57 protein-coding genes and 1 other annotated feature (2 of these 58 cut by a window edge) are annotated in these 57,671 nt (G+C 26.7%); of the genes, 5 read left to right on the top strand and 52 right to left on the bottom strand.

Translation table 11 applies throughout. The annotated features are described in order from the left end of the window. The 11 genes from gap to I2E83_RS12685 all read right to left on the bottom strand — a co-directional run. A protein-coding gene (gap, locus tag I2E83_RS12735; RefSeq protein WP_195262830.1) for a type I glyceraldehyde-3-phosphate dehydrogenase crosses the window boundary here: on the bottom strand, positions 1–27 show its beginning. 972 nt of this gene lie to the left of the window's left edge; 27 of the gene's 999 nt are visible here — the first part of the coding sequence; its start codon is at positions 25–27; its stop codon lies beyond the left edge, outside the window. A 46-nt stretch (positions 28–73) separates the two neighbouring features. Then, complete coding sequence (locus tag I2E83_RS12730) at positions 74–1,117, bottom strand: sugar-binding domain-containing protein (RefSeq protein WP_195262829.1); 1,044 nt, start codon at positions 1,115–1,117, stop codon at positions 74–76. A gap of 376 nt (positions 1,118–1,493) precedes the next feature. Next, the gene (gene rpoN, locus I2E83_RS12725; RefSeq protein WP_195430127.1) at positions 1,494–2,876 is read right to left on the bottom strand and encodes an RNA polymerase factor sigma-54; all 1,383 of its coding nucleotides are present in this window, start codon (positions 2,874–2,876) and stop codon (positions 1,494–1,496) included. Between the two features lie 122 nt (positions 2,877–2,998). Continuing rightward, complete coding sequence (locus I2E83_RS12720; protein ID WP_195262827.1) at positions 2,999–4,051, bottom strand: BMP family ABC transporter substrate-binding protein; 1,053 nt, start codon at positions 4,049–4,051, stop codon at positions 2,999–3,001. A 230-nt stretch (positions 4,052–4,281) separates the two neighbouring features. Further along, positions 4,282–5,118 carry a DegV family protein gene (locus tag I2E83_RS12715; RefSeq protein ID WP_195262826.1) on the bottom strand — a complete coding sequence of 279 codons (837 nt, stop codon included), beginning with the start codon at positions 5,116–5,118 and terminating at the stop codon, positions 4,282–4,284. A gap of 17 nt (positions 5,119–5,135) precedes the next feature. Next, a complete protein-coding gene (locus tag I2E83_RS12710; RefSeq protein ID WP_195262825.1) occupies positions 5,136–5,597 on the bottom strand; it encodes a tRNA (cytidine(34)-2'-O)-methyltransferase in 462 nt (153 codons plus the stop codon). A 280-nt stretch (positions 5,598–5,877) separates the two neighbouring features. Further along, the gene (locus I2E83_RS12705) at positions 5,878–6,714 is read right to left on the bottom strand and encodes a Cof-type HAD-IIB family hydrolase (protein ID WP_195262824.1); all 837 of its coding nucleotides are present in this window, start codon (positions 6,712–6,714) and stop codon (positions 5,878–5,880) included. Positions 6,715–6,871: 157 nt separating this feature from the next. Continuing rightward, positions 6,872–8,353 (bottom strand): VanW family protein, encoded by a 1,482-nt coding sequence (locus tag I2E83_RS12700; protein WP_347708064.1) that lies wholly within the window; start codon positions 8,351–8,353, stop codon positions 6,872–6,874. A 272-nt stretch (positions 8,354–8,625) separates the two neighbouring features. Continuing rightward, positions 8,626–9,567, bottom strand: a complete 942-nt coding sequence (locus tag I2E83_RS12695) for a glycoside hydrolase family 25 protein (RefSeq protein ID WP_195262822.1) — start codon at positions 9,565–9,567, stop codon at positions 8,626–8,628. A gap of 68 nt (positions 9,568–9,635) precedes the next feature. Further along, entirely contained in the window at positions 9,636–11,201 is a 1,566-nt protein-coding gene (locus tag I2E83_RS12690; protein ID WP_195430121.1) for an ATP-binding protein, read from the bottom strand. Beyond that, a complete protein-coding gene (locus tag I2E83_RS12685) occupies positions 11,191–11,904 on the bottom strand; it encodes a response regulator transcription factor (RefSeq protein ID WP_195262820.1) in 714 nt (237 codons plus the stop codon). Before I2E83_RS12685 ends, I2E83_RS12690 begins: the two co-directional genes overlap by 11 nt. A gap of 633 nt (positions 11,905–12,537) precedes the next feature. Between I2E83_RS12685 and I2E83_RS12680 the strand changes: the two genes are divergently transcribed. After that, positions 12,538–13,119 (top strand): IS1 family transposase, encoded by a 582-nt coding sequence (locus I2E83_RS12680; protein ID WP_195430118.1) that lies wholly within the window; start codon positions 12,538–12,540, stop codon positions 13,117–13,119. 905 nt (positions 13,120–14,024) lie between these two features. Here the strand turns inward: I2E83_RS12680 and I2E83_RS12675 are convergent. The 11 genes from I2E83_RS12675 to I2E83_RS12625 form a co-directional block, all read right to left on the bottom strand. Continuing rightward, a complete protein-coding gene (locus tag I2E83_RS12675; protein ID WP_195262818.1) occupies positions 14,025–14,411 on the bottom strand; it encodes a BlaI/MecI/CopY family transcriptional regulator in 387 nt (128 codons plus the stop codon). A 411-nt stretch (positions 14,412–14,822) separates the two neighbouring features. After that, entirely contained in the window at positions 14,823–16,922 is a 2,100-nt protein-coding gene (locus I2E83_RS12670; RefSeq protein ID WP_195262817.1) for a sodium-translocating pyrophosphatase, read from the bottom strand. Positions 16,923–17,274: 352 nt separating this feature from the next. Next, a complete protein-coding gene (locus tag I2E83_RS12665) occupies positions 17,275–18,174 on the bottom strand; it encodes a D-alanine--D-alanine ligase (protein WP_195262816.1) in 900 nt (299 codons plus the stop codon). Between the two features lie 382 nt (positions 18,175–18,556). Then, positions 18,557–19,225, bottom strand: coding sequence for an endonuclease III (nth, locus tag I2E83_RS12660; RefSeq protein WP_195262815.1), 669 nt, complete (start codon positions 19,223–19,225; stop codon positions 18,557–18,559). Positions 19,226–19,233: 8 nt separating this feature from the next. Beyond that, positions 19,234–19,938, bottom strand: a complete 705-nt coding sequence (locus I2E83_RS12655) for a lysophospholipid acyltransferase family protein (protein ID WP_195430115.1) — start codon at positions 19,936–19,938, stop codon at positions 19,234–19,236. Between the two features lie 34 nt (positions 19,939–19,972). Continuing rightward, positions 19,973–20,962, bottom strand: a complete 990-nt coding sequence (queG, locus tag I2E83_RS12650) for a tRNA epoxyqueuosine(34) reductase QueG (RefSeq protein WP_195430112.1) — start codon at positions 20,960–20,962, stop codon at positions 19,973–19,975. Between the two features lie 207 nt (positions 20,963–21,169). Then, entirely contained in the window at positions 21,170–21,754 is a 585-nt protein-coding gene (gene epsC / locus I2E83_RS12645) for a serine O-acetyltransferase EpsC (protein WP_195430109.1), read from the bottom strand. A 41-nt stretch (positions 21,755–21,795) separates the two neighbouring features. Beyond that, entirely contained in the window at positions 21,796–22,704 is a 909-nt protein-coding gene (gene cysK, locus I2E83_RS12640; RefSeq protein ID WP_195430104.1) for a cysteine synthase A, read from the bottom strand. Positions 22,705–22,820: 116 nt separating this feature from the next. Next, positions 22,821–23,052, bottom strand: a binding site (T-box leader). Between the two features lie 74 nt (positions 23,053–23,126). Then, on the bottom strand, positions 23,127–24,383 hold the full coding sequence (locus tag I2E83_RS12635) for a CBS domain-containing protein (RefSeq protein WP_195262810.1): 1,257 nt from the start codon (positions 24,381–24,383) through the stop codon (positions 23,127–23,129). Between the two features lie 398 nt (positions 24,384–24,781). After that, entirely contained in the window at positions 24,782–25,423 is a 642-nt protein-coding gene (locus I2E83_RS12630) for a hypothetical protein (RefSeq protein ID WP_195262809.1), read from the bottom strand. Positions 25,424–25,497: 74 nt separating this feature from the next. Continuing rightward, positions 25,498–26,379, bottom strand: a complete 882-nt coding sequence (locus tag I2E83_RS12625) for a YegS/Rv2252/BmrU family lipid kinase (protein WP_195430102.1) — start codon at positions 26,377–26,379, stop codon at positions 25,498–25,500. 261 nt (positions 26,380–26,640) lie between these two features. On the opposite strand from I2E83_RS12625, the gene pssA reads away from it, so the two are divergent. Further along, complete coding sequence (gene pssA / locus I2E83_RS12620) at positions 26,641–27,162, top strand: CDP-diacylglycerol--serine O-phosphatidyltransferase (RefSeq protein ID WP_195262807.1); 522 nt, start codon at positions 26,641–26,643, stop codon at positions 27,160–27,162. Positions 27,163–27,222: 60 nt separating this feature from the next. Here the strand turns inward: pssA and I2E83_RS12615 are convergent, their stop codons facing one another. From I2E83_RS12615 to I2E83_RS12590, 6 genes are all read right to left on the bottom strand, one after another. Continuing rightward, positions 27,223–27,573, bottom strand: a complete 351-nt coding sequence (locus I2E83_RS12615; RefSeq protein ID WP_195262806.1) for a hypothetical protein — start codon at positions 27,571–27,573, stop codon at positions 27,223–27,225. Between the two features lie 45 nt (positions 27,574–27,618). Then, positions 27,619–28,650 (bottom strand): hypothetical protein, encoded by a 1,032-nt coding sequence (locus I2E83_RS12610; RefSeq protein ID WP_195262805.1) that lies wholly within the window; start codon positions 28,648–28,650, stop codon positions 27,619–27,621. A gap of 11 nt (positions 28,651–28,661) precedes the next feature. After that, positions 28,662–29,204, bottom strand: coding sequence for a rubrerythrin family protein (locus I2E83_RS12605; RefSeq protein ID WP_195262804.1), 543 nt, complete (start codon positions 29,202–29,204; stop codon positions 28,662–28,664). Positions 29,205–29,368: 164 nt separating this feature from the next. Beyond that, the gene (locus I2E83_RS12600) at positions 29,369–30,739 is read right to left on the bottom strand and encodes a SpoVR family protein (protein ID WP_195262803.1); all 1,371 of its coding nucleotides are present in this window, start codon (positions 30,737–30,739) and stop codon (positions 29,369–29,371) included. Positions 30,740–30,741: 2 nt separating this feature from the next. Next, the gene (yhbH, locus tag I2E83_RS12595) at positions 30,742–31,917 is read right to left on the bottom strand and encodes a sporulation protein YhbH (RefSeq protein ID WP_195262802.1); all 1,176 of its coding nucleotides are present in this window, start codon (positions 31,915–31,917) and stop codon (positions 30,742–30,744) included. Positions 31,918–31,922: 5 nt separating this feature from the next. Then, the gene (locus I2E83_RS12590; RefSeq protein ID WP_195262801.1) at positions 31,923–33,845 is read right to left on the bottom strand and encodes a PrkA family serine protein kinase; all 1,923 of its coding nucleotides are present in this window, start codon (positions 33,843–33,845) and stop codon (positions 31,923–31,925) included. 414 nt (positions 33,846–34,259) lie between these two features. Here I2E83_RS12590 and I2E83_RS18195 point away from each other — a divergent pair, with 414 nt between their 5' ends. Beyond that, a complete protein-coding gene (locus I2E83_RS18195) occupies positions 34,260–34,385 on the top strand; it encodes a hypothetical protein (protein WP_257446478.1) in 126 nt (41 codons plus the stop codon). 176 nt (positions 34,386–34,561) lie between these two features. On the opposite strand, the gene I2E83_RS12585 is transcribed toward I2E83_RS18195, so the two are convergent. The 7 genes from I2E83_RS12585 to I2E83_RS12555 all read right to left on the bottom strand — a co-directional run bounded on the left by I2E83_RS12585 (position 34,562) and on the right by I2E83_RS12555 (position 39,950). Further along, a complete protein-coding gene (locus I2E83_RS12585) occupies positions 34,562–35,122 on the bottom strand; it encodes a hypothetical protein (RefSeq protein ID WP_195262800.1) in 561 nt (186 codons plus the stop codon). 12 nt (positions 35,123–35,134) lie between these two features. Continuing rightward, complete coding sequence (locus I2E83_RS12580; RefSeq protein ID WP_195430100.1) at positions 35,135–35,845, bottom strand: ABC-2 transporter permease; 711 nt, start codon at positions 35,843–35,845, stop codon at positions 35,135–35,137. Beyond that, positions 35,845–36,678 (bottom strand): ABC transporter ATP-binding protein, encoded by an 834-nt coding sequence (locus I2E83_RS12575; RefSeq protein WP_195430098.1) that lies wholly within the window; start codon positions 36,676–36,678, stop codon positions 35,845–35,847. The genes I2E83_RS12580 and I2E83_RS12575 overlap by 1 nt, the downstream gene beginning before the upstream one ends. A gap of 1 nt (position 36,679) precedes the next feature. Next, positions 36,680–37,054 (bottom strand): GntR family transcriptional regulator, encoded by a 375-nt coding sequence (locus I2E83_RS12570; protein ID WP_195262797.1) that lies wholly within the window; start codon positions 37,052–37,054, stop codon positions 36,680–36,682. A 508-nt stretch (positions 37,055–37,562) separates the two neighbouring features. After that, a complete protein-coding gene (locus tag I2E83_RS12565) occupies positions 37,563–38,006 on the bottom strand; it encodes a hypothetical protein (RefSeq protein WP_195430096.1) in 444 nt (147 codons plus the stop codon). 92 nt (positions 38,007–38,098) lie between these two features. Next, the gene (locus I2E83_RS12560; RefSeq protein WP_195430094.1) at positions 38,099–38,881 is read right to left on the bottom strand and encodes a hypothetical protein; all 783 of its coding nucleotides are present in this window, start codon (positions 38,879–38,881) and stop codon (positions 38,099–38,101) included. Between the two features lie 610 nt (positions 38,882–39,491). Next, a complete protein-coding gene (locus I2E83_RS12555) occupies positions 39,492–39,950 on the bottom strand; it encodes a GNAT family N-acetyltransferase (protein ID WP_195430197.1) in 459 nt (152 codons plus the stop codon). 142 nt (positions 39,951–40,092) lie between these two features. Here I2E83_RS12555 and I2E83_RS12550 point away from each other — a divergent pair, with 142 nt between their 5' ends. Then, positions 40,093–41,112 (top strand): hypothetical protein, encoded by a 1,020-nt coding sequence (locus tag I2E83_RS12550; protein ID WP_195430092.1) that lies wholly within the window; start codon positions 40,093–40,095, stop codon positions 41,110–41,112. A gap of 171 nt (positions 41,113–41,283) precedes the next feature. Here I2E83_RS12550 and I2E83_RS12545 read toward each other — a convergent pair whose 3' ends face one another. From I2E83_RS12545 to I2E83_RS12475, 15 genes are all read right to left on the bottom strand, one after another. Beyond that, positions 41,284–41,394, bottom strand: a complete 111-nt coding sequence (locus tag I2E83_RS12545; protein ID WP_195430091.1) for a MetS family NSS transporter small subunit — start codon at positions 41,392–41,394, stop codon at positions 41,284–41,286. Between the two features lie 20 nt (positions 41,395–41,414). Beyond that, a complete protein-coding gene (locus I2E83_RS12540; RefSeq protein ID WP_195430089.1) occupies positions 41,415–42,902 on the bottom strand; it encodes a sodium-dependent transporter in 1,488 nt (495 codons plus the stop codon). Positions 42,903–43,184: 282 nt separating this feature from the next. Further along, positions 43,185–43,715: a 2'-5' RNA ligase family protein gene (locus I2E83_RS12535; protein WP_195265284.1), complete on the bottom strand. Its 531-nt coding sequence runs from the start codon at positions 43,713–43,715 to the stop codon at positions 43,185–43,187. A gap of 168 nt (positions 43,716–43,883) precedes the next feature. Then, entirely contained in the window at positions 43,884–44,513 is a 630-nt protein-coding gene (locus I2E83_RS12530; RefSeq protein ID WP_195430087.1) for a DUF488 domain-containing protein, read from the bottom strand. Positions 44,514–44,945: 432 nt separating this feature from the next. Next, complete coding sequence (locus tag I2E83_RS12525) at positions 44,946–47,978, bottom strand: SNF2-related protein (RefSeq protein ID WP_195430085.1); 3,033 nt, start codon at positions 47,976–47,978, stop codon at positions 44,946–44,948. A gap of 178 nt (positions 47,979–48,156) precedes the next feature. Then, positions 48,157–48,981, bottom strand: a complete 825-nt coding sequence (locus tag I2E83_RS12520; RefSeq protein WP_195265298.1) for an Rpn family recombination-promoting nuclease/putative transposase — start codon at positions 48,979–48,981, stop codon at positions 48,157–48,159. Between the two features lie 694 nt (positions 48,982–49,675). After that, entirely contained in the window at positions 49,676–49,912 is a 237-nt protein-coding gene (locus tag I2E83_RS12515; RefSeq protein ID WP_195430082.1) for a hypothetical protein, read from the bottom strand. 241 nt (positions 49,913–50,153) lie between these two features. After that, positions 50,154–50,732 (bottom strand): hypothetical protein, encoded by a 579-nt coding sequence (locus tag I2E83_RS12510; RefSeq protein WP_195265276.1) that lies wholly within the window; start codon positions 50,730–50,732, stop codon positions 50,154–50,156. A gap of 652 nt (positions 50,733–51,384) precedes the next feature. Beyond that, positions 51,385–51,615: a hypothetical protein gene (locus tag I2E83_RS12505; protein ID WP_195265274.1), complete on the bottom strand. Its 231-nt coding sequence runs from the start codon at positions 51,613–51,615 to the stop codon at positions 51,385–51,387. A gap of 80 nt (positions 51,616–51,695) precedes the next feature. After that, positions 51,696–52,049: a DUF3784 domain-containing protein gene (locus I2E83_RS12500; RefSeq protein ID WP_195430080.1), complete on the bottom strand. Its 354-nt coding sequence runs from the start codon at positions 52,047–52,049 to the stop codon at positions 51,696–51,698. A gap of 272 nt (positions 52,050–52,321) precedes the next feature. Beyond that, the gene (locus tag I2E83_RS12495; protein ID WP_195430078.1) at positions 52,322–52,852 is read right to left on the bottom strand and encodes a flavodoxin domain-containing protein; all 531 of its coding nucleotides are present in this window, start codon (positions 52,850–52,852) and stop codon (positions 52,322–52,324) included. A gap of 291 nt (positions 52,853–53,143) precedes the next feature. Continuing rightward, on the bottom strand, positions 53,144–53,350 hold the full coding sequence (locus I2E83_RS12490; protein WP_243249640.1) for a hypothetical protein: 207 nt from the start codon (positions 53,348–53,350) through the stop codon (positions 53,144–53,146). Between the two features lie 200 nt (positions 53,351–53,550). Next, positions 53,551–53,853 carry a hypothetical protein gene (locus tag I2E83_RS12485; RefSeq protein ID WP_195265265.1) on the bottom strand — a complete coding sequence of 101 codons (303 nt, stop codon included), beginning with the start codon at positions 53,851–53,853 and terminating at the stop codon, positions 53,551–53,553. Positions 53,854–54,119: 266 nt separating this feature from the next. Further along, entirely contained in the window at positions 54,120–54,593 is a 474-nt protein-coding gene (locus tag I2E83_RS12480) for a hypothetical protein (RefSeq protein ID WP_195265263.1), read from the bottom strand. 95 nt (positions 54,594–54,688) lie between these two features. After that, on the bottom strand, positions 54,689–54,907 hold the full coding sequence (locus I2E83_RS12475; protein ID WP_195265261.1) for a glycosyl transferase: 219 nt from the start codon (positions 54,905–54,907) through the stop codon (positions 54,689–54,691). Positions 54,908–55,077: 170 nt separating this feature from the next. Between I2E83_RS12475 and I2E83_RS12470 the strand changes: the two genes are divergently transcribed. Further along, complete coding sequence (locus I2E83_RS12470) at positions 55,078–56,274, top strand: MFS transporter (protein ID WP_195430076.1); 1,197 nt, start codon at positions 55,078–55,080, stop codon at positions 56,272–56,274. Positions 56,275–56,360: 86 nt separating this feature from the next. Here I2E83_RS12470 and I2E83_RS12465 read toward each other — a convergent pair whose 3' ends face one another. Next, complete coding sequence (locus I2E83_RS12465) at positions 56,361–57,611, bottom strand: ATP-binding protein (protein WP_195265257.1); 1,251 nt, start codon at positions 57,609–57,611, stop codon at positions 56,361–56,363. Between the two features lie 10 nt (positions 57,612–57,621). After that, positions 57,622–57,671, bottom strand: the 3' end of a protein-coding gene (locus I2E83_RS18190; RefSeq protein WP_008680297.1) for a hypothetical protein. Its footprint extends 79 nt past the window's final position; only the last 50 of its 129 coding nucleotides appear in the window; its start codon lies off the right edge, out of view — the gene reads right to left on this strand; its stop codon occupies positions 57,622–57,624.

The raw sequence follows: 57,671 nt of genomic DNA, 5'->3' as shown, positions 1-57,671 counted from the left end.
AAAACCATTAATTGCTACATTTACCATTTGCAATTACCTCCTAAAAATAGTTATATTTAAAATTTTAAAAATTTTAAGCTTGTTTAGTGTGTTCCTTAATAAATTCTACAATTTTTCTACCAGCTGCTTCGTCTGTTATTAATACTGCATTTTGATTTTTCATCATTGTTGCAATAATAGCATCAACTTTATTTTCCCCAGCAGCAACTGCAATATGTGTGTTAATTTTTCTTGCTTCATTAATATTTATTCCAATTGAAGTATTTTCTGAAACTACTTTGGAATCTTTGTTAAAGTAACAACCAAACGCTTCACCCACAGCTCCTAGAGATTTTAGTTTATTAAACTCTTCTTCTGAAACATCTCTTTTTTCTGCCATAACTAAAGCATCACCAATACCATAAATTAATATATCAGCTTTATGGATATTATCTATAACTTCTTTTATTTCCTTTTCCTTTAGTAAAGTATCCAAAAGTTCTAAACTAAGGTTTTCAGGAAGATGAAGCAATTTATAAGCACCATTTAACTTTTTTGCTAAGGATGCAGCTAATGTACTAGCCTGTATTTCAACTTTTCTTCCCATACCGCCTCTTGCTGGAACTACGAGAATATTTGAAACATTATTTATCTTAGGTAATGCCTCCACAAACTCTTTTATAGTATTTCCCCCAGTTATAGCTATTATATTATCATCTTTAATAATTGATTTTAGATAATTAGCTGTAGCTTTACCAAGTTCTTTTAAAATTATTTCGTTTGTTTCTACATCACCTGGAACAATTATTACATCTCTTAACCCAAGGAAGGACTTTATGTTTTCCTCGATATCTGATAAACCTTTTATTTCATGTATAAAATCTTTAAGCTTATCCACTATTTCTTGTCCCTCTTCAGTAACTGTCATTCCTGGAGTATTAATCTCTATCAAATTTTGTGATTTTAAAAAACTTATTTCAGTTCTTACGATTCTTTCTCCAAGATCTAACTGATTGGCTAAAACACGTCTTCCGATAGGCTGATTGTAATATATAGTCCTAAGAATACTATATCTTTTCTCTAGGACTTCTACAAGTTCAGGAACTATTTTTTTCTGTAAAGACAATATTTCCTGCACTTCCAACCCTCCTTTGGTCTAAAAAGGTCCCGCATATAATTTATATGTCCCACATTTATTATTATAAAACACTTCTATGAATTTTAAAAGTACTTTCTTCAAACTTTTCTAAAAGTTTTACAAGTTTTTAGCATTACAGCTTCATATATCCTATAAAAGCCAGCATATGTAAGTTTGCCTTTTCCATCACTACTTTATCTAAAAAGTCAGTTCGAACTACACATATGACATTAAAAACTTAATTGATAAGTTAAGAAAAGAACTTATAATAGAAATGCCAACTTTCATTTCTACTATATTTAATATAAATAGCTATCATCTCTATTATAAATTCCCCTTTTTAATTCTTTTTTATTCTATTTTTATAATACTCTTTTCATTCTATTCTTTTTCTTTTGCTTGATGATTTTATCCCCATTTCTTCCCTATATTTTGCTACTGTTCTTCTAGATATATTTAAATTTTTCTTATTTAATTCTTCACATATTATTTGATCTGACAAAGGTTTTTTCTTATCCTCATCACCTATCATTTCTTTTATTTGTTTTTTTATATTAACAACAGCAACATCTTCACCATTACCTTTAGATTGACTTAAACCTGTTGTAAATAAATCTTTTATTTTTACAGTTCCAAGGCTTGTTAATATATATTTGTCTTTTATAGCTCTACTTACTGTTGATTCATGAATTCCAAGGTCTTCAGCCATTTCTTTCATCGTCATTGGCTTTAAATATTTTTGTCCCTTATCAAAATACTCTTTTTGCTTCTCCACAGTTTTTTCTAATATTCTAAGTAAAGTACTCTTTCTTTGTTCTATACTTTTTATTAAAAACATAGCGCTATTTAATTTTTCTTTTACATAGTTTTCCGTATTTTTATCTTCCTTATTATTTAAGATATCTTTATATATATTACCTATTGATAATCTTGGTATAACGCCATCATTCATAATAACAAAATATTGTCCGTCTATATTTCTAATAGCCGCATCTGGTATTATAAACTTAACCTCATCTCCTGTATAAAATCCCCTAGAAGGCTTTGGCTCTAACCCCTTAATTATATCCCCTAAATCTTGAGCTTCTTTGGGAGTTATTTTCAAATTTTTAGCTATTGTATTAAATTTATTATCCGCTATTAAATCTAGATATTCATCTATTATTATCTCTAAGTTGTCATCTAATATTCCCATTTTTATTAGCTGTATCTTCAGACATTCCCTAAGATCCCTAGCCCCTATGCCATCTGGCTCTAAATCTTGAAGTATATCTAATGACTCCTGTCCTAAATCAATTGATATATTTAATTCTTTACATATATCTTCTAGAGGCATGTCCAAATATCCTCTTGCATCAATATTCTCAATCATATATGATACTATTGCCTTTTTCAATTCATCCTCATCTATCTCAAGTAATTGCTCCTGCAAATACTCTGTTAATGACTCTTTTTGTGATATAAAATTAAAAGGCGATACATCTTCATCCTTATTATAGTCTCCATAACTTTGAGAGCCATAATTATCGAATTCTAGGTATTTTATCATTTCCTTATAATCTATTTTATCTTCGTAATCCTTTTCTTCTTGAACAAAATCAAAATCACCTTCTAGTATTGGATTTTCCACAAACTCATTTTCTATATATTCTCTTAAATCATAAGTTGACATTTGTAAAAGCTTTATAGATAACTGCATTTGTTGGGTCATTATTAATTTTTGCTCTTGTGTGAGATTTAAATTAAAGTCTAATTTCATAAAGTACACCTTCATTTCTAAAACTATAAACTATAAACTATAACTTTTACTTAATATACTAGTATTAATGATAACACTCTTTAATACTAGTATATACTGTAAGTAAACGTTATATCAAGTGGTTATTGTACTCTAAATTCTAAGACTTCTTCTTTTATCTTTGGAATTTCAATCTTTTCTTTGATTACTTCACTTTTATAGTTATTGACTAAATTAATTGTTTCTTTATCTAATATTGACTCATTCATAATTATTTCAATTGTATTCTCTTTTAAGCCCTCATTTATTTTGTTTATTTCTCCGCTCTTAAACATGCCATCATTTGCTTCTGATATACTTTTATAAAGAATATCATCAAATCTAATTACTAAAGATGCAAGTATATTATCCTTATAATCACTATAAACCTCTTGTGCATTCATACCGCTGTTAATTACATACTTCCCTTTTTCTTTAGCGGCTTTAAAAACTCCTTCAGAAGCTCTACCTGCGGCTGTTAAAATAACTTCACAACCCTTATCATAAAGTTCTATTGCCTGTTCATATGCTAAATCAACATTTGCACAATCTTCAACGTATTTTACATTTTCTTCTGATAATAATTTTGATAATGCTTTTGGATTAGTAACTTTAATCCCTGCCATATAACCTGATAATAATAACTTATTTGGTTCATTATCCTTAATAGCTATATATCCAACATCTTTATTACTGCTTCTCTTTCCTGCTATTGCCCCTACTAAAAATCCGCCCTCTTCATATTTAAAATCTACATTTTGGACATTACTTTCTCTTATCTTATTAGTAGTAACTATGAACCTTTTATTTCTATAGTTTGTTGCAGCTTCATTAACTACATTTTTAAACTCTTCACCAACTACAATTATTAAATCATTACTTTTAACTGCTTTTATAAATTGCTTTTGAAAACTTTCTTCATCATCTCTGTCTATTTCTATGATAGTTAATTTAATGCTATCTTCTATAATAGATTTATTTATTCCTTCTAACCCTAACTGATTAAGCCCCTTATCTTCTAAACATCCTTTATTAATAACATAAGCTACTTTCAGTCTATCTAAATCTATTACGTGACTATTAAGCACTCCACAACTTACAAGCATACTAATTAGACATATACTTAGAGTTAGTAAAAATAGTCTTTGTTTATTCACTGTAACCACCTTCCTTTTTACTTTAGGTTACCCAAATAAATATATAAAAATTCAGTTTGTCTTTTTTACAAAATAAAAAAGATAAAGAATTTACTCTTTATCTTTTTAGTCTTATTATAAAAGTTATTTATTATAAAAGTTATTTATTCTAAAAAATTTATTTATTATTCCATATATTTAGTTTGTACTCTTATTTTATATCTTTTAAGTTATTCAAAACTATTTAAAACTTATTTGCTTATAAAAAATAGACCACTTACTCTTGTACCAGAATGTATTCCAACTGCACAACCTGGTTTTGTTTCAATATATTTTATATTGTTATCCTCTAAATATTTTTTAAGTTCACCCTTCATTTCTGGGCTTTCTATTTCGATTAATATAACTGGCTCATTTTTATCTGGATTGCTTGATTCATAATCTGATATTATCTTCTTTAATGCTTTTTTATTACCTCTTACCTTATCTTTTGCAGTCATCATTCCATCTTCGAACCCAATTATTACTCTAAGTCCTAATGCTGTTCCAATAACACCAGCAGTCTTTGATATTCTTCCACCTCTAACTAGGTTTTCTAAGGATTCAAAGCATAATGATGCATTCATTTTAGGTATCATTTTTATTATTTCTTCCTTTATAGCTTCTGCGCTATATCCTTTATCTCTAAGCTCACAAGCCTTCAAAACAAAGAAACCTTGAGCAGATGTTATAACTTGTGTATCCACTATAACTATATCATCAGATTCAATCATATCTTTTGCAATACATGCTGAATTATATGTTCCACTCATATTAGATGACATAAGGATTGTTAAAACTTTATAACCTTCATCTAAATACTTTCTAAAGATTTCTTCAAATCTAACCGGAGTAATTTGTGCTGTAGTTGGAAGTATTTGTTCACTTTGTATTTTTTCTTGCATTTGTTCTAAATTAATTTCTTCTCTATCAATATAACTTTTATCACCAAAATTAATTAAAACTGGTATAACTTCTATATTATTTTGTTTAATTAACTCTTCTGGAAGATCTAAGCAACTATCTGTTAATATTTTTATCTTTTCCACTTCTATTCCCCCTAAATTTATTTCATTTCAGGAAAACCAATTTGCCTTAAAGCTTCGTATGCAACAATTGCAACTGTATTTGAAAGATTTAAACTTCTTGTACTCGTTTTGATCATTGGCACTCTTATTCCTTCATGATTGTTATGTACTTCTTCTGGAACACCTGAAGATTCTCTTCCAAACATTATAAAATCCCCTTCTTTAAATGAAGCTTCATCATAATGTACCCCACCATGAGTTGTAGCTAAAAATATTCTTTCATTTCCATATTTGTTCATAAAATCTTCATAGCTTTCATGCATTTCAAGCTTTAATTCACTCCAATAATCTAATCCAGCACGCTTTACTTGTTTATCATCTATTTTAAAGCCCATAGGTTTAATTAAATGTAGTGTTGAATTTGTTAAAACACAGGTTCTTGCAATATTACCTGTATTTTGTGGTATTTCTGGTTGGTATAAAACTATATTTAAATTCAATTTTCTTACCTCCGATTAAAAAAGCAAGATGAAATCATCTTACTTTAGTAAAACTATATAAAAAATGATACTATATGAATCTTGATTAGTCAAAACATTTAGCATTTATTAACATAATATTATTTTATATTATAAAAATAATATTCCTATTAAGTATTTTTTGATTTCGAATCAAGTAAATATTCTATTGTCTTTTCTTTCAAAGTTGTTTTTTTATTTTATAAAAGTAATGTTATCTAATGATTAATATCTAATTGAAAATTTTTTAATACTTAAAAATCTAAAGTTTAAAGAATTTTTTTATAGCTTTTTCAACACCATTTTCAATATTAGTATCAGTAATATAATCTGCTAATTTTTTTACTGGTTCTATTGCATTACCCATTGCTATTCCAATTCCAGCATACTCAAGCATAGATAAATCATTTTCATTATCTCCAATACATATAATTTCTTCTCTTTTAAAACCGTAATAATTTGCTAAAGCTTTTACAGCATTACCTTTAGATGCACCTTTACTATTAATTTCAACGCTTCTTTTCCCTGAGCCGTAATATACTATACTATTTAAACTATTTAGATGGTTTTTAACTTTTTCAATCTTCTCTGGTTTTGTTGAAAAAGCTATACATTTAGTTATTTTCCCATGATTTTTTCTAAAAAACTTTTTCCACTTTTCTATATTATTGATAACATAATAATTTATTTTTAAATTATCATACCCTATTTGTTTTGTCATATATAATTTAGTTCCAAGCTCTGTAATCCTATTACTACAATATATACTATCTAAAGTATAAAAATGAAAATGCATCTTCATTTTATATAGCATTTCAACTAGCCTAATACACTCTTCTGTTTCAATTGGTTTTTCATATATAACTTTATTTGTATTTTTCTCCCTAACAATAGCTCCGTTAGCTGCAATAACAGGTGATTCAACTCCTAAAAGATGTGAATAATATGCTGCATTGTTATAAATTCTCCCTGTAGTTACTACTATTTCTACACCCTTTTCATGAATTTCTTTTATTACTTTTTTGCTTTCTTCGGATATTTTTTTCCCTTTACCTAGTAAAGTTCCATCCATATCAATACAAACCATTTTGTATTCCATAAAATACTCCTTTATTCACATTTTCATATTATTATAATATCATTATGCTAGATTTTCGACAATAAACTTATAGTCTTTCTAACATTTATTATTCTATTTAACTAAAAAAATTATAAAAAAATAGAATGGTTAATATATCCATTCTATTTTATATCTATTATTGATTTGGTTTTTTCTCTTCAGTAGAAGTTTGTGGTTTCTCTTCTGTTTTATTAGTTGAATTTTGAGGAGTTTCTTTCTTTTTAGTTCCTCTTTTTATAACTGTATTTGTTGTTAAATAAACATCTGTAGCTATAAACTCTCTATCCACTTCAACACCATTTTCATATGTTATTTGATAAGAGCTTGCCTTATAACCTGGCATTCCATGTGATACAACTTTTTCAGTACCTTCTTCCATAGTTGGATCATCTTCATACTTAACTTCTGGATTGTATTTTTCATGAACTTCATTTACAAGCTCATAAGTTTTTCCACCCATAGCTTCTACATTACCATATATGTTAAATGATACTGTTCCTCCAGCTACATATCCTTGAATGTAAACTGGAAAATCATATGAATTCTTGAATTTATAGTCTATAACACCATTTGCAACTGTTGCATCTAATCCAGGTTCTGAATAAGAAACAGTTAAGGAATGATTCATTCTTTCTGTTGATCTTAAATTTGCTCTCATTGCTGCTCTATAAAGAGTTGTTGATACTTGACATATTCCTCCACCGTAGTCTGGAACAATTTCATTTCCAATATATGTATTAGCTTTTTCATATCCTTTATCTGGGGTTGTATCTCCAATTAATGCATTGTAGCTAAACTCTTCTCCTGGCATTACTACCGTTCCATTTACAATTTGAGCTGCAATTTGCATATTTTTAACCCTACCATCTCCAGTATCTTTATAACTACTACTATAACCGCTTATTTTTCCAGTTACTTTATTTAAATCTTCTGCTTTTACTTTTGCTTGTTCTTCTTTTAGCTCAAATGTTAATTCAACAGTATTAGTTGGATCTCCATTAATATTTTCAACTAGTTTATTATGAAGCTCTTCTTCGTCTATCTTCTTTCCAACAACTTCTGATGTAACCACTATGTTTCCTGAATTTATTTCTATAGTAGCATCTTTCGGAGCTAAATTTACTTCAGTTTTAACCTTTTCTTCAAAAGCCTTTAAACTTTCTTCATCATATGTAATCTTAGCTTCTATGTTAATATCATCATCATTTTTAATTAGTGAATTTTTACTAAACATTCCACCATCTTTCCCATAATTAAAAGCTTCCTCTGCTATTGATTCTATGTCATATTTAGGCTTTATTTCACTATAAGCTAACTCTAACTTCTTATCACCAACCAAAATATCTAACTTCTTGTCCATAATAAGATTTGATAATTTTTCGTTTAAAGAGTTTGTAGCTTCTTCTTTACTTAATCCACCTAACTCAACACCATATACAGCAATCCCCGGATAAACCTTATTCTCCCATGCTGCTACTCTATTATTTACTGAAAAAATATAACTTATAATTCCTACTATAACTATTATTGCTATAGCTATTGCAGCTATTACTGTATTTTTATATTTGGGAGATATAGTCTTTTTTAAATTATTTTTTTGTTCCTCCAACTGCCCCACTCCTTTCTAAATAAGCATAACAAAAATTACGAAAATATTATTATTCCCTATAATTATAATACTACTATATCATTAATATTATGTTATATTCTACAGTTTATTTTAATATATTTATATGAATAAAATAATTAACTTTAATTAAGTACTTAATAAAAAAATTCATGATTTTTTGTCAATCAAATATAAAATAATTAAAGCTTATAATATTATAATTACCTTTAATATTATAAGCTCTATAATTAGTATTATTTTAATGTTTTAATGTAAATATTTTAGACAGTAACTCTACTTCTAATTCTAGATGTTTCTCCATCATAATCAAAAGCTTCTATAGTTATATTTACAGGAGAAGTTGTTTTAACAGGTAATTCAGATAATCTTATTTCAAAACTTGTATCATTTTTTCCTACTGTTCCAATCCAATAGCCATTCTCAAAAATATTATATCCCAATAAATCAGCATCATCATTTCTTCTCCATGAAACCTTTAATAATCCACCTTCCTTGACAGCTCTTAAATCTCTTACCTGTCTCGGTTGCATAAGTAAATCTAAATTATCAGGACCCCAATTGGCATCAACAGGATTTCCAACACCATTAACTACTTGACCTTCACTAAATTGCCATATTCTCCATCTCGTCCATCCACCTAAATTTGGAGGATATGGTGGATTAACTGGAACATTTGTATACATCGCTATCCATAAAGGCATATTTTTTAGTGGTTGTGTTCCATTAGGTAATTTAAAGTCATTATATAGCTCTATAAAAAAAGCTCCTGTATATAACATTAATCTTCTTCTAGTTTTTCTCTCGAACCTTTTTCTAAATCTATCTACCCAATCAATTAATGCTTTTGTACTTATTTTATTATCTATTGGTGCTTCAACATCTACTACTGGAAATAAATCTCCGTAATCTTTTTCTCCAAACCCTTCCTGTAATATGTCTATGAACTCGTCACATTGAGAATCTGCAGTAGTTAAATCATATGAAGGTAAAGCATAGTGATATGCTCCTACTGGTATTCCATAATCTCTAGCAGCTTTAGCGAATTCTAAGAATCTCCTATCAACTCTAAATCTTCCCGATCCTGAACCTGATGCTCTTAGATATAAAAAATCTATTGTTCTTGCTAGAGTTTGAAAATTAACCTCTTGTGTATATTCATTTATGTCTATTCCAAATCTACTATTAGGATTTTTATTTTGCATTTTTCCTCCAAGAAAAATATTCTCTATATTAGTTTATTACGATTTTTCTTAAAGGTTACTTTTATTTATTATCTAATTACTTTTAACTTTATAAAGAAACTTATCTCATTACCAACGCATTCGGCCCATATACTACCATTATGAAGTTCTATTATATTTTTAGAAATAGCAAGGCCAAGACCACTTCCTTTGGTATTAGAATTTCTAGCTTCATCTACTCTATAAAATCTATCAAATAGTCTCTCCACTTTTTCTTTTGGTATATGTTCTCCTCTATTTTTTATAGTAATGTTTACAAATCCATTATTTTCATATGCAGATACTATTACACTTCCTGGCTTAAAAGAATATTTAATGGCATTTGAAAATAGATTTTCAAAGACTCTAACCATTTTCCCGGCATCTATTTCTACCATACATTTTTCATCTACAAACTTTTTAACTACTTCTATTTCATTTTCTTCAAATACAGGAATATACTCTTCTATTATTTGAGATAAGAATTCAACTATATTTACTTTGTTTTTTCCCAAAACTATTCCTTTATTGTTGAGTTTTGTATATTCAAATAAATCTTCTATTAATTCCTTAAGTTGATTAGATTTATTAAATGCTATATTCAAATACTCCTTCATCATATTTTCATCTTCATATTTTCCATCTTTGACAAGTCCTATATATCCCATTACAGATGTTAAAGGAGTTCTTAAATCATGTGAAACATTTGTTATAAGCTCACTTTTAGTCTTTTCAGCTCTTCTTTCCGCATCAATTCTATTTTCTATTTCCGATGCCATATTATTTATATTTTCAGCTAATTTCTTTATTTCATCTTTTCCCTTTTCTTCTATCCTATATGATAAATCCCCATTCGATATAATTCTTACACCTGACGCTATTTCTTCTATATACTTCATTTTCTTATTTGTTATTATAATAAATATTGATATAAACATAATAACTGATAACACAAGCGCCAAAAATGAATTTTCATCCACATAATAGTCATATGATATATAAGGAGTAGGTATCTTTGAGTATATTAGATAAGCCCTGTCCGCTCCTATATTTACTGGATAAAGAAATACTCGTTCGCTTCCATCTTCTGCTACAGAATTGCTTTTATCTATGATTGCATATATATCTAATTTTTCTTGAAATTCACCATTGACCTTAAATAATATTTTCCCATCTAAATCAGTCAAGTAAATTTTAGCTTTACCATCATTGTATCTGTTTAATAATTCTTTTATTTGTTCTTCTTCTTTAAGACCCTCTATTTTATATCCATATTCTCCACTTAATTCCTTTGCAATAGAATTAGCATGTGACTGAACTTCTCCAATATCATATTCAAGATTAGTTATTGTTTTATTTTTCGATAAGACATTATTAGCAAATCCATAAAACATAAAAGCAGCTAAAAAACATATTGCAAAAACAAGCATTAATTCAAATCGTATACTCTTTTCTATTCTTATATAAATCCACTCTAAAACCTCTCTAATTTTAACTCCTAGTATTGAATTATAAAGTTTACAAAAAATCTTTAAGATTAAGTTTCTTATTCCCTTTATAAGCCCAACTCTTTCTTTCTTAACTTTCTCTTTTTTAGACTTCTTCTTACCTATCAATTTTATAGCCTACCCCCCATACAGTCTTTATGAATTTCGGCTTTCTTGGATCCTCTTCTATCTTTTCTCTTACCTTCCTTATATGAACCATAACTGTATTATCAGACTGCATAAACTCTTGTTTCCAAACGCTGTTATATATATTTTCAATACTAAATACTTTTCCTCTATTTTCACCAAGTAGAACTAATATATCAAATTCTGTTGGGGTAAGTTTTATTTCTTCACCATCTTTAAAAACTTCATGAGTTTCTAGATTTATACTTATCTCATCAATCTCTAATACATTGTCTTGTTTAACTATTAATTCTTCCTTAGTGGATGTATTATTAAACCTCTTATATCTCCTTAGTTGTGATTTTACCCTAGCTACTAATTCTAATGGATTAAATGGTTTCGTTAAATAATCATCCGCTCCAGTATTTAACCCTAATATCTTATCCATATCCTCAGACTTTGCAGATAACATTATTATAGGCATTTCTCTTTCTTCTCTTATTTTCAAACAAGCTTCAATACCATTTACCTTCGGCATCATTATATCTAAAATTATTAAATCCACTTCATTATTTGAAAGGATATCTAACGCTTCTTTACCATTTTCAGCCTTTATTGTATCGTATCCCTCACCCTTTAAATATATATCTATTAAATCCCTAATTTCCTTTTCATCGTCAACTATTAATATTTTCTCTTTGCTCAAAAAAATCCACTCCTCTCTACTTCTAAAATTAGTTTACCATAAAAGAAGAATTCTTTTAATTTCTGCTCTCACTATTTATCTATATTGTAGCGAAAATATCTTAATTTTAAACTTTATAATTTCTTAAAAAAACCTTAATATATCGGTATCCATTAGGAGTAGTTTGGAAACTTATCGATACGCTTTCATTTAAATAAATCAATCACTAAGCCAATTAATAAAAGAATACATATACTTATTAACGAAAAAATATATCAACTGATAAATAAATCATTAATTAAATACTAAATTAATTTATTAAGTGAATTTATTTCTAAAAAATATATAATGATAATTTTCAATAAGATTCCTTCAAACAATTTTGAAAATTAATACCTAATTACATGTGTAAATTCTATTTTCTATTAATTACTTGATACTTCATATTCAAACATTCAATAACACGTATATCATTCTTGTTACTATAGTAATCTGTTTTAAAAAATTGTTGTTTTTTAAAATTAAATTCAAAAAGTATAATATTCTTTGATTAAAGTCTGAATTTTATGTAGAAAATTTAAATAAATAAATTATATGTATATTTATTAATAAATCAGTTCAACTAATCTCATTATAATTAAAGGAGAGAAAAATATGAAAGTATCATCATCACTATGTAGTTATGCTAATTGTGAAATTAATAGTAAATTTAAACAAGTAGATCTGTATCTTAACGAATTATCTATTATTGATATTTTAAAAGATAAAGAAATAAGAACTTGTCCTAATTGTAATTCTAATAACTTTATAAAATATGGCAAATACAGGGGACTACAAAGATTTAAATGCCTCAATAAGAATTGTGGTAAAACTTTTTCTAAAAAAACAAATTCCATATTCAGTAATTCGAAGAAGCCATTGGATCTTTGGTTAAAATATTTAATTCTCATGAACAATGAATTTTCTCTTAGAAAGTGCTCCGCTATTTTAGGAATCAATTTAGCTACTTCTTTTTATTGGAGACATAAATTCTTAATTACTCAAACATCAAATAACTATAATATATTAAAAAATTATGTAGAAATTAGTAAAATAATTATTAAAGAAAACTTTAAGGGAGATAGAAAAGCTAGATACTATAATAAAGAAAATATCTTTATAGCTTGTGCAATGGATAGTAATAAATCACTCATTTCTAAAGCAATTAGTAGAAGATCGATCTCTTTAGAAGCATAAATAAAAACTTCTCTCAAAACCTAGATAAATCTTCAGTTATATCTGCTTATAATGACAGGTATTTTGATATTTATGCAAAAAAACATAATGATACAATCCTTCCACTATCATCAAAAGTTATTTTAAAAGTTATTAACCAATTAGCCTCAAATAATCTAACACCTTCAAATATTGTGTCAATAAAAAATATAAATAAAAAATTACCTTCTAACAGCATTTTTATACATACATTTTCTTTAAATATAAAAAAGTGGTTAGTAAGGTTTAGAGGTGTTGCTACTAAGTATTTGGAAAATTATTTGAATTGGCATATACTCGATTTTAAGAATGATTATAAAACTTATTCACTAAATCAAATTTTACTATTTAAAAACTTATCCTTTAAATCAACTTATATAAAAACCAAAAACTTTTCTGACTTCAAATTAATATATCAATATAATTCAACAGGCAATTATTAAATTTTTCCCAATCTCACTATAACTATCTGCTTTAAATATTTTATAAAATCATGTATTTTAAATACTAATTCTTGTGCAAATAAACTCTATATTAAGACATTAATTAAAGAGAGTTCTTGATTTAATAAAAAAAGAACCCTAATAATATATAGTAGAAATTTTCAAATTAATATTGTTAAATAGCACTTTTTAGATTTTAAAAATACTCAAACAAAAACTTTACTTGTTTTAACAACAATTTTTTAAAACACATTCATATAGTTTATTTAACTGTGAACAACTCTTTATATATGCAATAGCCTTTCTTATTAAATTAAAACAAAAAAATAATTGATTTTTTATATGATACTTGAATATTAGTCTTAATCCTAAGATTAAAACTACTAATAAGCTTACAACTAAAGATATCACTAAAATATAATCAAATATTTTAAGATAATCTATTTAGTTTTCCTCCGATATAATTTTTTCGTTTAATATATTTCTTAACTCATTTATATCTTCTTTAGTTAGATTATCTGCTTTCACAAAGCTTAGTATCATTTCATTCAATGATCCATTAAATACCTTTTTTATAAATGAATTGCTTTCCTCTTTAATACACTCTTCTTCTGATACAAGTGGAAAATAGAAATATTCCTTTCCAAGTTTTTTAAAGCTTATAGCATCTTTGTTTAACAATCTACTTATAAGACTTTTTACAGTTGTGTTTTTCCAAGATTGTTTGCCTTTAAGATTTTCAATAATCTCACTTGATGTTGCTTCTCCTAAAACCCATATTATTTTCATAACTTCCCATTCTGCATCAGATATTTTAGGTAATTTCCCCATAAACCTCTCCCCCATCTTTAATTACATTCGTAATTTATAATTTAAGTTTACGAATGTAATCCTTAACTGTCAATATATAACTGTAAATATCTTATTAATATTATTTTCATATTTGGAACCATATAAATTTTAACATTATATGGCCTTAAATATTATGTAACTTATAAATATTATGTAACTTATAAATATTATATTACTTTTAATATTCCCTAGTTTTTAATATTCCCCAGCTTTTCAAAATTCTCTAGATTTAAAAAATTATAGAATTATTTAGATATTATTAATCCTTAAATAAATTAATTAATACTACCTAAATCTCTATAAATATTAATCAAAATAAAAAAGCGCTAACTAAGATTAATTTTTCTTAGTTAGCGTTTCTTTAAACTTGAAATAGAAATAATAATAAATCTAAAGCATTCCAAATGCTAGTACTAAGGCACCAAATACTATTGATACCATAGACATAAGCTTAATTAATATATTTATTGATGGTCCTGTAGTGTCTTTAAATGGATCACCTACTGTATCTCCTACCACAGCAGCTTTATGACAATCTGATCCTTTACCACCTAAAACTCCTGATTCTATATATTTTTTTGCATTATCCCATGCTCCACCTGAATTTGACATCATTATTGCAACTGCAAAACCAGTAACTGTGGAACCTGCTAATAATCCTGCAACACCATTTGGTCCTAATAATAATCCAACTACAAGAGGTGTAACGATAGCTATTATAGCTATTGTTACAAGTTCTTTTTGAGCTGATTTTGTACAAATATCAACGCAAGAAGCATAATCCGGTTCTGATTTTCCATCCATAAGCCCAGGTATTTCTTTAAATTGTCTTCTTACTTCTACTACTATTTTAGAAGCGGCTCGACCAACCGCATCCATTGTCTTTGAAGAAAATAAAAATGTAACCATTCCTCCAATAAATAATCCTATAAGAACTTGGGGATTTAATATAGATAAATTAAATTCAAAGTTATAAGCTCCACTTTTCACCATGTTTTCAATAGAGTCCTTATATGCTGCTATAAATGCAAGGGCAGTAAGAGCTGCTGAGCCTATAGCAAAACCTTTTCCTGTTGCTGCTGTTGTATTTCCTAGTGAATCTAATGCATCTGTCCTTCTTCTAACCTCAGGGGCTTGATTTGACATTTCAGCAATTCCTCCTGCATTATCTGCAATTGGACCATAGGCATCAGTTGCTAGAGTTATTCCTAAGGTCGATAACATACCTACTGCTGAAATGGCTATACCATATAACCCCAAGTTAAAATCATTTGATCCACCTGACAATTTGAAGCTTATTAAAACTGATATAGAAACTATAATTACTGGAATTGCAGTTGATATCATTCCTAATGATAATCCACCTATTATAGTAGTTGCTGGTCCAGTTTTAGTCATATCAGCTAATTTTTTTGTTGGGCTATAGTTATCCGAAGTATAGTATTCTGTAAAAAATCCTATTAATATTCCAGCTATAAGACCTGATAGTATACTAAAATAAATTCCTATATTTTCAGATCCTAATACAGTTTTAACTATAAAAAATGATCCTACAGCTACAATAATTGATGATATATACACACCTCTTCTTAAAGCACTTAAAAGATTCTTCTGAGTTGCATCTTCTTTTGCCTTAACAAAAAATGTAGAAAAAATAGATGCTAATACGCCTAAAGTTGCAACTAATAAAGGAACCGCTACCCCCTTGGTGGATAAACCTGCCGCTACTGCTAAAGCACATGATGAAACTAGTGAACCTACATAAGATTCATATAAATCTGCTCCCATACCAGCAACATCACCTACATTATCACCTACATTATCTGCTATTACTGCTGGATTTCTTGGATCGTCCTCAGGAATTCCTATTTCAACTTTTCCAACTAAATCAGCTCCAACATCAGCTGCCTTAGTAAATATTCCTCCACCAACTCTTGCAAATAGAGCCATAGAAGAAGCTCCAATACCAAATGTTAGTATATTTGTTGTAATTTGAACTACACGTTCTGCTTCAACTAAATCTCTATAATACCAATCCAAGAAAAAATAACCAACGCCTATATAAAGTAATCCTAGAGAAACAACTACTATTCCAATTACAGACCCACTTTTGAAAGCAATCTTCAATGCTCCATTTAAACTTTTTTTAGCTGCAGTAGTTGTCCTTGCATTTGCATTTGTTGCAACCTTCATTCCAATAAATCCACTAAGTCCTGATAAAAATCCTCCAATAACAAAAGAAAAAGGTACAAATATTGATACATAATCAAAAAGGCTCAAAACTAAAAAGATAATAAACATTAATATAAAGAATATAGCTACCCCTTTATATTGCCTTGTCAGATATGCATTAGCTCCCTTTCTAATTTTAATTGATATGCTTTTTACCTTTCCTTCTCCTTCATCTTCTTTTAGTATTGTGTATGCTTGATAAGCTGCAAAGATTAAACCTAAGACAGATCCAAGTAAAACTAAGAAAATGAAATTCATTATAATTCCTCCTATTTTATTAATATAGATATATTAACTTCACTTTATTATACGTTTCAAACTTCTGGAAAATACTCAAATTAAATATAAATTTGATATAAATATTATCCTTATTATCATTTATATTAATAAAAAAGCTAATATATAAATTTTCCTCCTCAACCACTTTTCTCAAGATTGATACAACATTGTATAATTCTATACTTCCATACATAAAAAAATAGGTATGATTATTTTTACAAATCATACCTATCTATATATTTTATATTTTGTCTCTATCTTTTATAGTTTACCTATATATTTTATACTTAAGAAATTTATATTTTGATATTTTACACATATATTGAATTTTTTATTTCTTCAATGAATGTTCTATTATCATATCTATAAATTCAGAATAGCTTATTCCTTTTTCTCCTGCACTTTGAGGGAAAAGACTAGTTGCTGTCATTCCTGGTAAAGTATTAACTTCTAGTACATATGGAACTCCTTCTTCTGTAATTATCATATCAATTCTAGAATATACAGAACATTTTAACGCTTTATATGTGCTAAGTGCCATCTTTTCTACTTCAGTGTGAATATCTTTTTCTAAGTTTATTGCGTAATGCTCAGCTCCATTAGCAGAATACTTTTGCTCATAATCATAGAAATCAGTTTTAGCCTTTATAGCAAGTACTGGGAACATTTCATTTTCAAATACAGGACAAGTTATTTCATCACCTTTTATAAATTCTTCGATCATAACTTCATTGTCCCACTTTAAACCTTCTATAACTGCATTTTCAACATCTTCTTTTTTTGTTATTTTAAATGTTGCAACACTTGATCCTCCATTAGTTGGCTTTATAAATACTGGATATCCCATTTCTTCTATTGCAGCATAATCAATTTCTTCTACTGATCTAACATTTAACCATCTTGCAGTTCTTATTCCATTTGCTTTTAAGATAGTTTTTGTTAAATCCTTATCCATGCATAATGAACTGCTTAATGTATTACAACCTGAATATGGTATTCCTAAAGTTTCTAATACTGCTTGAACTGTACCATCTTCTCCAAACTTTCCATGTAAGGCTAATAATGCAAAATCTATATCTTTTACCTTTTCTATTACATCTTCCTTTTTATCTATAACAACTGGAATAACTTCATACTTTTCCTTGTTTATATGTTGCATAATAGAGTTACCACTATTTAATGATACTTCTCTTTCTGAAGATATTCCACCCATTAAAACTCCAACTCTCATAACAAGTCCTCCATTTTACTATAAAATTTACTGATTTAAATCTTTAATTATTATATCACTATACAGTCTATGATTAAAGTAATAATAGTAAACTAAAAATAAAAATTCCATTCCATTGCTTACGAATAGTAATTCTATCATAGTAGACTATAAGTATCCTCCTCCTAATAGAATTATATTAAAATTCAAAGTTACTATAACCACCTAAAGCATAAAAGAGATGTAAAACAACTAAATTTTACATCTCTTTTATTATTACTTTTATTATTAATTGAATGATTATTGTTCTAAATATATTTATGTAGAAACTTTATAATTATTTTCATAAATTTATTTTTTGATTCTTTTTAATTTAAAACTCAATTTAGCTTCATAACTATTCTTACTTACTTTTTTTTGAGTCTTTCTTTTTAATTTCTTTTTTCTTAACTTCTTTATAATACTTACATTGTTTTGTTAAGTTACAAATCTCACATTTTGGATTTCTAGCAATACAACATCTTCTTCCATGGAAAATTAATAAATGATGGGCTAAACTCCATTCTTTTTTAGGAAGTTCTTTTTGTAGTTGCTTTTCTACTTCTAATACATTATCAGAATCAGCAAGTCCTAATCTATTTGAAACTCTAAATACATGAGTATCAACAGCTATGGATGGAACTCCAAAAGCATTTGATAATACTACATTTGCAGTTTTTCTACCTGCTCCTGCCAATGAAGTTATTCCTTCCATAGTATTTGGCACTTCTCCATTAAACTTTTCTTTAAGCTGATTACACATCATTATTAGATTTTTTGCTTTACTTCTATATAATCCAATTTGTTTTATTCTTTCTTCTAGTTCCTCCACTGTAAGAGTTAAAAAAGCATCTAAATCTGGATAATCCCTAAACAAAGTTTCAGTTACTTCATTTACTTTTTTATCAGTTGTTTGAGCTGAAAGTATAGTAGCAACTAAAAGTTGAAATGCAGATTCATGATTTAATTCACACTTTGCATCTGGATAATCATCCTTTAATGTTTCTAATATTACTTTTGTTCTTTGCTTCATAAAATCACCTATTTATATATCCCTCTATATTTTTCAGGTAGCAAGTTTGCAATAGACTTCATTATATATATCATGGATCTTTCATCAAATTCGTGCTTATCTTCATCTTTTTCTTTTACAGGTAATGTTATAGGGTCTCCAATTTTAATACTTACATCCGCATAATTAAATTTTTCTCCACCCATATCACCATCTTTATTTATAGGCAAAAGAATTTCAGTTCCATGCATACCAATTGGTATAATTTGAGCCTTTGTCATTCTTGCTATTAATAGTATTCCTTTTTTTCCTTCAATCATAGATCCAGTTCTACTTCTTGTTCCTTCTGGGAAAATAACTAAATTTTCTCCGCCTCTAACAAGCTTAACTATCTTTGTAATAGCCTCTTTATCTGCTGAGTTAGGTTTAATACCCACATTCTTAATCATAGCCGTTCCTAGTCTAGTTACAGGATCATTTGAAAGTTTTACTCCTGCAACAAATGTTGGATCATACTTTTCTCTAAGTACTTTATCCAATATTAAACCATCAGCATTACTCAAATGATTACATATAAATATTTTAGGACCATTTGCCTTTTCAATATTTTCAAATCCCTCTATTTTAATATTTGCATATTTTTTAAAATATTTGTTTACAATAACTTTTGTTATCTTCACTACTACTGATTCTGGTAATATGTTTATTACCTTTACTAATGTTGGTGATAACATTAATCTCCCTCACTTCCTATTGTTATATGTAATATTATATTTTATTACTATTTAAAAGTCTATCAACATAATCTTTTAAATAGGGAGAATCAGTTTTTATATCACTTATATCCCCATTATTATGCCTAATTTTAATTAAAGCATTCCTTTTCAAAACATTTTTTCCTCTCCATCCACAAGATGTATTTAGAAATGTTTCTTTAAATTCTCTAGTATTTATACTAGCTAACTCAACTGCATTTTCCTTATTCATAAACTCAAAAGGATAAAAATCACTTATATTTGAAAAACCTTTATCTTCATTATAAGGACAACAGTTTTGACAACTATCACAACCAAAAACTCTTCCCTTTAATAATTTTATATGCTTATCTTCTAAATCCTTTTTTTGAGTAAAATATGAAACGCATATATTGCTATTTTTCTTATAAGCATTTATAGACTTACTAGGACAGCTTTTGTAGCAGTTAGCACATTCTCCACATTCTTTAAAAAGAGAAATTTCATTAAAATTTCTTTCATCATCACAATTTATTTCTAAATCAGTTATTATTTCTCCTAAAAATACATAAGAACCATACTTTTCAGTAATAATCATATTGTTCTTACCTATAAATCCAACCCCTGCTAAATATGCTATATATCTTTCTGGTAAAAAGTTGCTATCAACAAATGAACTTGCTTTTCCACCAAGCACCCCTATGTATTCACATATTTTACTTAAATATGACTTTACTACTTTATGATAATCTTTTCCTCTTGTATAAACTGAAAAGCCATTATCAACATAATTTATATCATGAAGATAAGGGAAAGCTATTGATATAATAGTTTTCCCTTCATTCATATAATTAAAAGGATTTATCCTCTTTTCAATATCTTTTTCTTCAAACTCATTTTCAAGACCTTGTTTTCTTCTTTCATAAAAGAAATCCTTAAGTTCTGTAAACTCCCTACATCTTATAAATCCTAAAGTATCTAGTCCTAATGAGTTACAATAATTAATTATATCTTCTTTTATCATAACTAACCTCTATATAAGTAACATTATATATTACTTCTATATAAGTAATATATAATGTTACTTATATATTACTTATATGAAATATTAATTATACTCTCTTTTTTATAATCTACTTTATTTATATAATATCTAACTCCTTCGATAATTAAATTATCTCCTGTAGTCAGTATCACCTATAATAATTAATCTCTATATAACAATAACATTCTATATAATCATGTTATTATATATTGTCTTTTTATTTCCATCTTCATCTACTACTTCAATTATATCATTAATATTTTTAATTATATTTCTTCCTGCGCAACCAACAACAGTGGCTTTTTCAGGAACTTCCTTTAAAACTACAGTATTTGCTCCAACTCTAGATCCCTTTTTCAAAGTTATTGGACCTAGTACCTTTGCTCCAGCCCCAATTATTACATCATCTTCTACAGTTGGATGTCTCTTACCTTTTTCTTTTCCAGTACCACCTAAAGTTACTCCATGATATATTGTAACATTGTTTCCTATTTCACTTGTTTCCCCAATTACTACTCCCATCCCATGATCTATAAATAAGCCTTTTCCAATTATAGCTCCTGGATGGATTTCTATTCCAGTAAAAAATCTAGCTAATTGCGATAATAGTCTAGCAAAAAAAAATCTTTTATGCTTATATAAAAAATGTGCAATTCTATATGCAATTAAAGCATGAATACATGGATATAATAAAAGTACTTCTACCTTACTTCTTGCAGCTGGGTCTTTTTCTAATATATTATTTATGTCATATCTTAAATTTTTAAACACAGCTATTTTCCTCCCTTTGTTAAAATTACTTATTACTAATTTTAATCGTAAATCCCCATAGATATATATTTTTCTCCACCATCAGGTGCTATCACTAAGACTTTTTTACCCTTTCCAAGTCTTTTAGCTTCTTGAAGTGCTACAAATATAGCCGCTCCTGATGATATGCCTAGTAATATTCCTTCTTTTTCTGCAAACTCTTTTGTCATCTTAAATGCATCTTCATCTGAAACCTTTATTACTTCATCTATACATTTAGGATTATATATTTCTGGTATAAATCCTGAGCCTAGTCCTTGTATGTTATGGGCCCCTGCTCTTCCTCCACTTAATACTGGTGATTTAAGTGGCTCTACTGCAATAACTTTAATTTTTTTCATCTTCTCTTTTAGTTTATTTCCTACTCCTGTAACAGTTCCACCAGTTCCTACCCCTGCAACAAATGCATCTAACTCATTTATCTCTAAACAAATTTCTTCTGCTGTAGTTTCATAGTGTTTTGTTGAATTTGCTAAATTTTCAAATTGTTGAGGCATAAAATAATTATCTTTCTTTGCAAGCTCTTTTGCCTTTTCTATTGCCCCATTCATTCCTTCTGCTCCATCAGTTAATATAAGTTCTGCTCCATAAGCTTTTATTAAATCTCTTCTTTCTTTGCTCATGCTATCTGGCATTACAATTATAACTTTATATCCTTTTATCCTTCCAATCATAGCTAAAGCTATGCCTGTATTTCCACTTGTTGGCTCTACAATTACTGAATCTTCTTTTAATAATCCCTCTTTTTCAGCCTTTTCAATCATTCCTAAAGCTGCTCTATCTTTGACACTTCCACCTGGATTATATTTTTCTAATTTAACATAAACTTCTGCACTATCCTCATCAACTAGTTTATTCAATTTTAGTATAGGTGTTCTTCCCACTAAATCTAATACGCTATTATATATCATATTTTCCTCCTGTTATTTAAACCAATAATCAAACTATATATTTAATTCACTATATAGTTTATTCTAATATATTAATCTATAATTTATTATAAATTAAAAACTTCGTCTCTAAATAATATAGAGACGAAGTTAGCTCCGTGGTTCCACTCTAATTAGACTAATAAATTAATCTCACTCATAAATGCAAATTAGTGCATTATCATTATAACGGATGATACCGGAAAGTTCTACTTATTTCAAACCTCAACTCCAAAGTGCACTTCATATAAATTGTAGGTAAAAAGATCTCATCCTTCTTTTCTCTCTGTAACCTTCCTCTATACTACTCTTCTTTTTCATAGTCTTTAATTCTGAGTATTTTAGTAAGTTTTATATTTTCATTATATTCTTAAAGCTTTAATTGTCAACCCACTATAATCTTTCTATTTTATCTTTTTCTTCCAAACTGGATATAAAATTTCATCTATTAAATCATGAGTGTTGACAGCTCCTATTAATTTATCTTCTTCATCAATTACTGGTATAGCTAATAAATCATATTTAGCTGCAATTTCTATTGCTTCATCTATATTAACATCATGCCTAATTACATTAATATTTTCATTCATTATATCTTTAACTTTAACATTTGGTTTATTTAATATTAAATCTATTTGACTTATATCTCCTAGTATTCTATCTTCTTCATCTGTAATATAAATCCTATAAAGCTCATCTTCTTCAAGTTCTTCCATTTCCCTTAATATATCAATTATTTCACCAACAGTTATATCTAAGTTAAACGAAATAAAATCTGTACTCATTATACTACCAACAGCTTCATCTTCATAGCTTAATAATTCCTTAACTTCATCTGCATCTTCTTTTTCTAAATTTACTAGGATCTTTTCTCTTTCCTCATCATCTAGTTCATCTAGAATATCTGCAATTTCATCATTTGGCATATTTTCTAGAAGTTCAGCTGCTTTTGTTTCACTTAAGTCTTTTATAATACTTCCCTTATATTCAGGTTCAATTTCTTCTAATGTATCTGCTGCTAAATCTTCATCTAGTGATTCAAAAATTTGCTTTCTTGAGCTTGCATCTAAGTTTTCTAATATATCTGCTAAATCTGCTGGATGAAGAGTTGAAAGCTTTTTATATGGTACTGCTATTTTCAAATTATTATCTACCATTTCTAGTGACTCAACATCATCCCACATTAAAACCCTATCTTCATAGTCTTTTCTAAGCATCTTATAAATAAAGCTACCAAACTTTGCACAATTCGCTCTTCTAAATCTTGCCATAGGACCAGTTTCAACAGCTATTACCCTATATTCTCCTGCAATTTCAGCTATTCTTAAATCATCAACCCTAACTACTTGCTTGCCATTAATATCTACTATTTTTTTATCTAGTAAATGTTCTGATAAAAGGTAAGAATATGTTCTTGGGAGTATTTCTTTACTGCCTCTTGTAACTATTTTTATCCTATTGTCTTGTTGATAAAAATTAATACTCCTAAACTCATAGTGAAAAGTATATCCATCTCTTTTGACTTTATAGCCAATTACCCTTGGATATCCATCCTCAGTAGTTACATAAATATCTTTAAGTTCTCCAAGGCTTTCATCAAACTCGTCATACATCTTTCTTCCTAAGATATTTGTATATAGAAATACTGATAGTTTCTTCATATCTTTTCCTCCTCACTTTTAGAGGAGTAGACAATGAATTAACTATAACAAGATTAATTTATAATGAAGTCCATCTCCTCTAAAACTTTAATATTCAATTTTGATAAGTTACTACTCTGAGGGACACCCTCCATTTTAAATTCACCCCTTATTTATTTAGAATAAATATTATTTTATTTTATTATACATATAATCTCCAATACTATATTATATTAAAATACCCCAAAAAGGCAACCTTTTTAAGAATGTAAAATATAAAATGAATAGTTAAAAATTATCTGTATTTTCATTCTTTAAATTTAAAATTCAAATAAAAAAAACTGATGACACTTTGCCATCAGCATAAAAAAGGAGTTGTTACATAACTTCTGCAACAACTCCTTTACTTTATTAACTATTTATTTAAATGTAAATATAGATTTAAGTAAACAAAATAATATTAATACTTCACCAATTATTGGATAAGGATATATACTTACCCCTCCTAATAACAAAATATATTCTACTATATATAAAAATAAACTTACTAGCAGCAGTCTCATACCAACTTTATTACAAAATGGCTTATCCAAATTAATTAATATAAACACTGCTAAAGAAGCTAATATAATTAAATATATTAAAATTGGTATCATTCCATTTTCTAAAGAAATAATAAATCCAAAATTATTAGTTATACTTATACTAAATTTATATGTATATACTAATACAACATATAGTAAACCTAAGATTATCATAAAAATATAATTTCTATTAAACTTTAACTTTTCATTTCTTAAAAAAATATACAAAGCTGAAAGTATAATTAAAGGAATACTAAAGTAATTAAGCAGGACATAGTATTTCAAAAAATATATTATTCCTTGCTTTTCTATGATTACTCCACATAATAAAACTAAGCATCTTAATATTAATGGCATTAATGAGATACTTACAAATAATTTAATCTTTTTTGGTGATAAATCTATATTCTTTTTTTCTAGATATAAAATAAATGTAATTATAAATAACAAAAGACATAAATAGCTAAACTCTAACAATTGTTACTCCTACCTTTTTATATTACTGCTACTTATAATTATTAAAAAAAATTTCATTTTATTCTAGTTTTATGCTATTTTACACCTAAAATTTTTAATCCACCTTTTATACATTTTATATGAAGTGGAAACTCTGGCCCTTTTTCTCCATCAATATCTGTTCCGATATCTTCGTGAGATTCAATATATAAATTATTTGTTTTAAAATAAATAACATTATCTGAATCTAAATGCTCACCTTTTAGTACTTTCACAAATAGAGGTATTAATTCTATTATTGGTATGGCCTTAAATATTATAACATCAAGCTGTCCATCTGTTGCATCTGCTCTTGTAGCTAATTTAAAATTACCTGCTGTTTGACCATTAAATACTAACATGAAGTACATTTTCCCCTCATATTCCATTTCATCTGATTTGATTTTTATATCAAGCTTTCTAAAGTTCGGTAATTCTTCTAGTCCCTTCAAATAATATGCAAGTTTACCTATTGTATTTTTTAAATTTACATCTGTTTTTTGTGAAACATCTGTAAATAAGCCTGTACTTGCTACATTTACAAAATACTTATCGTTTATACTTCCTAAATCTACTGCTGTAACTTCAGAAGATAATATTTGTCTGCATGCTTTTGAAACATCTGAAGGCATTCCTAAAAATTTACCAAAATCGTTAGCTGTTCCAACTGGCAATATTCCTATTGGAACTGAAACACCGCACTTAGTCATTGCATTGACTACATTGTCTATTGTTCCATCTCCACCAGCGATTAAAACGTAATAGTAGTTATTTTCCTTAAAATCATTAAAAGCATTTATAACATCCACTTCTTTATCTATTCTATATGGGACAATCGTGTATCCTGCTTCTTGGTGTATTTTTATAACCTTATCTAGCTGATCTAATATTAGGTTTTCTCCTGAGTATGGGTTATAAATAAATTTTACCTTTTTCACATTACCCCTCCTAGGTTAATTTTATATTATATTCCAATTATAAAAACTCTATAATTCCATACAATAAGTATATATAGTATATTACTATATTTTACATATAAATCAAATTAAATATTAGCCGGATTTCTTAATTTTATCTTAATAATTAAATTAATCTTTAAATATCTTATATTTAATAGAAATCTATGATATAATATTGCATTGATAATAAAGCATAAAAGAAATAAAAATCGTTATGTTTTAAAAACCAGGAGTGATTTTATGAAAAAAAGTTGTATTCCAAATGTTTTTACATTTATTAATTTATCATGTGGCATAATATCTATTTTATACACTTTTGAAAAAAATTATTTATTTGCCTGCTTCTTTATAATAATAGCAGCACTTGTAGATAGATATGACGGAAGAGTAGCAAGATGGTTAAATGTTTCTAGTGAACTAGGAAAAGAGTTAGATTCACTAGCTGATTTAGTTTCCTTCGGAGTTGCACCATCTATACTTACATTCTTAATGTATGATTTAGCAAAAGTAGGACCAGCTGGAATAATAGGTACTGCTGTATTATTAGCTTTCCCTATATGTGGAGCTTACAGATTGGCTAGGTATAATACTTCCACATTTGATGGAGTTTTTACTGGAATTCCTATAACTATTGCAGGAAGTTTTATGGCTGTTTTTGTATTTTTTACACTAAACCATAGATTAACTCCATGGATTCCAATTATACTTTTAATGGTAGGTTCTTATCTTATGGTAAGTACATTTAAATTAAAGAAACTTTAGTCACAAAGATAGTAAAAACAAAAAAGCTATTTCAATTAATATTGGAATAGCTTTACTTTTTTACTCTTCATCTTCTCTTTCTGAATTATCAAAATCTAATTCATAATCTATTTCTGTTAATATATTATCTTTATTTGTTTTTTCATCTATATATTGTTTCTTTATCTTACAATACTTTGTATATGAACCACTACATTCCTCTAGTGTTTTTATTATTTCATCTATTATATCACCTAGCTCATCTGCTCTTTCTACAGCATCTTTTACATGACTTTTCTTGGCTTCTGATATATTATTTAATTCATTTGCCCCACCAATTAATAGCCTATAAGAGTTGACCATAGAGCTAAGTAAATTAGTCAAATTATTAATTTCGTTATATTGATTTTTAATTAAATCTCTGTATGGCAATTAACCACCCCGCATTATAATACATCTGATTATAACTTCACGTACCTATTGTAAATCTTCATTACCTTCTATAATTTTATTTTCTTCTTCAACATTATTTTCTGCCTCAATATTATTATCTTCTTCAGCTTTGTTTTCAGTGATTGTTGTATCTCTTTCTTCTATATTGATATTTTTTTCTTCAATTTCACTTTCTTTTATAAAATTGTTATTTCCAATTTCATTTTCACTTTCTTTTATAAGGTTATTATCTACTATGAAATTATTATTTTCTATGAACTTAGTATCAATAGATTCATTATCTATTAACCTATTCTTCTTTATTACTCTTACAAATTGATTTTCTTCTATAAATCGACTATTTTGTATTTCTTGAACAAATTCATTATCTATAGTATTATACATATCTGAATCATGAGCAAAGCTCTCTTTTAATTCTTTATCATTTTTGCAAAATTCTTCTTTATTTATTAATTTACAATTCAAATTTTTTATCTGCTCTTTTAATATGTCCTTTGCATCATTAACTACTTCATTAATTGTTTTTTCAATAGAATCATAGTTCAAATTTTTACAATTTAATGATGCTAAATGTTGATTGTAGATATCTTCAATTTTTCCTATATAATAGTCTATCATTCCATCTATATCTGACTTTGATAAAGGTCTTCTTATATTTGAAATAACATTTTTATAGTTATTATATAATTCTCTAAACTTTCTAACGTATGAATTAAGTAATTTCAAACGCTCTCTTTCACTCATATCAAGACAGCCTGCTTCTCTGAGTTCTTCCATATATCTCATGAATCCTTTTATATAATTTGCAATTTGTTCTTCTATGATTTCTTCCTCTATATTTTTTAATTCACTTTTTAGAACTTCTTCGATTTCTCCTCTAGAATTTCTAGATATACTATATTCTATATCAGCTAACTTTGCTCTACTATTTGGGACACTAAAATCACTTGTCTTTCTTTCTGTATCATATTCCATTGAATCTGTTTCGAAATTATATCTAAACTCTTCACTAAATAATACTGGTACAAAAAACTCCTTAGGTATTGATATAAACATAACTTACCTCCTTAAACATTTGTAATTTTACAATATGGTTTAAAGTAAGCTCTTGGATATTTGCATAAAGGACAAACTAAAGGTGCTTCCTCACCTTCATGAATATATCCACAATTCATACATACCCATAATGAGCCTTTTGGACCTCTAAACATAGTTCCGTCTTCAAGCTTATCATAAAGTGCTTTAAATCTTTTAGCATGATTTTCTTCTGTTTCAGCTAATTCTTTATAAAAATCTGCTATTTCATTAAACCCCTCACTTCTTGCATCTTCCTCAAACTTTTTATATGAATTTTCATATTCATCTGATTCACCTAAAATACAATCTAATAGATTATCTTTAGTGCAACCTATCCTTTTCAAAAATGTTCCAAATACTTCTCTTGCATGAGCTAATTCATTTCCTGAAGTTTCATCAAATATTTCCCCAACCCATTGATATCCATCTAATCTTGCTTTTTCAGCATATAAGGTATATTTAGTTCTTGCTCTAGATTCTCCAGCAAAGGTCTTGTAAAGATTTTGTTCTGTTTTACTTCCCTTAAACTCCATTATAATCTCCTAAAAATTTATACACTTATACATTATGCATTTAATTATTTAAATGTGAACTTAAGTTATAAATTGCAAATATAAAGGCGAAGATAAATAAAATATGTGGTAAATTCATATCTTCTATCTTCGCTCTTTCTTTATTTTAAATATAACTATTTTAGCTAATTAATAAAAATCTTTCTATCTTCATTGCAAATTATTTCTATTTGCTTACCTTCTTTAGTTTTTGTTATTAAAGTTACCTTGCGCCCCCAAAGATCTTGAACATATTTTAGAGTTTCTTTAGCATATGACATTTCAAGTTCTCTTCCATCGAAGAAATGCTCTAATGTTAAAGTTAAGTCTCTTCTATTTAAATTAGTTACTCTAATGTATGGAATTGATGCAACTCCACAAGTATCTGCAAGATAATCTCTTATTTCTTTCCAGCCTATTTCATCTGGAACCTCTTCAACTACATATTCAAAGCTCTTTTTAGCATACTGAAATAAGTTTAGTTCTTCACATAATTCTCTTGTTAGATATCTTCTTAAGAAAGAGCTATCTCTTTCTGTTTTTCTAACTTCGAATATTTTTTCTCTACCAAATCTTTTTTCAATATCTTGAAAAACCTTAAACCCTAAATAATATGGATTAAGTCCGCCAACTATAGGTGCTACAACATCATTGTGTCTTTTTAAGAATTCAAAATGTAGTCCATCATCTAGATCTAATTCTTTCAATATATTATAATGCCAAAAACTTGCCCAACCTTCATTCATTATTTTGGTTTCAATTTGAGGCATAAAATATTGAGTTTCTCTCTTTACTATTCTTAATATATTCTTTTCCCATTCTTCTAAAGCACTATATTTTATTATAAAACCTAAAACATCATCACAAGGCTCTACTGGTATCTTTGATACATCTGGAAATGGTATTTCATCATTTTCATCTAAAATACCTCTATTTTCTTTTTTAGAATAGTAATCAGCAATTAAACTTTCTTTTATTTCATCGCCACTTAATTCTTTTACCCCAACTACTCTAGGTATTTGATATCTAATTGCATGTGCTGCATTCAGTATTTTTTCAACCCTTTCGTAGCCTATACTTGGATCATTTATATATCCTCTAACTATCTCCGCATCTAGCTTAAACATTTCTAATGCACCTTTAGCATTAGTTCCTTCTACAAACATTCTATTATTTGCAAAGAAATCATTATGACCATATACATGAGCCATAGTTAATATTTGTAAAAGTAGTGTATTTTCTCTCATTAAATATGCAAGACAAGGATTTGTATTTATTACCATTTCATATGGTAATCCAGTCATATTTAATGAATACAATGTTTTATTTTTATCATATGCTTTACCATAACTCCAGTGAGGGTATTTAGAAGGCATACCAACATATGCCTCATACCCCAACATTTCATTAAAGCCTATTATTTCAAATTCTTGCGGATAAAAGTTAAGTCCTACTTCTCTTGCTTTTTTTTCTATAATTTCATTCCACTTCTCTAAAGTGCTAACATCGTATTCCATAATTATTCCTCCCTGAGCTCTTTAGATAACATGACTTTCAATGCATCCCATAAATCCTTCTTTTCCTTAACAATTACAGAAACGAAATTTTTACAACTTATCTCTTTATTGAATCTATAATACATTGTTGTTGAATAAGTGGATGGTAATAATTCTGCATATCCAAACATATTGCTTATTTTGCATAATTCCTTTACAGATTTCATTGCCCTTTCATTATCTTCGCTCCAGTTGTCTCCGTCACTAGCATATATAGGATAGATATTCCACATTTCTGGTGGATACTTTTCCTTAATTAAATCTAAAGCTGTATTAAGTCCACTTGAAATGTAAGTTCCACCTGATTCTGCTTTATGGAAGAATTCAAACTCATTTACCCTCTTTGCAGTAGTAGTATGAGATATAAATTCAAAAGCTATATTATTATATTTTCTTTTTATGAATCTAGATAAAACAAAGAACAATGATCTAGCCAAATATTTTTTGCTACTATCCATAGACCCTGATACGTCCATGATAAATAGCATTACTGCATTACTTTCTTTTTTAGGTTTCTTCTTAACTCTATAATATCTAAGGTCTTCTTCTCTAAAAGGAAATCTTTCTATATCATTATCTAAACCTACTTCTTGTAATGCTCTCTTTTTGCCTTGTTTTCTTTGTAGTTTTGCTACAACTGTCTTTTTCTTTGCAAGTCTTGGATTTATTCCATATCTTTGATAACCACGCTTTCTGCCTGCACTTTCTGTTATTATTTCAGAGTATTTCTTTCTATCCAAATGAGGTAATTCTAGATCCTCAATGATATAATCCATAAGCTCTTCCATGGTTATTTCTGTTTCGTAAATATCATCTCCTGGAGAGTTACCAGCACCTTGATTTCCACTTTTTCCTGATTTAGGGCTTCCATCAGATATTTTATCTCCTCTTCTTTCTTCCCCAACTCCAGTGGCAACCCCTTTATTATTTCTTCCAAATACAAATTGATATTCTTTTATTCCTCTAATTGGAATCTTAAACTTTTTATTTTTACTTTCTCCAATTATACTTTCTTCTGAAAGAATATCCCCCAAATTTTCTTTTATAGATTTTTCAACTAATTGTCTATGTCTTCTTCTATCTTCTATTGATCTATCATGCTCTAATGGATTATCTGCATTGTCTCTAAAGATTGCCATTGTTATCAATCCTTCCACAAGTTGTTTGCAGCATATTTTAATATTACATCACAGCAATGTAAGCAATATCCATTATTTTGCATTTCTTCAACCATAGAATTGTATTTTTCAGCTTGTTCTGTATCTCTAACTCTAGATTTAGTTATAATTCTTGAAAGATCCTTAACAGATGCCATAAGTTTCTTTTCAATAGCTTCTTTTAAAGGCTCATATGAAGTATAATCTATCTTGCTTCCATTTCTAACTAAGTAGAACATGTATGAAGTAACATCTGCTCTAAAGCCTTTGCATGAGTTTTCTGAAACTCCAATTTGTTCTTCTATACTTCTCATAAAGTCTTCATCTGGATTTAACTCTTCTCCAGTTGATGTATCCTTAATCTTAGTCTTATTAACAAATGCTTCAGCATTATCTATATAATTATCAAATAAGCTTTCAGCTTGTTCTCTAAAGGAATGAATAAATGCCTTTGTAATTTCTTTTTCAAGAATCTTATTATATTCTTTTCTAATTGTATCTTGTACAAATCCAAGATATTTCTTCTTATCTTCAGCTGCTATATCCATTTCCTTAACTGATTTTATAATACTTTCCATTATACTTAATGGATTGATGCAGTTATATTCTGAACTTGAAAGGGCATTATCAATTGCCTTAATTATAAATCTAGTACTTATACCCTTCATACCTTCATATGAACCTGCTTCTTCTCTTAATTCATTTATATCAATTCTCTTAGTACTTCCCTTTTCAACTATTTCTTCACCATTGTAGATCTTAAGTTTTGTTATAGGATCTACCTTTGCTGATGGAGTTAATCTTGAAAGGATGGCAAACATAGCTGCAACTTCTATTGTATGAGGAGCTATGTGAGCATTAAAGTTACTCTTTTTTAAAATCTTTTCATATATTTTTACTTCTTCATCAAGCTCTAAGCAATATGGAACTTCTATTTTTACAATTCTATCTAGGATAGCTTCGTTTGTATGATCTGATTTAAACTTGTTCCATTCAGCTTCATTTGAGTGAGCTATTATAAGTCCATCAAAGTAAATCATAGATCCCTTACCTGGTGATGGAATTGATTTTTCTTGTGTTGCTGTGATTATTGTATGAAGATATTCAACGTCATTTTTGAATACTTCTATAAATTCAACTAATCCTCTATTACCAACGTTAAATGCTCCGTTTAAAGAGAATATTCTTGGGTCATCTTCTGGATACATATCCATTTTTGAAATATCTATTGATCCAGTTAAAATTGAAGTATCTTGGTTATTTGGATCTACTGGTGGAACAACACCAATTCCCTTTCTTGATCTAATAGAGAATCCTTTTGTTTCAACTGGGAACTTTTCATATTCTCCATTAAATTCATTCATAAGTCTATACTTACAAACTGGACATAAGTCTCCTTCTATTTTTACACCTAATAATTCTTCAAATTTTGGTCTTAAATGTTTAGGTATTAAATGTAGAGGTTCTTCATGCATCGGACAACCTTTTATAGTATAAATAGGATCACATTCAACAAGCGCTTTTTTCAAAGCTTCTACTAATGATGATTTACCTGCCCCAACTGGACCAACTAAGTATAATACTTGTCTAGCTTCTTCTCCATTCATTGATGCTGAATGGAAGTAATTAATTAACTTCATAATTACCTTGTCAATTCCAAAGAAATCATCCTTAAAGAAACCATACTTTCTTATTGAGTCATTTCCATATATTTTTTTTACCTTAGGGTTTTCTTCGCCCTTTAGTACTTCTACTCCCTTACTAACAACCATATCATAAATTCGCTTATGTGAAAGCTTAGCTATATCTGGGTTTTGTTTTATTATTTCTAAATAATCTAAGAATGTTCCTTCAAATTTTTCTTTGTTTCTACTTTCTCTATCACTTTTTATAAATTCTTCGAAGTTCATTTACTTCCCCCCCTTTTTACTAAAATATATTCACCACTATACTTTATATATGACAAAATATTTTAGATGACCTTTTTATTTGTTTTACCAATTTACTTATTATTTAATCTTACGCATATTAATTCTATGCATGATAATCTTATACATATACATATAAATTTTGAAAAAATAAATATATTTTGATATAAAGAATAATTAATAAAAAACTGATAATAATAAAACTTATATGAATCTTACTCATAAAAGTGAACTAATTTGTATAAATATTTTTATTAAAAAGTAAAATTTGTTAATTTAATATTTATCATCATTGATATATTAATAACAATTATTAATTAGTAACTTTTATTGATAAATTGATTATAATATAGTATAATAGTAACAAATAAAAGAACATTTAAAGGGGTGTTATACATGGAAGGAATAGCATGCATGCTAAGCAAAAAGTGTAGAAGAGAAAAATCAGAAGAAATAGTTAAAAATATGAATGATGAACAAAAAACTTATGAAGAAATTTATGAAAAAGTAAGTAGTAAATAATTAAATTTTATTATACCTAGCTCATCATTGAGCGACTAATTGAGAATTTAAAAGGACAATTTTTGTATATTAAATGATCTCATATAGAAAAAGTAGAGAATGTGATTTCTCTACTTTTTACATTTTTCTTGACCCTAAGGGGCTATGCATCTAGGGACAGATTTCTTTCAAATTATTTATTCTATTGTAAATGGCATTGACGAGTTATCTATAAATTCAGTTGAACTATCAAATTTAACCTTTCCAATCAAGGAATTTGATTTAGGCTTATATTTATAATATTCTAAATTATATGATACCCTCATTCTATTAGTATCAAAAATCTTATTATCAAAATTTAATCCTTTTGGAATATCGAATACATATTCTTTCTTTCCTTCCTTATCTAGAAAAGGACTATAATCTATATTGCTCTCTTCATTACCATCAAAGTACTCTCTTTCACTAAAATCATAACCTATAAATATAGGGTTAGAATTTATCAAATTATTATTACTAAACTGTAATTTAACATCTCTTAAGCTTCCATAATATTTACTATTATTTTTAAAGCTAACTTTTATTTTATAAACTTCATCTTCCTCCTCAAATCCTGAGTACGCTATACTTAATTTAGGAACATCAATAAATCCATCATAATATTCTTTTCTATCTCCTAACATAAACTTGAATCCGAAAAATGAAATAAATAAAAATATACAAATTCCTAAGCTTATTTTTATAAATCTTACGTTCATATATGCCCCTCCTTAATCTATATCACAATTTATATATATTTTTAATGATATATATATTGAAAATAAAAATATAAAGACTAATATGAATAATAATAAAAACATATATATCTCTCTTGATCTAGATGCTAAATCATGAGTTACTAGATTCAAATGTTTAAATGAAAACACTGCTATTTTATTAGAAACGTTCATAAGGAAATTATCTCGCATCCCATAGTTTGGACTGATCAAATGATATTTAAAAGTAAATATATATGAAGTAATCAATATTAAAAACGGTCCAATATTTCTTGCTAATTTATATCCAAACTTGAATATAATCGGTATAATTATAGAAAAGCTGACCATAATACTAGAAAAACTAGCAACCACATCTTGTAATACCATTAATCTTGAAGAAATTAATATGTTATTTGTTCCAAAACAAATGTACATTAATAAATTAGATAAAAATAATATTAAAAGTACTAACATATATTTTGAATAAACTATATCTTCTCTTCTAGTTGGAAAGCTTAGTATATAGCTCTCACAGCTATTTAAACTATCATAATAAAAACTATTCATCACTACTATATAAGTAATAGCTATAGGAAGATAAGTAGGAAAATAATCAGATAATATACCTAATAATAACCAAACTAGTACTATAGTAATTATTGCAGCTTTTAATGATCTAACCTTTAGACCCACTAATAAATCTTTTTGTATAAGCTTAAACATTACTTCTCCCCCTTTATATAGTGAAACATTATATCCTCTAAGGTTGGAATACTTATATTTTCATTATCCAAACCTTTTTCATTTATAAATAAACCTTCCATGTAGTACTTTGTTTCCTTTGTAGAAATAAAATTTAATTTACTTTCTTCAAGTTCTTCCTTTGATCCCCTAAAAATTCTGTATCTTTCCTTTATAGACTCCATGTCTTGTGAGAAAATTAACTTTCCATTATTAATGAAGGTTATATAATCTGCTATTCCATCTAAATCTGAAGTTATATGAGTAGAAATAATAACACTTCTATTTCCTTCCTCTATTGCTTCTTGAAGTAGTTTTAAAATATCTTTTCTTATAATAGGATCTAACCCAGCTGTAGGCTCGTCTAATATTAAAAGTTTTGCATCATGAGATAACGCATTAGCTATCATAAGCTTAATAGCTTCACCTTTTGAAAGTTCTCTAATATATAATTTTTTATGAATTCCAAATCTTCTTAAGTAAGAATCAAAGAGATTTGAATCAAATTTAGAATAAGACTTACTAACTATTTTCTTAAAATCTTTGACATTTAAATGACCATAAAAATTTAAATTATCAAAAACAAAACCAATATTATCTTTAACATACACCTCTTCTTTAAAAATATCTTTATCAAATATTTTAATTTCTCCTTTATCAGCTTTAATTAACCCAAGAAGCATTTTAATTAAAGTTGTTTTCCCTGAACCATTAGGTCCAATTAATCCCATGATAAATCCTTCGTCTAACTCAAAAGAAATATTATCAAGCTTAAATTTCCCTCTCTCTTTGCTTACATTCTCTACCCTAATCATACTATTCTCCTTCATACAACAAATCTATCATGTTATAAATATCTTTCTTATCTAGTTTTATAGCTCTTGCTATTTTCATAATATCTTCTAACTTCTCTTCAATTTCCTTAAGCTTTTCCTCATAAATAAGCTCTTTATTAAAATAGGATACATAGCATCCCTTTCCCCCAACAGTTTCAATAAAACCTTGATTTTCTAGTTCTTCATAAGCTCTTTTAGTTGTAATAACACTTATATTTAAATCTTTAGCTAAGGATCTTATAGAAGGCAACTTTTCATTAGGCTCTAATGTTCCATTTATAATTTCCTCTTTTATTGAATTAACTATCTGCTCATATATTGGAAACTTAGATGAATTACTAATTAATATTTTCATTTTTCACCTCAAATAACTATAATTACTGTATATGTATACTATATACAGTATGCACATAAAAAGTCAACTATATATTGCACTTTTTACCAAATATATTTGTATAATGCATATATAAATGATAGATACTTTTTTATTATTTATTCACAATCATATATCTAAATAAAAACATGTCCTATTCTAAATAACTAAAGGAAGTCGTGAAACGCGACTCCCTTTAAAATCCTTATAGTCCTGTTTTTATAAATTTTGAAAGGGGCTCGCGAAACGCGAGCCCCTTTCCCCATCTAAAATACTCGTAATTCAGTTAATTTACAAAGGGTCTCACGAAACGTGATATCCTTAATAAATTCATGAAAAATTCCATTTTCACAATTCAACGTAGGTGAATTATCTTTTCAACTTTTTCATTCTTTCAATAAACAAACCTTTATAGTCTCAGTAAGACTCTCCTAATAATTTATTCTTATCTCAATAGTTTCCTCTATTTGAAAATATAAAGTTTTATCTTTTATAAAAAGTTCTCAAAAATATAAATCATTTTAGTATCATAAAAATATATAATATATATTTTTGAAAAATCTTCACTTTCTCTATAATAATACTTATACTGTTCCTTAAAATTCGGTGTGTATTTTTTGTCTATGTTCAAAGATTTTATTATTTTTCCAACTTCTTGCTCTATAAATAAATTTTTTTCACTTTCCCATTCAAAATTTTTATTTATATTATTGTCATTATATTTAAGAATATGATATCTCTTTCCATCTCCTAAAAAACTCTCTCCCTCATTACTTGAATAAATTTCTTCGTAATTTTTAGACATCTCTAAATTCCAATTTGAATTTACTATATTTACGTATATATTTTTTTTGCCAATATAAATTTTAGCTGTTACTATTCCTAAAATAATAACCCCTAGCAAAATCATTATTATCATATATTTCTTTTTCAAATAAATTCCTCCTACAATATACTTATAACCAAAATAGAAATAATCTTATTTTTGCGTATAAGATTACTTCTATTTATAATCACCTTTTTAATTTACCATAAAGGAACTCCAAACGGTAAAGTTGTTAACCTTGGCTTATCTGCTGTTATAAATAATTTGTAAGGTCTAACTCTTCCTCTTTCTTGCTCATAATTTGCAATATTATTTACTACATTAACTAATCCATTATATTCTTCCTCTTTAAAATCATAAGTATCTTCTATCAAAATTAATACATCCCACATAACTCCAGTTTTTACTACACCTAGATTTATTTTAACTGAATGCAATGCACCAAATAGATCTGTTTGTTTCTTCAAATTAGTATTTGCCAATATTTCCACTTTACTTGCATTAGGCATAGCAAAATTCATAGTTGTAGTTGAAAAATATTCATAAGACTTGTTTGCACGAGCATTATATAAAAAGTTAGTAACTACTTGTTTAAAAGCAGGAGAGTATGTCCAGATATCACTTGAAATAAGACTCTTACTAGTAAAGATTCTAGGTTCCTCTCTAAGTTGTATAATAGAATAATTTAATAAATCACCTGAATGAGTAAACCCTGCAGCACTTAATGTTTCTGCCATCATACTAGATAAGGATCTCGTTGATATTTCTGTATCTCTAATAAGTGAACTATTCATCTTTTCTAAATTTAACTCATTTTTCATTTTACTTATTACTTCTTCTGGTGTTTCTGTAAATTCATAATCTTCATTATTAATTATATTAATATCATCCCTTGTATCTAACTCACTTGCTGATGCAGTATTAATTGGTAACCCTAATGTAATACTCATAGTAATAATTATAGCCAAAATCTTTTTATTCATATTAACTCTCCTCAATATTATATATATTATGACAAATTTCACTTTATCTATTTAATTTATACACAAGCTTGTCTACATAATATATAATATCATGTTTTTTTAACAAAAAATGTCGAATTTAGATGCGTATTATAAAGGAAATATCGCAATAAAATATATAATATTATATATTTTTACAATAATATTATTTTCAAGGTTTATTTCCTTAAGCGTTATTACTAATTATTAATTTAATTTTAATATTCAATATAAATGATTATTTTTCAAGATCCCTAATACATTAATATTAAGAAATCCCTTAAGATTCCCTCTTAAACAAGCTCCTTATTTAAATAAGATACATAAATGCATATGTACATAATACAGATGCTTTTTAATTAATAATTTGCAATCATATATTATAAATAAACATACTTTCTATCATAAAAAATTAAAGGAAGTCGCGAAACGCGACTCCCTTTATAAATTCATGAAAAATCCAATTTTCACAATTCAACGTAGGTGAATTATCTTTTCAACTTTTTCATTCTTTCATTTTTCATCCTATAATTCAACTCGTCTGAATTATCACCTCAATTGTCCATTATCCATTATCAAATTTCCATTGATTTTATTTTTTCTCCATTCTTATGTTCTTCTCCACCATTCCCATAGCCTTATAGAATCCTATAGCGCCTTCATTAAAACTCCAAACTCCAAGTTCTAAAGCTTCAGCTCCATTACTCTTTACTAAATCATATGAGTAATCAAATAGCATTCTACCCAACCCTTGTCTTCTACTACTTTCCTTTATGCAAATTTCATCTATATATGCAAAAAACTTGTCATTTAATAAATCCATGTTTTTAATTTCTATATATCGTATCATTGTATAACCAACTATCTTTTTATTTTTAACTATTACTATAATCTCAATATCTTCATCATTTAATAGTTCCTTAAAATATGATTTACACATAGTCTTACTAGCTTCTTTATATATATCTGGTCTATTTTTGACATGAAATATGTGTAATTCCTTAGAAATATTGCTTATATATTTGTAATCTTCTAATTTAGCATGTCTTATTTCTACCCCATATCCATCACCTCATAATATTTGTATTAAAAATCTTGGGGTATTGTTACCTTATTAATTCTATAATTTAAAGTAACAATTTAAAGTCATTTTACTTATAATGATTATAAAATAATATATTAGGAGTTTATCAATGAATTTTAATGATGACGATTCGATTCTTTATGATGATGATTCTAGACTAAGACCACCTCCACTTGGAAATTTAATTCCTGGGTTCCCAACTCCAGGCCCTGGTCCTACTCCAGGTTCAGGTCCTGGTGGTAATTTCCCTTTTCCTGGCTCTCAAGGTGCTCCACCTATGGGAAGTAATTTAAATATAGGTCCACCACCAAATTTTACTCCATCCAAAAACAGTTCTGGCGTTCAAAAATTAAGTTCTTCTGGTGGCCCTCAAACTAAAGCTGTAAGTCCAGGATCTATTAGTTTTTGTCTATTTAAATTTACTTATATATGGGAAACTAGTGGTAGAAATTATTGGGCATTTTTATTAAATGTAGATCGTAGGTCAGTTTCTGGTTTGCGATGGTTTAGAAATACTTGGGTATTCTTTGGTCTAGATTTAAGAAGAATAGATTCATTTATATGCTACAGAAGCGATTCTAAGTGTGACTCTGATTCAGAAAATAACTCGAATTCAGAAAATGATTCAAGCTTAGAACCCTTAATAAACAATAGGAAAGAATACTCAACTAATGGTGTAAAAAATACTTATACTAAAGTATTAACTTCCGTTGAGATTCCTGAAATAAAGAATGATTATATAATTAATTATCTAGGTGAAGTTGATGGTAATGAATTAACTACAAGAATTCCTTGTAAACAAACAAGAATAACTAATTATAGAATAGTTCTTGAATTAACATATCCTGATGAATTTAATAAACAATTGATAGATAAAATTAATTCATGTGCTATAGAAGCATCTACTGTTGCTTCAAGATATTTAGATGAATTTAGAGATAGTAAAAACTTCCTAACTCCTTTAGAAGTATTTAATTTGTCCGCTAAACAAATAGGTAAATCATTAAAAGTCTTTTCTTCAGAATTTACTAATAAATTAAAGAAACTTAAATTACCTAGAGAAGTAACAAAAGAAGTAGAATATACAATTCTTCAAGAAAAAATAGAAGAGCCTTGGAGAATCTTATAACAATGAATAATGGACAATTGAAAATTTAAAATGGATAATGAACATTTGAGAGTAGGACAATTGATAATTAACAATGGATAGTTTATAATTAAAATATAGAATAGCAAAAAGGACTGGAGTATAACAATATTGTTAATACTCCAGTCCTTCTTGTAATTAAACTTAATTTTATTAAACAGTTTCTTTCCTTTCATTATATATAGTTATTCCAAGGGTTAATGCTAATCCTCCCCATAAAACAACTGCTCCTAATGCAAAGAATGATAATGCTACTACAGTCATAATAGTGCCCCCTTTTTTAATTACTCTAATATATTTTTACTTTTCCATTGTTTTTTACTTATTATTAATGCAAGAATTATTCCAAATCCTATAATACTCCAGCCATATGCAAATATTGCTGAAAGCTCATATCCCCCATAAGGCATTTTGATTTCTGTCATTATGCTTTGCACTAACATAAAAATTAATATAGCTGGTGTTACAAACTTAACGCAAATATTCCACCACTTGCCTATTTTAAAATATGATATTTCATTTGTGTGTTCTCTAACTATATCAGGACTAGCTATCCATCCAATTAGTATAACTTCCAATAATCCAACCACTACAATTCCGTAATTATTTATAAAATTATCTATTATATCTAATAAATATAGCCCTGCCCCTGTAGAGTATAATATTCCTATTGAAAATCCTATTAAACAAATTACTGCAACTACCTTATTTCTTGCCAATCCAAACTTATCTATAAATGGAGCTGAAACAGCTTCAATAAGTGAAACTGAAGATGTAATTCCTGCAAATAGCAAACACAAAAAGAATAATACACCTAGAAATGTTCCTACTGCCCCCATTTCAGTAAATACAGCAGGGAATACTACAAAAGCAAGTCCAACTCCACTTGATACAACTTCACTCATTGGTACACCTTTTGCACTAGCCATAAAGCCTAATATAGAAAATACCGCTATAGCTGATAAAAATTCAAATCCACAATTTGCAAATGCAGTCATAAATGCACTGTTATTTATATCAGTTTTTCTAGGTAAATAACTAGAGTAAGTAATCATTATCCCCATAGCTAAACTAAGAGAAAAGAACACTTGTCCATACGCTGCTACCCAAACCTTTGGCTCCATAACCTTTGACCAATCTGGTGTAAATAAAGTATTTAATCCTTCTGTTGCACCTTCTAAATTTACAGCTCTAATTGCTATTATAACCATTATAATTACAAGAGCTGGAAGAAGAATTTTATTTGCCTTTTCTATTCCACCTTTTATACCTTTATAACATATGAACCAACTTATAAACCAAATAATTGCTATTCCTATTAATATAGGTAAAATTATGCCTCCCATATCAAATGGTGAGTTAGTTAATTTAATAAAATCTAAATGGAAAAATGTATCCGTATCACTTCCCCAACCCTTGTTTATACTAAATCTCAAATAATTTACTGCCCAACTTAAAATCATAGAGTAATATGTTAAAATTATAAAAGCATTTATTGTTGGCCACCATCCAAGCCATTCCCACTTTTTCTTTACCTTTGCAATTGCAAGTGGTGTTGATCCTTTATATTTATGTCCTAGTCCATATTCCAATATTAATAATGGAATACCTGCTGTAAATATAGCAAAGAAATAAGGTATTAAAAATGCCCCTCCCCCATTTGTATATGCTACATACGGAAATCTCCAAATATTCCCTAGTCCTACTGCCGATCCCACTGCAGCAATAATAAACCCTAATTTTGATCCCCATTGTTCTCTATTTTCTTCCATAAAATCGCCCCCTAAATAAAGTAATTGCTTATACAAATTACCAGTATTTAAATATATAATATATTAAAATATCAATAAAATCAATATAATATTATTAAAACATCATACATTTCCATTTATTTTTTATAAATATATATTTTACTTTATTGCTAATTATCACTTTATTAAAAACTTTTTTGTAAAAAACATAAAAAAAATAAGCATCTCACAGTTTGAAGTGCTTATTTTTTATCTCTAATTTATTTGTATTTAGTTTTTTTCTTATTATTAATTCTTCTATTTTTAACTGCCTATAATAAACTCTTTATGTAGTTTCCATGTATTATCTACCCATTTAAATATACTTATATTATCAAAGTAACAATTAAATTCAAATGGATATTTATTTACATATTCCCACACTTCTTTATATATTGGCGGCACTTTTTTTGATGTTAATGTAACATGAAAAATTTTATCTTTACCATCTTTTTTATTAAACTCAATATAATCAAAATCATTTAAAACATCTATTAATTTATCATGAATAATTTTACCTTCCTTAGACATATTTACATCCATATAAATAACTCTATCGTCAAAATGATTATATTTATTCATTTTAAATTCTGCTTTTTCTTCACTTTTACTAAATTTATATAAAGCCTCCTCTAAATCTTTTATACTTTTATCATATTCAAAAGGTGCTTTAATAGTAAAATGTGCAGGTAACTTTGATGACTTAGCTTTAAATTTTTGAAATATATCTTTTCTCATTTCATTATTAAAATCGCCTGCTTCTCCTTTTACTACACAAACTATAACATATCTCATAAGACTTTCCCCTTTCAAAAGTTTTTCTTATAAATAAATCTCTTTATCTATGCTAAATAATTAATTTATACTATATTTCTAAAAGATTAAACTATATTATTAAGTATTTTTTAAACTCAAACTTGTTTATATTTATTACATTAGGTTAGCCGATATTTTTTATTTAAATTAACGCTTTTTCTCTACTGGTAAACATTCAATTCTATAACCAATTTCTTTATTAGCCATTCTATATCCTTCATTTATCATTTCTTCCATGTTCATTTCATTTCCTAATAAAGCATCTATAGTTATTTGTGATCTATCTGGAAAATACTTATCAAGTACTCTTTCATCAATATAGTCTTGATTTTTTATTGAATAATCATCTAAAATATGCATTACATTAAATCCAGCTTCTTTTAAAGCCCTTCCAACTAATATGCTTCTATGACATCTTATTGGATCTTGCATTGCTCCAAGTAACGCAATTCTATATCCCTTATTACAACCATCTTTTAATCTTTCAATTCCCTTAATAAAATCTTCTTCATGAATAACTTTTTCAAAATCAGAATACCCTTCTTCATTATAAGAAACTTTATTTAGCCTTTTTGCTGCAAGCTCCTTAGCCATATAAATATATACAAATCCAGCTTTAGTCAATGTATATTTTATAGTTTCCTTATCAAATTGAACATTATATTTTGAATAAGGTGTCCCTCTAATGTCAACAACACAATTAATATCATAATATCTTAACATATCTATTAACTTTTCAACTGTATAATTTGAATGCCCTATTGTATATATATCCATTAAAACTGCACCTCCTGGATCTAGTGAAGAGTGAAAAGTTAATGTAAATCTATTTCAGACAATCTTCAGTAGATCATATTTTATACTAATTTCATATAACTTAACTAAGTATTCAATGCCTACTATACAAAACTTAAATTCAACTTTTTCACTCTTTATCCCTTAAAACTTTTTTGATTATAATTATAAATGATAAATATAAGTTGGCGAAGATAAATAGAATATGCGGAATAAGCATATAGCGGGCAATTAGAAGGACTTGGTGAAGGAAGAACTACTAGGCCTTAGTGTGGTTGGTTTGTTTGAGCGCAGCGAGTTAACCAAAACTCTTGGCATAGCAGTTTTTCCGAGCCTAGTACTTCTTTGCTAAGCTATTTAGCTTATGGAGCATATCTATTTATCGTAGCCTTTTATATTAGCAATTTATAACTATCAGCTAAATAGTTTTAGTAGTTCTTCCTCTGTTATTGTATTTAACGTTTCTCCATTTAACATATCTCCATCTATTATTTTGCTAATTAATTCTTTCTTTTCTTCTTGTAACTTTATGATCTTTTCTTCAATAGTATCTTTAGATATAAGCTTTATTACTTCAACTATATTTTTTTGACCAAGTCTATGTGCTCTATCTGTTGCTTGATCTTGTACTGCTGGGTTCCACCAAGGATCAAAGTGAACTACAACACTAGCTGAAGTTAAGTTTAAACCAACTCCACCAGCTTTTAATGAAATTAAAAATATATTTTTATCTCTATTATTAAATTCATCAACTAAATTTATTCTTTCTTTTGCTTTAATACTTCCATCTAAATATAAATAGCTAATATTATCTTCTTCTAGTTTATCTCCTATCTTTTTTAATACAGATGTAAATTGTGAAAATATAATTATTTTTCTATTTGAATCTATAGTTTCTTTTATTATTTCCTTAACCGCTTTTATTTTTGCACTTTCTTCTTTAAAATCATCTATTAATAAAGATGGATCTAAACAAAGCTGACGTAATTTTGTAAGATATGATAATATAACAATTTTATTATCTTTGATTTTTTTATTTTCTTTAAGTTTCTTTTTAACTTCTTTCATATATGAATTATAAATTTGTTTTTGGCTAAATGTCATTGGTATTAAGTATTCTTTTTCTATTTTATCTGGTAATTCATCTAGTACATCTTCTTTTAACCTTCTTAGTATAAATGGAGAAATCAGTTCTTTAAGGTTTCTTAAACTTTCATCATCTCCATTTAAAAACTTACCTTTAAATCTTTCTTCATTATATAAATATCCTGGCATAATAAAATCAAATATTGACCATAATTCTAGTAAATTATTTTCTATTGGTGTTCCCGTTAAAGCTAGTTTACAATTTGCCTTTATTGATTTAACCAATTCTGTAATTTTAGATTTTTTATTTTTAATGTTTTGTGCTTCATCAATTATACAAAAGTCGAACTTTTTATCTTCATACCATTCATAATCACTTCTTAAAGTTCCATAAGTAGTTAATAATACGTCATATTCTTTATAATCTTCTTTAACTTTCTTTCTTTCACTAACACTTCCATGAATTACTCCTACATTTAAAGTATCTGCAAACTTTTCAAATTCACTTTTCCAATTGTATACAACAGAAGTTGGAGTTATAATTAAACTTTTTTTATTCTTATTTGAAAGTAATAAAGTTATTGTTTGAATTGTTTTACCAAGTCCCATATCATCAGCTAATATTCCACCAAATCCTAAGTTTTCTATTGATTTTAGCCAATTATATCCTTTAATTTGATAATCTCTAAGATTTGCATTTAAATCTTTTGGAATATCGTAGTTTTGTTCTTTATTATTTAAATTATTTATTAATTCATTTATTTTTTCTTCTCCAGATATAAATGGAATTCTTTTATTTCTTATTTTATTTTCTAAATGCAATAAATTATATTTATCCACATATATTTCTTCTTTATAAACATTATTAAATAAATTTAGCTCTTCTATTGTTTTAAAAAATTCAACTACTTCCATGTCCTTTAAATCTAAGAAGTTATTTCCCTTCGTTTTATAAAATGAACTTCCTTTTTTTATTCGTTCCATTATTTCTGCTATTTCGCTATAATCTACTCCATCTATCTTATAATCAAGCTTATAATAATCATCTATTTCTTCTATTTCACTTAATATATCTTTAGATTTTATAAGCTTTATTTCACCAAACTCGTTAGATAAAGTTACTATTCCAATTTTATTTAACTTATTTATACCTTCGCTTAATAATATGTATTTATCCTCATCATTTCCTGTAAATATAAATTTATCTTTATGCTTTATAAACTTATATCTTTCTAGCTCCATTTCTATTTTTTCCTTGGCTCTACTATCTTTCAAGCCATCTAAGCTATTTGCATAATTTATATCGATTCTGCAATATATATTTTCATTTTCTTTTTCTATATAAAATCTTGGAGTATTAACTTTGTTTATTTCAAATTTTACAGTTTCATCTATAATTATGTCCTTTGAAATTTCACCTAATATAAGTAATAATTTCTTTAAATTAGTTTCTGTATTTTTATATATTAAATTACCCTTTGCAACTAACTTATCGTATATTGTTTTATAATATTTTAATTGCTTTCCTGTAGGTAAATATATTTTCTTATCATATATCCAAACTTCTTTTTTGTCATCAATAGGTGTTGTACTCTTCTTTTGAGGATTTACTATTAAAGCTTCGCCCTTTTTCTTTAACGTAAATATTAAAGGCATATCTTCCTTATAAATAATGGAGTTATAGTTCATATAATCATAAGTTAAAACTATATTTTTATCACTATCTATAAGCTCTAAAAAACTTCTGAGCTCTTCTTTATATAATATAAAACTTCTAGCATCCACAATTCTATTTTTATTTTCTTTAAATTTTGCCTTTAAAAAATCTATAATTAAAGTATCATTTTCATTAAATTTATTGTTTTCATCAAATAAAAACTTACCTAGTGCTTCTATTGCAATTGTCTTTTCTTCTCCCGCTCTAAGCTCCAAATGATATTCTTCATTTTTATTTACTTTAACTTGCTTTATCTTTATATCTAATTTTAATATTCTCTTATTAATCTCACTTTTTTCTTTATTAATATTTTCTTTTTCTTTGTTATTTAATATAGCATAATAAAATCTATAAATAGTAGCTACCAAATGACTACAAATATAATTTTTCATTTCCTTACTATTTTCTTCAAATTGATTACAACTACATTTAGTATCAATTACTTTATTATTAGTATCAAACTTTAAATGAGTGCTATATTCACCTTTATTTTCTATAACCCTTCCATATATATGATAAGTATCATTTATCTTTTTACTTACAACCTTAGATACTAACCCCTTCTTAAAGAAAGCTATTCCATTATTCTTTGAAATACTAGAACTTAACTTTAAAACTGAGTCCATCATAGCCTTTAAATTCATATACATCCCTCCTTTTTAAGAGTAATTAATATTATACTACTTATTTTATATCACTTCATTCACTTTCTATTTTTATATTATAAATTTCCAAAAAGCAAAAAAGCTCTAGGATGTATTAAGTTATAATTTGTATCTTAACTTAACACATGCTAGAGCTCTATATAGTATTCTATTATTTCTATATTTTAATTTTAAGTATTTCTTCTTTACTAAGTTTTGAATATTTCATTATTTTTTCAATTGGTTCATTGTCTTTAAGCATTTCCTTTGCTATTTCAAACCTTTCTTCTCTCTTTCCTTCTTCTCTACCTTCTTCTCTACCTTCTTCTCTGCCTTCTTCTATTTTCTCTCTATCACGCTCTAAAAGTGTCATAAATTCCACCTCCACATTAGGATTATTCTTAACTTCAATTACTTTTTTATGAATCTTCTTAACCAACTCACCAGTAGAAGCTTCTGCCGTTCTATCATCAGAATGTTCTACATACTTTAAGAACTCAATAAGTTCATCACTTAAATCTTTTTTAATACCTTTAGTATTTAATATAATTTTATTTGTATCATCATTTAATTTTATATTATTATCTTCAATACATACAGTTTCAAATGTATATTTATGTCTTCCAGTTCCAAATAAATCAAAAGTACATATAAATATAATATAGCTTTTAGCAAGCTTTTTATAATCATCACCCTTGCTTATTAAATCAAGATCTATATTCCCTTGATAATATCTAATTCTTTTAGGAATATTTCTATATTTACCTCGTTGCATTTCTATATTGTATACTGTGTTATTTTCATCATTAACATATATATCTAATCGAATTCCTTTGCTTTCTAAAAGTAAATCTATTGTCTTTTGATTTTCTGGTATTTCAATTTTAGTTATTTCAACTTCTAGAAGTTTTTCTAAAAACTCCTTACAGATTTCCTTGTCACTCATTACCTTAGCAAATAAGAAATCATCTTCTAAATTAAGTTCTTTTAATGTTTTTGTCATTTTACTTTCCACATCTTTCATTTATCATTTGTCTAATTACTTACCACTATTATATAAAATTATTCATATCGTATCAACTTACAAGACAGTATCCTTTATGTTACTAATATTCACTATACTTCTATTTTTATAATTATAAATATCTACAAATCATATAATAAAAATAGATGAATTTGATAAAATTCTTATAAATCTTCACATAGAAAAAAAGCTCTATAATGCATTAAATTATAATTTGTATTTTAATTTAATGTATTATAAAACTCTTTAGATATATTATTTTATACCATCATATTTATTTAATTTTATCTGGATTTTCAACTATCATTTCAATAACTTTTCCACATTTAGAACAAAAGTCTATTAATAATTCTGATCCTCCAAGTCCAGTTTTGAATCTAATAATTGAATTGCTGCAACACCAGTAAGCTTTCCTCTTTTGATTGTACTTTCTCCACACTTGTCACATTTTAAACTCATTTCAAACAATCTCCTTTATACCCTTATTAAATGAGCCTTTTACAATATACCAATTTATGGTTATTGATATGATTTTATTATATACATATGATATTTGAGTTTCAGTGCTTACTTCACATTTTTTTATATATAATTGTATAAAATAACAATACTCTTAACTCTAATATATAAAATTTATTTTATAAAAAAATATAACAACATATATAATTTATATTTATATCTTATAAATTCCATTAGGATTTTGTCTAAAGAAATCTTCAATTTCATCTAATTGTTTTAATGCTTCTTCTTCATTATCATAGCTTCCTAGTTCAATTGTATTATTACCAAAAAAGAAATTTGAACCATAAGTTCCTTCTAGAATGTATCTTCTTACAATTAACTTCTCCTCTCTAATTGAAAACATCCTTATATCTATAAGTTTCATGCTATTACTAGTTCTTATTATCATAATACTCTTCTTTTCTCCATTTTTTATAATTATAAATTAATTCACATGCAAATAAAATTAATAATATTATTGGAATAACTATGCTCATAAATAGCTCTTTGCTAAGAAAAATAATCACTCCGATTGATATAATAAATATAGGTATAATCCATAAAATCCGAATAAACCGTCTTCTATAACTTAATTGCCAATAAAAAATTTTGAAGCCTTTATCTACTTTTTTACTCATAGCTTTATCCTTTTATTCTTGATACCATCTTAAGTCATATCTTTGATTAATTGATAAATCATTTGGATTATTTCCATATTTATATATTGTTGAATTATCTTTATCAAGAGCTATAGCATTCAATTCATGTCCCCCAATAATTTTATCCCAAGTAAATATAGCAATTTCATTTAACCCAATAGCTTTTCTTTGTTTATCTAAATTAGAACCTGCTTCAATATAACTAACATTTGGATCAATATTTTGAACGGCCAAAAACGTTAGTTGATTATTTTTATTATTCCCTACACTTATCCATCCAACAGTTTTAACTAAATCATTTTTTATAAAATTATCCGAAAACTCAGTTATCGCAAAGGCATTCCATAAAAAAGCGCGTTTCTCTACAAATATGCTTCTTATACCTTCTGTAGTTTCTACTAAATAAGCTGTTCCCCAATCTCGCTTAATTTCACTAAACACTTTTGTAATATTGTCTTTGCCAAAATGTGACTCTACTACTTGAAGACTTGTAAATTTATAAGTTCTAAATAAGAATAAACTAAAAATTAGTAAAATCAAAAATACAGTTATTAATATTTTCTTTTTCAAACAATCCCTCCTTTTTTTATGATAGAACTATTCACAATATATAACGATTTCTATACAAACAAAACTCTTTTTTCCTTTTACTCTTCATAGCAACCTAAACAATATCTTTGTCTAATTTATAAATCATTATATTGTACCTCCTTTATATTTATCTACCGCTTCTTTGCTTTTTAAATCCTTAGCATTAATCCCATCAACCAATATCAAAGTCATAATAAATATGTAATATAATCTTTTTATAATCTAATTACTTTTTTATTAATTAAATTATTGCTATTGTAGGCAACTATAACATATTTTATAAATACCATATTATTTAGCGTTCAAAGCTTCTTTTCATCAATTATTTTCTACTAGTTATATTTTGTTAAGCAAAGTAGCGAAGAGTGACTAGTTAAAAATGAATTTTATGCTCCAAAAACACAAAATCTTATAATGTCCACAAAAGCGTGGGAACCTATAGCAGATACTAAGTTAGACTTTCTCTGAATCAAAGCAAAAGGAGTACCAAACAATAAAGAAAGTATAATTATATTTCCAATATTAATACATTTATAAATTTAATAGTCTATACTTTTTATATAACCCTTAAATACCTATATTTACTTTTGAATAATACTTTATTTTTAATAAATTAATATTCAATTTATCTTCATAATATATTGGTTCTAGACTTATTATCCTTTCTAAAATAAATATAAATTCCGCTTACAAATAATATTGCTGCTGACAATACTACAATTTCAGGACTCTTAACAAATAAAGAATATGGTAGAAAAACTATAGCACTCACCATTTCCCTAATTCCCTTCTTTTTAGCTCTTAATAAAAATGTAATGATCCCAATTATAGACAAGCATATAATACTTTTTAAAATCCACATAATTATCCCTCCTATTAACATAATTAATCTATTGGTTAATTTTAAATTTTGATGTAATAGTATAAAATAACTCCCAACATTTAAAGTTTTGATAAAGAAAAAACTTTATGATTCAGTGATATTTTTTTATCCATGTCATACATACTCTTAATAATTCCTAATATTACAATTCCGTTTTGTATAAAAGTTATATAATTATAAAGTTTACTATTCAAAAAAACACCAACAGCTCCTCCAAATATAACTAATAAACCAGTATTCAACATATCTTTTCCTACTATCTTTGATACTTTATCTTTGTCATACTTTTTTGCATCAAATCCATTTAGCATATCTCCTGCATTTTGACTTTTAATTACCCATCCTAAAAAGGTAAATAGTCCTCCCTCAAGTAACGTAATTATAATTAATCCATATATATCTACATTTTTCATATAAGATCTCCATCATTTTATTATTGTTATACTATATTTATTTCTTAATTTTCAATAACTACAAATTTTTAACCTTACTTACTTTCAAGTTTTTTCTTATATGCCATCGCTATAAATGTTATTATAGTACCATTCATAAATTAGCAAACAAGATATATCCATATATTAGTAACTATCTCATATACAAAACTTGCAACAAAGAAAAGTATAATTGCTATTAATATTATACCTATAACCATCATGCTCTTATCTTACAATGCTTTTTTTATCTATCATACAATTAACCCTTTTACATACTCAATTAAATCCTTAGTATTTTCTTTATCACAATGATATTCTGCTATATCATACGCTTCTAACATACCTTGCTCATCTTCTGTTCTTACTTTCTTTAATTTTAATCTTACCTTTAACATGTTCATTAGAATTTTATCTATTTTATTTAACTTCTTATAATCAAATCCACCTCTTAAGTAAAATGTTTTAATAGACTTTAATTGCTCTTTATTAAAATTATAATTCCATACCTGTTGAAGTTCTTCTTCCCTTCCAGTGTTTGCCCCTGTTGCCCAAACAATGATTTTCTTGTTACATAATAAATTAAAGTTTTTCTTTATTAATGCTATTCCATTTATACCAACAGCATAAAGTCCTCCACCATAAATGATTACGTCGTATTTTTCAAGTTCTTCAATTGTAATATCATCAGCTGCTTTTAAAGCACAATTTAAATCTTCTGAAATCCATTTCGCATATGTTTCTGTATATCCAGATTTAGATTTGTAAATAACAATTTTTTTCATAACTCACTCCTATTAATGTTTTATTGATAATCATATTTATTTTATATTTTAAAGTTGCCCATTATCTTCAATAAAGTTTTCTAGAGTTGAATTATCCTTTGCTATTTTTCAAAATTATTTTATTATTTCCTATCTTATTTTAATATCATTTTGTAAATATTCTCTGTACTGCTTTTTACTATCTTCCCATATATGCTTTCCAAATAGCATCCCAAATACTGCTCCAACTATAAACTTAATTCATCTATATATTTGTAATAACTTTTTCAATTCATTATTTTGTCCATATTTCTATATATATCTATATACATTATCTCTTTTTACAACCTTTTGCATAAAATCTCTGTCCATTTTAGGAATTACATCTATAAGTTCTCTTTTTGTAATAGAATTTATAAATTTCAATAAATTTGTATCTGCTTGTTTTCTTAGTGCATCTTTTTTAGGGTATCCTTTTCCAAATGGTTCATCAAATAACCTTTCTAATATACATTGCAAATTAATTTCAGCTGCCCACCCAAAATTTAATCCAAGTGGAATTGAAATCGCATTACCATTGTTAATTCTTCCAAATAAATAATTAATATTGAAATTATTTTTAGGCTTTTATAATCTAATTTACTCTTAGAAAAATTTTGAGTCATTATTTTTTATTTAATTAATAAATTGCTTCAATTTAATACAATCATCAATAAAATCTATCTCTTTATATATCCTTTTAATTTAGCAACAAATTTTATTAAATAATTAATTCCCCAAAATATAGATATAAAAAGTAAAAAACCAATAATATAATTAATTCTATCGGCGATATAAGCATTTATTGATACAAATAAAGCATTTATACAACTTAAGATTAATTGTAATTTAAAAAAATCTTCATTAATTATTCTAAAGTCTTCAATTTTTACTGAATAAATTATTTTCTTCTTAGAAAAACAAATAAAATTATATACAATAAACAACATTGGTATAATCACACCACAAATAAAAAAAAGCATAATATCCCTCCTAATTTATTACTATTGTTTTCCTAATTAGTTTTTGTACAATTACTTGCTTTTCATATCATTAGTTTTAACATTAATTTCATAGTGCTCTGAAAAGGTAACATAATACCTATCCCAAAAACTACAGTATTAATTAGAAAAATTTTACGATATTTTAAAAATATATCAATTTACTTTATTGATATTAAACTGGTCTACATTTAATTACATATCCAGGTATACCAGCATTAAACCGTGATATTTCATGGATGGTTTAATCATCGCCATGATTTTTCTCTCTTTGATGTTATAGAATACCCATAATCTATCATTGAACTAGCATCATCATCTTCAAAGTGTAATACTATTTTCCACTCTCCAGACATTCCATCATAGACTTCAGTAACCCTTTTACCGGCATATAATATTCCACTGTCAACTACTTCTCCTTTAGGATTTATAATGTCAAATTTTAATCCATCTTCTATATTTTCACCTTTAGAACTACCTAATAATATATGAACATACTTCTTAAAAGACCCTGCATCAAAGGTAATTATATTATTATTTATGTCCATTAATTTAACACCTCTTGTTGAAGTATCCCCAATACTCGTTAGTGAAAATTTATTAAGTCCCATTGTTGAAATATAGCTAGGATTTATTTTATTTATTATAAAGGCTCCTAATAATAAAATAATAATTAATATAGATGTAATTTTTATCGAATTGTTAACTTTTCTTTTTTTCATATCTAATACATTCCTTTATACATGAATCTTTTATTCTATTAAAATTTAAATATACCTATAATTTTATTAGCACTATACAAAAAAATATTTTCACCCTATTTTTCTTTCTTTTCAATAATCATATTAAAAAATCCAATGCTAAATATTAACACCCCAACCAACATGTATGAATGGATAAATCCATTCAATAATGCATCAAATTCTCCTGTTAAATTTTTATTTGCATAAATTATCTTAAGTGTTGCATAGCCTAATGATGAACTAAAAATGATTGTAATAATTCCAGCTAAAAAATATTTAACTTGATTTTTCATAAAATTATGCTCCCTTCTATTTTTAACAATATATTATTCCTTTTATATATATTTTACCAAATAAATATTAATATGTTAATATTTTCAACATAAATACTGATATAATATATTCATTTATTGTATAATATAACTTGTACTCTTTAACTTGAATTTATAAAATGGAGGATAACATGAATTTTACTTATAAACATACAATGTATGCTTCTTTTATTGGCTATATTGTGCAAGCAATAATAAATAATTTTGTTCCATTATTATTTTTAACCTTTCAATCATCGTATAACATACCAATTTCAAAAATAACATTTTTAGTTACTTTTAATTTTGGTTTTCAATTATTAATTGATTTTCTTTCTGCAGGGTTTATAGATAAAATAGGATATAGAGCTTCTGTAATAATAGCTCATATTTGTGCAGGGCTTGGGCTAATATCATTAACAATTCTACCTGAAATTTTTAGTGATCCTTTTATTGGCTTATTAATTTCAGTTATGATTTATGCTATTGGTGGTGGATTAATTGAGGTTCTAATAAGTCCTATAGTAGAAGCTTGCCCAACAGATAATAAGGAAACTGCAATGAGTTTATTACATTCCTTTTATTGTTGGGGCCACGTTGCTGTAGTTTTAATATCAACAATCTTTTTTAGTATATTTGGAATTTTAAATTGGAGGTACCTTGCAATATTATGGTCTGTAATACCGCTTCTAAACACTCTTCTTTTTATAAAAGTTCCTATTTTACATTTGATTGAAGAAGGTGAAAGTAGATTAACAATTAAAGAACTACTTTCAAATAAATTCTTTTGGATAATGATACTTTTAATGATATGTGCAGGAGCAAGCGAACAATCTGTTAGTCAATGGGCATCTACTTTTGCAGAAAAAAGTCTTAGTGTTAATAAAGCTCTTGGAGATTTAGCTGGTCCAATGCTTTTTGCAATAATGATGGGTATATCTAGAACAGTCTATAGTAAAATAGGTGAAAAAATTAATCTAGAAAAATCTATGATAGCATCCAGTTTGCTTTGCTTTATAAGCTATCTTATTATTTCATTATCACCTTTACCTTTATTATCTCTTATAGGATGTGGTATATGTGGATTTTCAGTTGGCATTTTGTGGCCAGGCACCTTTAGTATCTCTTCATCTATATTAAAAAAAGGTGGAACTGCAATGTTTGCTTTTTTAGCACTTGCAGGTGATGTAGGCTGCTCACTTGGTCCAACTGTTGTAGGTAGAATATCTAGTATTTTTAATGATAATATAAAAATAGGAATTTTATTTTCAAGTATATTTCCAATACTTTTGATCATTGGAATAATCCTGTCTAAAATGAATAGAAAAATAAAAGTTCATAATGTATAAAAAATAAGTGGGAATTCAAGCAAATTCCCACTTATTTTTATATAATTACATTTTTAAATACTTTTATATATGTTTTATATTTCTTATTAAATATGTAAAGGTAGCTTTATAACAAACTTAGTTATGTCTTTATTACTTGTTACACTAATATCTCCATTGTTTTTATCAATTATCTCTTTTACTATATGTAGCCCAAATCCATTATCTCCATTTTTATTTTCCTTTGTAGAAAATCCTTCTTCAAAAATTCTATCAATTATATTTTTATCAATTTCCGGTCCATTATTTTGAAGGCTTATTATAACATAATTATAAGAGTAATAACTATTAATCATTAATAACCCTCTTCCTTTTAATGCTTCTATAGAATTTCTTACTATATTAGAAATAATTTTATGAAGTTCTAACTCACTTATATTAGTATCTTTTAAATCAGCCTTTTCATCTATTAGAACATCCACTTCTTTTAAATCAGTAGAGTTAACTACTTGAGATATAATAGAGTCATCAGAACTTAGAACTTTAACTTGAGTTGAAATATCATTTCCCTCTATTATTCCTTTTAATAACTCACCTAATTTTTCATAATTCTCCATTAGATATGCACCATATAAATATGAAATCTGTGAACCATAATCATGCTTTATTTTTTTTAGTTCATTAATTTTACTTTCTAATTCTTTATTTAATATATGTACCTTCTTAGAATTTTTATCTATATTTATAAAATGCCAAGAGATAAAAATAATAAATCCACCTAATAATACAAAAATTATTTCTTTGAATACTGGATTGTCTTTATCACTAATAATACGTGAAAATGACATTATAAAATCAAACACTACAGTTCCTATTATTAAAGTAATTATAGACGAAACTCTTGATTTAATTATCAAATTTATCTTATGAATAAACTTCATATTCTTTAATACAAAATATGAAATAATAAATTGAGGAAAATACAAAATTATTATAATTGCATAGATATTATCAGAAGTTGAAATATTATTAAATATTGTAAATATTACAAAGGATAAATTAGCACTTATTCCAATTATTGAATATATTATGCTAAACCCAATAGTAGCTCCTAATTTATCATCTTTAAACATTAAGTTTGTTAATAGTAATTGTCCCATATGTATTACTATTATTCCTAAACTTGAATTTCCTAATAAATAAGTACTAAAGATTACAAAAAATGATGTTATTGCTATTAAAATATTTAATTGTAATTTACTTTTTTTATATTGTTTATTCACACAATAATTTGATGCAATAATAAACATAACACTTTGAATAATACTAATTATGATATCGATCAATCCAGTAAGCATATTTTGTCCCCTATCTTAGTTTTTTAATTGAGTCTGGCATTTCTTCTACACCTACACTCA

The sequence above is a fragment of the Clostridium sp. D46t1_190503_E9 genome, assembly GCF_015555225.1.
Taxonomy (GTDB): Bacteria; Bacillota; Clostridia; order Clostridiales; family Clostridiaceae; genus Clostridium.
This window is presented reverse-complemented; position numbering and strand designations above follow the sequence as displayed.

Coding starts and splice junctions, on each gene's coding strand:
- I2E83_RS12680 (WP_195430118.1), top strand. CDS start 12,538: ATGAAAGTATCATCATCACTATGTAGTTATGCTAATTGTGAAATTAAT.
- yhbH (WP_195262802.1), bottom strand. CDS start 31,917: ATGGCAATCTTTAGAGACAATGCAGATAATCCATTAGAGCATGATAGA.
- I2E83_RS12675 (WP_195262818.1), bottom strand. CDS start 14,411: ATGGGGAAATTACCTAAAATATCTGATGCAGAATGGGAAGTTATGAAA.
- I2E83_RS12655 (WP_195430115.1), bottom strand. CDS start 19,938: ATGTTATCACCAACATTAGTAAAGGTAATAAACATATTACCAGAATCA.
- I2E83_RS12540 (WP_195430089.1), bottom strand. CDS start 42,902: ATGGAAGAAAATAGAGAACAATGGGGATCAAAATTAGGGTTTATTATT.
- I2E83_RS18195 (WP_257446478.1), top strand. CDS start 34,260: ATGGAAGGAATAGCATGCATGCTAAGCAAAAAGTGTAGAAGAGAAAAA.
- I2E83_RS12605 (WP_195262804.1), bottom strand. CDS start 29,204: ATGGAGTTTAAGGGAAGTAAAACAGAACAAAATCTTTACAAGACCTTT.
- nth (WP_195262815.1), bottom strand. CDS start 19,225: ATGAAGCAAAGAACAAAAGTAATATTAGAAACATTAAAGGATGATTAT.
- I2E83_RS12635 (WP_195262810.1), bottom strand. CDS start 24,383: ATGAAGAAACTATCAGTATTTCTATATACAAATATCTTAGGAAGAAAG.
- I2E83_RS12535 (WP_195265284.1), bottom strand. CDS start 43,715: ATGAGATATGTTATAGTTTGTGTAGTAAAAGGAGAAGCAGGCGATTTT.
- I2E83_RS12530 (WP_195430087.1), bottom strand. CDS start 44,513: ATGGATATATATACAATAGGGCATTCAAATTATACAGTTGAAAAGTTA.
- I2E83_RS12570 (WP_195262797.1), bottom strand. CDS start 37,054: ATGAAAATATTAATTAGTAATTCATCTAAGTTTCCAATATATGAGCAG.
- I2E83_RS12695 (WP_195262822.1), bottom strand. CDS start 9,567: ATGCAAAATAAAAATCCTAATAGTAGATTTGGAATAGACATAAATGAA.
- pssA (WP_195262807.1), top strand. CDS start 26,641: ATGAAAAAAAGTTGTATTCCAAATGTTTTTACATTTATTAATTTATCA.
- I2E83_RS12475 (WP_195265261.1), bottom strand. CDS start 54,907: ATGAAAAATCAAGTTAAATATTTTTTAGCTGGAATTATTACAATCATT.
- I2E83_RS12600 (WP_195262803.1), bottom strand. CDS start 30,739: ATGGAATACGATGTTAGCACTTTAGAGAAGTGGAATGAAATTATAGAA.
- I2E83_RS12495 (WP_195430078.1), bottom strand. CDS start 52,852: ATGAAAAAAATTGTTATTTACAAATCTAAATCTGGATATACAGAAACA.
- I2E83_RS12585 (WP_195262800.1), bottom strand. CDS start 35,122: ATGAACGTAAGATTTATAAAAATAAGCTTAGGAATTTGTATATTTTTA.
- I2E83_RS12545 (WP_195430091.1), bottom strand. CDS start 41,394: ATGACTGTAGTAGCATTATCATTCTTTGCATTAGGAGCAGTTGTTTTA.
- I2E83_RS12465 (WP_195265257.1), bottom strand. CDS start 57,611: ATGCTTACTGGATTGATCGATATCATAATTAGTATTATTCAAAGTGTT.
- I2E83_RS12550 (WP_195430092.1), top strand. CDS start 40,093: ATGAATTTTAATGATGACGATTCGATTCTTTATGATGATGATTCTAGA.
- queG (WP_195430112.1), bottom strand. CDS start 20,962: ATGATAAAAGAAGATATAATTAATTATTGTAACTCATTAGGACTAGAT.
- I2E83_RS12705 (WP_195262824.1), bottom strand. CDS start 6,714: ATGGAATACAAAATGGTTTGTATTGATATGGATGGAACTTTACTAGGT.
- I2E83_RS12515 (WP_195430082.1), bottom strand. CDS start 49,912: ATGATAATAAGAACTAGTAATAGCATGAAACTTATAGATATAAGGATG.
- cysK (WP_195430104.1), bottom strand. CDS start 22,704: ATGATATATAATAGCGTATTAGATTTAGTGGGAAGAACACCTATACTA.
- rpoN (WP_195430127.1), bottom strand. CDS start 2,876: ATGAAATTAGACTTTAATTTAAATCTCACACAAGAGCAAAAATTAATA.
- I2E83_RS12470 (WP_195430076.1), top strand. CDS start 55,078: ATGAATTTTACTTATAAACATACAATGTATGCTTCTTTTATTGGCTAT.
- I2E83_RS12670 (WP_195262817.1), bottom strand. CDS start 16,922: ATGAATTTCATTTTCTTAGTTTTACTTGGATCTGTCTTAGGTTTAATC.
- I2E83_RS12665 (WP_195262816.1), bottom strand. CDS start 18,174: ATGAGAGTTGGAGTTTTAATGGGTGGAATATCTTCAGAAAGAGAAGTA.
- I2E83_RS12560 (WP_195430094.1), bottom strand. CDS start 38,881: ATGAATAAAAAGATTTTGGCTATAATTATTACTATGAGTATTACATTA.
- I2E83_RS12500 (WP_195430080.1), bottom strand. CDS start 52,049: ATGAAAAATGTAGATATATATGGATTAATTATAATTACGTTACTTGAG.
- I2E83_RS12580 (WP_195430100.1), bottom strand. CDS start 35,845: ATGTTTAAGCTTATACAAAAAGATTTATTAGTGGGTCTAAAGGTTAGA.
- I2E83_RS12480 (WP_195265263.1), bottom strand. CDS start 54,593: ATGAAAAAAAGAAAAGTTAACAATTCGATAAAAATTACATCTATATTA.
- I2E83_RS12505 (WP_195265274.1), bottom strand. CDS start 51,615: ATGTGGATTTTAAAAAGTATTATATGCTTGTCTATAATTGGGATCATT.
- I2E83_RS12485 (WP_195265265.1), bottom strand. CDS start 53,853: ATGCTTTTTTTTATTTGTGGTGTGATTATACCAATGTTGTTTATTGTA.
- I2E83_RS12525 (WP_195430085.1), bottom strand. CDS start 47,978: ATGAATTTAAAGGCTATGATGGACTCAGTTTTAAAGTTAAGTTCTAGT.
- I2E83_RS12575 (WP_195430098.1), bottom strand. CDS start 36,678: ATGATTAGGGTAGAGAATGTAAGCAAAGAGAGAGGGAAATTTAAGCTT.
- I2E83_RS12590 (WP_195262801.1), bottom strand. CDS start 33,845: ATGAACTTCGAAGAATTTATAAAAAGTGATAGAGAAAGTAGAAACAAA.
- I2E83_RS12610 (WP_195262805.1), bottom strand. CDS start 28,650: ATGTTTATATCAATACCTAAGGAGTTTTTTGTACCAGTATTATTTAGT.
- I2E83_RS12520 (WP_195265298.1), bottom strand. CDS start 48,981: ATGACAAAAACATTAAAAGAACTTAATTTAGAAGATGATTTCTTATTT.